This window comes from Kitasatospora sp. NPDC001547, from assembly GCF_042894165.1.
Lineage (GTDB): Bacteria > Actinomycetota > Actinomycetes > Streptomycetales > Streptomycetaceae > Kitasatospora.
Map to the genome: position 1 here is coordinate 165871 of NZ_JBIAVL010000012.1, position 56747 is coordinate 222617.

Annotated in this window: 50 protein-coding genes and 2 tRNA genes (2 of these 52 only partly in view); 25 read left to right on the plus strand and 27 right to left on the minus strand. The window is 73.7% G+C overall.

Annotated elements, in window-relative coordinates:
- Window positions 1–794, minus strand: partial view of a LuxR C-terminal-related transcriptional regulator gene (locus tag ACFY0X_RS22635; protein WP_387756966.1) — the 5' portion only. The gene continues 565 nt to the left of window position 1, outside the view; 794 of the gene's 1359 nt are visible here — the first part of the coding sequence; it begins with the start codon at window positions 792–794; the stop codon falls past the left edge of the window.
- Between the two features lie 165 nt (window positions 795–959).
- Here ACFY0X_RS22635 and ACFY0X_RS22640 point away from each other — a divergent pair, with 165 nt between their 5' ends.
- On the plus strand, window positions 960–1154 hold the full coding sequence (locus ACFY0X_RS22640) for a hypothetical protein (RefSeq protein WP_387756967.1): 195 nt from the start codon (window positions 960–962) through the stop codon (window positions 1152–1154).
- 301 nt (window positions 1155–1455) lie between these two features.
- On the opposite strand, the gene ACFY0X_RS22645 is transcribed toward ACFY0X_RS22640, so the two are convergent.
- Entirely contained in the window at window positions 1456–2442 is a 987-nt protein-coding gene (locus tag ACFY0X_RS22645) for a zinc-binding alcohol dehydrogenase family protein (RefSeq protein WP_387756968.1), read from the minus strand.
- A 110-nt stretch (window positions 2443–2552) separates the two neighbouring features.
- Here ACFY0X_RS22645 and ACFY0X_RS22650 point away from each other — a divergent pair, with 110 nt between their 5' ends.
- Window positions 2553–2891, plus strand: a complete 339-nt coding sequence (locus ACFY0X_RS22650; RefSeq protein WP_387756969.1) for an ArsR/SmtB family transcription factor — start codon at window positions 2553–2555, stop codon at window positions 2889–2891.
- 142 nt (window positions 2892–3033) lie between these two features.
- Here ACFY0X_RS22650 and ACFY0X_RS22655 read toward each other — a convergent pair whose 3' ends face one another.
- Both ACFY0X_RS22655 and ACFY0X_RS22660 read right to left on the minus strand, forming a co-directional pair.
- Complete coding sequence (locus ACFY0X_RS22655) at window positions 3034–4749, minus strand: phospholipid carrier-dependent glycosyltransferase (protein ID WP_387756970.1); 1716 nt, start codon at window positions 4747–4749, stop codon at window positions 3034–3036.
- A 179-nt stretch (window positions 4750–4928) separates the two neighbouring features.
- A complete protein-coding gene (locus tag ACFY0X_RS22660; protein ID WP_387756971.1) occupies window positions 4929–5696 on the minus strand; it encodes a CDP-alcohol phosphatidyltransferase family protein in 768 nt (255 codons plus the stop codon).
- Window positions 5697–6052: 356 nt separating this feature from the next.
- On the opposite strand from ACFY0X_RS22660, the gene ACFY0X_RS22665 reads away from it, so the two are divergent.
- Window positions 6053–6628: an NUDIX hydrolase gene (locus ACFY0X_RS22665; RefSeq protein ID WP_387756972.1), complete on the plus strand. Its 576-nt coding sequence runs from the start codon at window positions 6053–6055 to the stop codon at window positions 6626–6628.
- 88 nt (window positions 6629–6716) lie between these two features.
- The gene (locus ACFY0X_RS22670) at window positions 6717–7400 is read left to right on the plus strand and encodes an HAD family hydrolase (RefSeq protein WP_387756973.1); all 684 of its coding nucleotides are present in this window, start codon (window positions 6717–6719) and stop codon (window positions 7398–7400) included.
- A gap of 34 nt (window positions 7401–7434) precedes the next feature.
- On the opposite strand, the gene ACFY0X_RS22675 is transcribed toward ACFY0X_RS22670, so the two are convergent.
- From ACFY0X_RS22675 to ACFY0X_RS22685, 3 genes are all read right to left on the minus strand, one after another.
- Window positions 7435–8139: a YidC/Oxa1 family membrane protein insertase gene (locus tag ACFY0X_RS22675; protein ID WP_387756974.1), complete on the minus strand. Its 705-nt coding sequence runs from the start codon at window positions 8137–8139 to the stop codon at window positions 7435–7437.
- Window positions 8140–8222: 83 nt separating this feature from the next.
- Window positions 8223–8516, minus strand: coding sequence for a DUF6412 domain-containing protein (locus ACFY0X_RS22680; RefSeq protein WP_387756975.1), 294 nt, complete (start codon window positions 8514–8516; stop codon window positions 8223–8225).
- 80 nt (window positions 8517–8596) lie between these two features.
- Complete coding sequence (locus ACFY0X_RS22685; RefSeq protein ID WP_387756976.1) at window positions 8597–9121, minus strand: hypothetical protein; 525 nt, start codon at window positions 9119–9121, stop codon at window positions 8597–8599.
- Between the two features lie 206 nt (window positions 9122–9327).
- Between ACFY0X_RS22685 and ACFY0X_RS22690 the strand changes: the two genes are divergently transcribed.
- Window positions 9328–9612, plus strand: coding sequence for a type II toxin-antitoxin system Phd/YefM family antitoxin (locus ACFY0X_RS22690; protein ID WP_387756977.1), 285 nt, complete (start codon window positions 9328–9330; stop codon window positions 9610–9612).
- Window positions 9605–10027, plus strand: coding sequence for a type II toxin-antitoxin system VapC family toxin (locus ACFY0X_RS22695; RefSeq protein ID WP_387756978.1), 423 nt, complete (start codon window positions 9605–9607; stop codon window positions 10025–10027). The genes ACFY0X_RS22690 and ACFY0X_RS22695 overlap by 8 nt, the downstream gene beginning before the upstream one ends.
- 29 nt (window positions 10028–10056) lie before the next feature.
- On the opposite strand, the gene ACFY0X_RS22700 is transcribed toward ACFY0X_RS22695, so the two are convergent.
- Window positions 10057–11133, minus strand: a complete 1077-nt coding sequence (locus ACFY0X_RS22700; RefSeq protein ID WP_387756979.1) for a Gfo/Idh/MocA family oxidoreductase — start codon at window positions 11131–11133, stop codon at window positions 10057–10059.
- A gap of 233 nt (window positions 11134–11366) precedes the next feature.
- Between ACFY0X_RS22700 and ACFY0X_RS22705 the strand changes: the two genes are divergently transcribed.
- From ACFY0X_RS22705 to ACFY0X_RS22720, 4 genes are all read left to right on the plus strand, one after another.
- Entirely contained in the window at window positions 11367–12146 is a 780-nt protein-coding gene (locus tag ACFY0X_RS22705) for an HAD-IIA family hydrolase (RefSeq protein WP_387756980.1), read from the plus strand.
- A 212-nt stretch (window positions 12147–12358) separates the two neighbouring features.
- Window positions 12359–13573, plus strand: coding sequence for a low temperature requirement protein A (locus tag ACFY0X_RS22710; RefSeq protein WP_387756981.1), 1215 nt, complete (start codon window positions 12359–12361; stop codon window positions 13571–13573).
- Window positions 13574–13651: 78 nt separating this feature from the next.
- Complete coding sequence (locus ACFY0X_RS22715; protein WP_387756982.1) at window positions 13652–14380, plus strand: uracil-DNA glycosylase; 729 nt, start codon at window positions 13652–13654, stop codon at window positions 14378–14380.
- A 213-nt stretch (window positions 14381–14593) separates the two neighbouring features.
- Window positions 14594–15655, plus strand: a complete 1062-nt coding sequence (locus tag ACFY0X_RS22720; RefSeq protein ID WP_387756983.1) for a glycoside hydrolase family 6 protein — start codon at window positions 14594–14596, stop codon at window positions 15653–15655.
- Between the two features lie 49 nt (window positions 15656–15704).
- On the opposite strand, the gene ACFY0X_RS22725 is transcribed toward ACFY0X_RS22720, so the two are convergent.
- The 4 genes from ACFY0X_RS22725 to ACFY0X_RS22740 all read right to left on the minus strand — a co-directional run bounded on the left by ACFY0X_RS22725 (window position 15705) and on the right by ACFY0X_RS22740 (window position 22032).
- A complete protein-coding gene (locus ACFY0X_RS22725) occupies window positions 15705–17636 on the minus strand; it encodes a galactose oxidase-like domain-containing protein (protein ID WP_387756984.1) in 1932 nt (643 codons plus the stop codon).
- 123 nt (window positions 17637–17759) lie between these two features.
- Window positions 17760–19859 (minus strand): glycosyltransferase family 2 protein, encoded by a 2100-nt coding sequence (locus tag ACFY0X_RS22730; RefSeq protein ID WP_387756985.1) that lies wholly within the window; start codon window positions 19857–19859, stop codon window positions 17760–17762.
- Window positions 19860–20528: 669 nt separating this feature from the next.
- Window positions 20529–21266 (minus strand): 3-oxoacid CoA-transferase subunit B, encoded by a 738-nt coding sequence (locus tag ACFY0X_RS22735; protein ID WP_387756986.1) that lies wholly within the window; start codon window positions 21264–21266, stop codon window positions 20529–20531.
- Window positions 21267–21270: 4 nt separating this feature from the next.
- Complete coding sequence (locus tag ACFY0X_RS22740) at window positions 21271–22032, minus strand: CoA transferase subunit A (protein WP_387756987.1); 762 nt, start codon at window positions 22030–22032, stop codon at window positions 21271–21273.
- 475 nt (window positions 22033–22507) lie between these two features.
- Here ACFY0X_RS22740 and ACFY0X_RS22745 point away from each other — a divergent pair, with 475 nt between their 5' ends.
- The 6 genes from ACFY0X_RS22745 (at window position 22508) to ACFY0X_RS22770 (ending at window position 28577) form a co-directional block, all read left to right on the plus strand.
- Window positions 22508–23779 (plus strand): substrate-binding domain-containing protein, encoded by a 1272-nt coding sequence (locus tag ACFY0X_RS22745; RefSeq protein ID WP_387756988.1) that lies wholly within the window; start codon window positions 22508–22510, stop codon window positions 23777–23779.
- 92 nt (window positions 23780–23871) lie between these two features.
- The gene (locus tag ACFY0X_RS22750; RefSeq protein WP_387756989.1) at window positions 23872–24612 is read left to right on the plus strand and encodes an ABC transporter ATP-binding protein; all 741 of its coding nucleotides are present in this window, start codon (window positions 23872–23874) and stop codon (window positions 24610–24612) included.
- Window positions 24613–24668: 56 nt separating this feature from the next.
- Window positions 24669–25472, plus strand: a complete 804-nt coding sequence (locus ACFY0X_RS22755; protein ID WP_387757065.1) for an ABC transporter ATP-binding protein — start codon at window positions 24669–24671, stop codon at window positions 25470–25472.
- Window positions 25472–26338 (plus strand): branched-chain amino acid ABC transporter permease, encoded by an 867-nt coding sequence (locus tag ACFY0X_RS22760; protein ID WP_387756990.1) that lies wholly within the window; start codon window positions 25472–25474, stop codon window positions 26336–26338. The genes ACFY0X_RS22755 and ACFY0X_RS22760 overlap by 1 nt, the downstream gene beginning before the upstream one ends.
- A 251-nt stretch (window positions 26339–26589) precedes the next feature.
- Window positions 26590–27675 carry a branched-chain amino acid ABC transporter permease gene (locus ACFY0X_RS22765; RefSeq protein WP_387756991.1) on the plus strand — a complete coding sequence of 362 codons (1086 nt, stop codon included), beginning with the start codon at window positions 26590–26592 and terminating at the stop codon, window positions 27673–27675.
- Window positions 27672–28577: an alpha/beta fold hydrolase gene (locus ACFY0X_RS22770; RefSeq protein WP_387756992.1), complete on the plus strand. Its 906-nt coding sequence runs from the start codon at window positions 27672–27674 to the stop codon at window positions 28575–28577. The genes ACFY0X_RS22765 and ACFY0X_RS22770 overlap by 4 nt, the downstream gene beginning before the upstream one ends.
- Before the next feature lie 149 nt (window positions 28578–28726).
- Here the strand turns inward: ACFY0X_RS22770 and ACFY0X_RS22775 are convergent, their stop codons facing one another.
- A complete protein-coding gene (locus ACFY0X_RS22775) occupies window positions 28727–30004 on the minus strand; it encodes a hypothetical protein (protein ID WP_387756993.1) in 1278 nt (425 codons plus the stop codon).
- A gap of 476 nt (window positions 30005–30480) precedes the next feature.
- Entirely contained in the window at window positions 30481–31068 is a 588-nt protein-coding gene (locus ACFY0X_RS22780) for a DedA family protein (RefSeq protein ID WP_387757067.1), read from the minus strand.
- 642 nt (window positions 31069–31710) lie between these two features.
- Between ACFY0X_RS22780 and ACFY0X_RS22785 the strand changes: the two genes are divergently transcribed.
- Window positions 31711–32802: an LLM class flavin-dependent oxidoreductase gene (locus ACFY0X_RS22785; RefSeq protein ID WP_387756994.1), complete on the plus strand. Its 1092-nt coding sequence runs from the start codon at window positions 31711–31713 to the stop codon at window positions 32800–32802.
- Window positions 32803–33018: 216 nt separating this feature from the next.
- Here ACFY0X_RS22785 and ACFY0X_RS22790 read toward each other — a convergent pair whose 3' ends face one another.
- Together ACFY0X_RS22790 and ACFY0X_RS22795 are read right to left on the minus strand one after the other, a co-directional pair.
- Window positions 33019–35145, minus strand: a complete 2127-nt coding sequence (locus ACFY0X_RS22790; protein WP_387756995.1) for a putative bifunctional diguanylate cyclase/phosphodiesterase — start codon at window positions 35143–35145, stop codon at window positions 33019–33021.
- A 423-nt stretch (window positions 35146–35568) separates the two neighbouring features.
- Window positions 35569–35994 (minus strand): OsmC family protein, encoded by a 426-nt coding sequence (locus tag ACFY0X_RS22795; RefSeq protein WP_387756996.1) that lies wholly within the window; start codon window positions 35992–35994, stop codon window positions 35569–35571.
- Between the two features lie 273 nt (window positions 35995–36267).
- Here ACFY0X_RS22795 and ACFY0X_RS22800 point away from each other — a divergent pair, with 273 nt between their 5' ends.
- Window positions 36268–36603 (plus strand): chorismate mutase, encoded by a 336-nt coding sequence (locus ACFY0X_RS22800; protein WP_387756997.1) that lies wholly within the window; start codon window positions 36268–36270, stop codon window positions 36601–36603.
- Window positions 36604–36920: 317 nt separating this feature from the next.
- Window positions 36921–37637 (plus strand): signal peptidase I, encoded by a 717-nt coding sequence (gene lepB, locus ACFY0X_RS22805; RefSeq protein WP_387756998.1) that lies wholly within the window; start codon window positions 36921–36923, stop codon window positions 37635–37637.
- Here lepB and ACFY0X_RS22810 read toward each other — a convergent pair.
- The 3 genes from ACFY0X_RS22810 to ACFY0X_RS22820 all read right to left on the minus strand — a co-directional run bounded on the left by ACFY0X_RS22810 (window position 37600) and on the right by ACFY0X_RS22820 (window position 41608).
- Window positions 37600–38736: a DMT family transporter gene (locus tag ACFY0X_RS22810; protein ID WP_387756999.1), complete on the minus strand. Its 1137-nt coding sequence runs from the start codon at window positions 38734–38736 to the stop codon at window positions 37600–37602. The genes lepB and ACFY0X_RS22810 overlap by 38 nt on opposite strands.
- Before the next feature lie 150 nt (window positions 38737–38886).
- Window positions 38887–41310: a transglycosylase domain-containing protein gene (locus ACFY0X_RS22815; protein ID WP_387757000.1), complete on the minus strand. Its 2424-nt coding sequence runs from the start codon at window positions 41308–41310 to the stop codon at window positions 38887–38889.
- Between the two features lie 224 nt (window positions 41311–41534).
- A tRNA-Lys gene (locus ACFY0X_RS22820) sits at window positions 41535–41608 on the minus strand.
- A 122-nt stretch (window positions 41609–41730) separates the two neighbouring features.
- Between ACFY0X_RS22820 and ACFY0X_RS22825 the strand changes: the two genes are divergently transcribed.
- Both ACFY0X_RS22825 and ACFY0X_RS22830 read left to right on the plus strand, forming a co-directional pair.
- On the plus strand, window positions 41731–42630 hold the full coding sequence (locus ACFY0X_RS22825) for a DUF998 domain-containing protein (RefSeq protein ID WP_387757001.1): 900 nt from the start codon (window positions 41731–41733) through the stop codon (window positions 42628–42630).
- A complete protein-coding gene (locus ACFY0X_RS22830) occupies window positions 42627–43511 on the plus strand; it encodes an alpha/beta fold hydrolase (protein ID WP_387757002.1) in 885 nt (294 codons plus the stop codon). Before ACFY0X_RS22825 ends, ACFY0X_RS22830 begins: the two co-directional genes overlap by 4 nt.
- Window positions 43512–43623: 112 nt before the next feature.
- Here the strand turns inward: ACFY0X_RS22830 and ACFY0X_RS22835 are convergent.
- The 4 genes from ACFY0X_RS22835 to ACFY0X_RS22850 all read right to left on the minus strand — a co-directional run bounded on the left by ACFY0X_RS22835 (window position 43624) and on the right by ACFY0X_RS22850 (window position 47824).
- Window positions 43624–43697: transfer RNA gene (locus ACFY0X_RS22835), tRNA-Lys, on the minus strand.
- A gap of 60 nt (window positions 43698–43757) precedes the next feature.
- A complete protein-coding gene (locus ACFY0X_RS22840) occupies window positions 43758–45845 on the minus strand; it encodes a dipeptide ABC transporter ATP-binding protein (protein ID WP_387757003.1) in 2088 nt (695 codons plus the stop codon).
- A complete protein-coding gene (locus ACFY0X_RS22845) occupies window positions 45842–46825 on the minus strand; it encodes an ABC transporter permease (RefSeq protein ID WP_387757004.1) in 984 nt (327 codons plus the stop codon). Before ACFY0X_RS22845 ends, ACFY0X_RS22840 begins: the two co-directional genes overlap by 4 nt.
- 18 nt (window positions 46826–46843) lie before the next feature.
- Entirely contained in the window at window positions 46844–47824 is a 981-nt protein-coding gene (locus tag ACFY0X_RS22850; protein WP_387757005.1) for an ABC transporter permease, read from the minus strand.
- Between the two features lie 332 nt (window positions 47825–48156).
- On the opposite strand from ACFY0X_RS22850, the gene ACFY0X_RS22855 reads away from it, so the two are divergent.
- Complete coding sequence (locus tag ACFY0X_RS22855) at window positions 48157–49860, plus strand: ABC transporter family substrate-binding protein (protein WP_387757006.1); 1704 nt, start codon at window positions 48157–48159, stop codon at window positions 49858–49860.
- 546 nt (window positions 49861–50406) lie between these two features.
- Window positions 50407–51651, plus strand: coding sequence for a low temperature requirement protein A (locus ACFY0X_RS22860; RefSeq protein ID WP_387757007.1), 1245 nt, complete (start codon window positions 50407–50409; stop codon window positions 51649–51651).
- Here the strand turns inward: ACFY0X_RS22860 and ACFY0X_RS22865 are convergent.
- The gene (locus tag ACFY0X_RS22865) at window positions 51648–52667 is read right to left on the minus strand and encodes a LysR family transcriptional regulator (RefSeq protein WP_387757008.1); all 1020 of its coding nucleotides are present in this window, start codon (window positions 52665–52667) and stop codon (window positions 51648–51650) included. The two genes, ACFY0X_RS22860 and ACFY0X_RS22865, sit on opposite strands and share 4 nt — an antisense overlap.
- Before the next feature lie 435 nt (window positions 52668–53102).
- Here ACFY0X_RS22865 and snpA point away from each other — a divergent pair, with 435 nt between their 5' ends.
- Window positions 53103–53726 (plus strand): snapalysin, encoded by a 624-nt coding sequence (gene snpA, locus ACFY0X_RS22870; RefSeq protein ID WP_387757009.1) that lies wholly within the window; start codon window positions 53103–53105, stop codon window positions 53724–53726.
- A 211-nt stretch (window positions 53727–53937) separates the two neighbouring features.
- Entirely contained in the window at window positions 53938–54597 is a 660-nt protein-coding gene (locus ACFY0X_RS22875) for a pentapeptide repeat-containing protein (RefSeq protein ID WP_387757010.1), read from the plus strand.
- An 83-nt stretch (window positions 54598–54680) separates the two neighbouring features.
- On the opposite strand, the gene ACFY0X_RS22880 is transcribed toward ACFY0X_RS22875, so the two are convergent.
- The 3 genes from ACFY0X_RS22880 to ACFY0X_RS22890 form a co-directional block, all read right to left on the minus strand.
- Complete coding sequence (locus ACFY0X_RS22880) at window positions 54681–55664, minus strand: hypothetical protein (RefSeq protein ID WP_387757011.1); 984 nt, start codon at window positions 55662–55664, stop codon at window positions 54681–54683.
- A gap of 147 nt (window positions 55665–55811) precedes the next feature.
- Window positions 55812–56351, minus strand: a complete 540-nt coding sequence (locus ACFY0X_RS22885; protein ID WP_387757012.1) for a carboxymuconolactone decarboxylase family protein — start codon at window positions 56349–56351, stop codon at window positions 55812–55814.
- Window positions 56352–56517: 166 nt separating this feature from the next.
- Window positions 56518–56747, minus strand: the final stretch of a protein-coding gene (locus tag ACFY0X_RS22890; protein ID WP_387757013.1) for a phosphoribosyl-dephospho-CoA transferase MdcG domain-containing protein. Its footprint extends 577 nt past the window's final position; only the last 230 of its 807 coding nucleotides appear in the window; its start codon lies beyond the right edge, outside the window — the gene reads right to left on this strand; its stop codon occupies window positions 56518–56520.

A 56747-nucleotide genomic window follows, 5' to 3' on the forward strand; every position in this document is an offset into this window, starting at 1 on the left:
TGCGGCAGCACCTCCGGCAGCGTCCGGATCTCGGCGCCCGCCCCGATGAGCTGCTCCGCGTGCACCCGGGTGGGCTGGTCGAAGCGGGTCGCGTGCTGGTAGAGGCTCCGCATCCGGATCCCCCGGTCGAGCAGCGCGAGGTCGCGCGGGAGCGCCTCGCGCAGCGCGGCCGGGGGGAACGACCCGCCGTGCTTGGAGACCAGCACCTCGCTGCGGCAGGAGTCGATCACGTCGGCGAGCAGCGAGCGCACCGCGAACTTGTCCGGCAGGCGGTCGATGGTGCCCTGGGGGAAGGCGTGCTGGCGGGCCTGGAGGTAGACGGGCACCAGCGCCGCGAGGCCGTCGCGCTGCCGCTGGATGAGCCGCCGCTGCTCGCGCAGGGCCTCCTCCCGGGCGCGCAGGGCGGTGTCGCGCGCGGAGAGCAGCTGCGCGGTCGCGGCCTGGGGGCTGACGGGCTGCCAGGCGATGGTGGCGCCGGCCGGCGCGGAGCCGGCGAGCGGGGAGCCGGCGAGCGGCGCGTCGGCCGTGGGGGTTTCGGGTGCCGGGCCGTCGGGTAGCGGGGCTCCGGGTGCCGGGCCGTCGGGGGCGCGCAGTTCCTGGAAGAGGCAGGCGCCGGTGAGCTGCCGGACGGCCGCCTCGCACTCCGGCAGGCTCAGGCCGGTCTCCGACGCGGCCTGGGCGAGGGTCCCCGGGGTGAGGCGCTCGTGCACGACCGTCCACCGGTAGAGCGTGACGGCTGCGCTGTCGAGCGCGGGTACGTCGGCGGTCGCGTCGGGGCCGGTCCCGGAGTCCATCGCATGCCTCCTCAAGCTGCCAGGCAGGCTCATGATCCCTTGTGGGGGATGCCGTGGCCATCCGCCGACTGGCAGGGTGGCGATCACGGGCCGGGCGATGCCGCGGGAACTGCGGAAACGTCCGAAACGTGTGGAACTGTCCCCGAAGTCATGGGAGTTGTCATCATGCGAGGAATCGTGGCGCGGACACTGGCCGCGGTCGCGCTGGGTGCCGCCGCCTGGTTGGGCGGGGTGGCCCCGGCCGGTGCCTCCGTGTCCGACGGCGCGACGCTGACGGACTCCACCGTCGCCACCGGTCACAACTGCGTCCAGACGACGGCCTGGGGCGACGCCTGGTGCCCGGGCGGGCCGCTGAGCTGACGCGTCGTCGCCGGTGACGCCCGACCCTCATCCCTCGTCGAAAGGTAGCCTGTCATGCACATGGCACTGAAGCGTTCGGTCCGTACCGCTCCCACCGCCACCGGCCGCGCGGGCTCCGTCGCTGCCGCCTCCGCCGCCAGGGCGGCGAGCCCGGCCGGCCGCTGAGTCCCGGCGAGTAGCGCGCCCTGCCCGGGAAGTCGGCGGATTCGACTTCCCGGGCAGGGCGCGCTGCCGTTCCGGGCACGCTCGCGCGGCAGGCGGCAGGCGGCAGGCGGCAGGAGCCTGGCCTCGGGCGTCGGGTTCAGCCGCCGACGCGCACCACGTACTTGCCGGTCGCCCGGCCCTCCTGCATGGCGTCGTGGGCGGCCGGAACGGCGTCCAGGCCGGGCAGTTCGGTGACCGGCAGCTCCAGGCCGCCGTCCGCGACGAGGTCGAGGACCCGGCGGATGGCGCGGGCCAGGCGGTCCGGGGCGGTGGCGGCCAGGCCGCGGTGGCTGAAGCCGGTGAGGGTCAGGTTGCCCGCCATCAGGCGGCTGAGCGGGGGCAGGTCGGCGACGGCGCCGCCGCTCGCGTTGCCGAACAGCACGATCCGCGCGCCGGGCGCCGCCACGGCCAGATCGAGGTCGAGGGCCGCGGTGCCCAGCGGGTCGAGCACCAGGTCGACGCCCCGGCCGCCGGTGGCGGCGCGCACGGCCTCGGCCGTGTCGTCGCCCCGGGCGAAGGCGTGCTGGTAGCCGGAGGCGATCGCGGCCGCGGCCTTCTCCGCCCGGCCGACCGTGCCGATCAGTCGGCCGCCGCCGAGCAGCGGGACCAGCCGGGCGACGGCGTTGCCGATCCCGCCGCCCGCCGAGTGGACCAGCACGGTGTCCCCGGCGGTGAAGCGGCCGGCGTCGGTCAGCAGCAGGAGCGAGGTGGCCAGGCCCAGCGGGACGGCGGCGGCCTCGCGCAGCGCCACCCCGTCGGGGAGCGGCACCGTGAGGGCGGCCTCCGCGAGCACCACCTCGGCCAGTCCGGCACCGACCGGCGCGGCGACCACGCGGTCGCCCACCGCCAGGCCGGTGACGCCCGCGCCGACCTCGCGGACCGTGCCGGACACCTCCTTGCCGGGCCGGTACGGCCACTCGGCGGCGTACGCGGCGTCGCCGCGGCGGGTCATCACGTCCACGAAGTTCAGCCCGGCGTGGGCGACGTCGATCGCCACCTGCCCCGGTCCGGGGTGCGGTGCGGCGATCTCCTGGACCTGCGAGTTCTCGGATCCACCGGGTGCGGTCATCACCAGTGCGCGCATGTCGGGCCCCCTCGACTACGATGTTCGACGAACGACGAAATTGGTGCGGGAGAAGTGGTACCACGCCGTTTCCATGGATGTCGAACATCGCAGACCAGGGAGGTCGACACGTGCCCCGCAGCACCCGCCGCCGACCGGCGCTCGCGCACCCGGAGACCGAGGAGATCGACCTCTTCGACATCCTGCACGCGCTCTCCGACCCCACCCGGATGACCATCGTCCGCATCCTGCGCACCGAGTCCGAGCGGGCCTGCGGCACCTTCCCGGTGGACGTCGCGCCCTCCACGCTGAGCCACCACTTCAAGGTGCTGCGCGAGTCCGGCCTGATCAGCCAGCGCGAGGAGGCCAACCGGCGCTTCTCCGCCCTGCGCACGGTCGACCTGGAGCGGCGCTTCCCCGGCCTGCTCGACACCGTCCTCGCCGCCCACGCCCGGACGGTGGGCGAGTAGGACCGCGGCTCCGTGGTCCCGGACGGGCTGGGCGGCGCCGGTGGCGGTGTCGGCCGGTGGGCCGGGACTGGCTCGGTGGCGGTGTCGGCCGGTGGGCCGGGACTGGCTCGGCGGCGGCGCCGGCCGGTTTGCCGAGGAGAGCTCAACGCCGGTGCCAGACCGCCCAGTTCTGCTGGGCGTCGAACCGTTCGACGTACCAGTCGGCGGGGTGGTCGGGCCAGTACGCCTCCGGCGGCCGGCCCGCCTCGGGCAGCGGGAGGACCATGACGTTCGCCTCCGCCGGGACGGGCTGCCAACGCGGGTCGCGGAACCACACCCGCCCCCGGTAGACCTCGAAGGTCTGGGCGGCCCGCAGCGACCAGTCGACGTCCCACGCGAACACCACGTCGTCGTCCTGGTCGATCCCGGAGGCGCGGGTGAAGCCCGTGGCCAGGCCCTCCCGCCCCGCCGAGTGCGGCCGGGCGACCTGCGCGGTGATCGTCACGGTCGCGAAGGCGGCGAACAGCGCCAGCGAGACCCCGAGCGCCCCGAGCACCCGGCGGCCCCCGGCGCCGCGCAGCAGGACCACCCCGCCGAGCACGACCAGCGCGGCGGCGGAGGCGCGGGGCATGTCCAGCCGGCCCCAGTCGGAGGCCAGGAACGAGACGTCGGGCAGGCTCCACGGGATGAAGTTCGACGTGCGCAGCTCCGCGCCGGCCGCCAGTGTCACGCCCACCGCGAGCAGCAGGACGAGCCCGGCCGTCACCGCCGCCGCCCGGCGCAGCGCGCGGCGCCGGTACCCGGCGAGCACCGCGACGCCCGTCACGAAGGCCGCCGGGACGAGGCAGGAGGTGTAGCGGGCGTACACCCAGTCGTCGACCCGGCCGTCCGGCGGCAGCGCGGCGGCGGAGGCCAGCGCGGTGCCGAACAGCAGCGCCACCAGGACGCCGCCGGTGATCCGCGATGCCCGCGGCAGGCGGCGGTCGAACAGCGCGTACAGGCAGGCGACGACGGCGACTCCGCCGATGCCCCAGGTGGAGGTGATGAAGTACCACGTCTGGCCGGCGGTCCGGGCGAGGGTCCGCCCGGCGAGCGCCGGGTCGGTCAGGCCCTGCCAGAGGAGGCTGCCGACCGCGCTGTCCTGGACGGTGAACCGCGCGTGCAGCCAGGCGGCCAGCAGTTCGGCGCCGAGCACGCCGAGGCCGAGCGTCGCGAGCCCCGCCGCGGTGGCGCGCCACGGCGCCCGGCGCAGCACCAGCACGCCGAGCAGGACGGCGGCGGTCAGCGCGACCACCACGCCACCGCGGTCGTGCACCGCCATCGCGTAGCCGGCCGAGGCTCCCGCCCCGGCGGCGTGCCAGGCGCGGCGGCGCGGCGGGCCGTCGGCGAGCCAGCCGTGCAGGCAGAGCAGCCAGGCGAGCACCAGGACGGGCAGGACGGCGTCGGTCATCGCGAACTGCGAGTAGAAGACCACCGGCGGCAGCAGCGCGGTCGCGGCGGCGAAGAGGTATCCGGGCCGGCGGTCCAGGCCGAGGCGGCGCAGCGCGACGTAGGCGAGCGGGAGGACCAGCGCGTTGACGGCGGCGTTGACGCCCATGACCAGGCGGTAGGCGGTCACCGGATCGTCGGCCAGCCGCAGCGCGGGGGAGATCAGCAGCGGGTACCCGCCAGGGACGACCACGCCGACCGGGATCTCGGTCGCCGAGCCGCCGGCCAGTACCCGGGCCAGGGCGAGGTAGGAGTCCTCGTCGGGGTGGACGGACGGGAAGCTCATCTGCCGGACGAGGGCGAGCCGGAACAGCAGCTCGGCGAGGTACCCGGCGAGCAGGACGGCGGCGGGCCGGGTGGCGGCCGTCCGGATCGTCGTGCGGGGCGGCATGGAGGTGCCCCCTTCGGTCGGAACAGTCGGGCGACTGTATATGTCGTTGGACTGAATATGTAGTCCAACTGGTTCCGAGGAGGGAGCGTTCCCGGCGGTTTCCGGCGGTTTCCGGTGGTTCCCTGCGGCCCTACGGCCCTACGGCTTCGCGCGGCGCGGCTGCCCCGCGTCCGGGCCGCTCAGCGCAGCCGCGAGGAGGACAGGATCGACGCCAGGTGGGCGACCACCATGCCCCAGGTGATCACCGTGATGCCCGCGAGGGTCCATCGCGTCGCGTCCAGGTTGCCGAGCCCGGCGTCCACCGCGGCCGCCGCCAGCAGCACCAGCGAGGCCTCGATGCCGTTCGTCACCCGGTGGATCTTGAACACCGAGGCGACCCTGCGGGCCGTCGCGATGCCCTGGGAGCGCGGCTGCGTCGACTCCTCGGTCGCCGGGAGCTGCCCGCTGCGGGCCCGGGCGACGTCCACCAGGTCCGTCGAGGCCTTGAGCAGCACCACGCCCAGCGCGGCCGCCAGCCCCGCCGACACCCACAGCTCCGAGCCGCCGCGCGCCGCCCGTACGCCCGCACCGATCATCAGCGCGGCATCCGCCAGGTAGGCGCCGAGCCGGTCCACGTACACCCCGGCCATGCTGAACCGGCGCTTCCAGCGCGCCACTTCGCCGTCCACGCAGTCGAACAGCAGGAACAGCTGGAACAGCACGACGGCCAGCACCGCACCGGTCAGGCCGGGGATCAGCAGGGCCGCGCCGCCGCCGACCCCGCACGCCACCATCACCCAGGTGAGGGTGTTCGGCGACACCGGGGTGCGCACCAGCTGCCGGGTGGTCCGCAGCGAGATCCGCCGCATGTAGAGCCGGCCCGCCCAGTGCTCGCCGTTGCGGCTCTGAAGCTTGGCCTGCGGCTGGCACACCTCGCGCAGCTCGGCGAGCGCCGGAGCAGCCACCATGACGACATCCCTCCACCTGTCCCGAAACGATCACCACAGGCTACGGCCTCCGGGGAGACGCCCGGACCAGCCGGTACGCCGCCGTCCGTACCGGAAGTGTCCGCCGGTGGAAGGCCCGTGGAAGGCCCGTCGAACGCGCAGTGGACCCGGCCGCGGCCCGGCCCGGGCCCGTCCGCTCGGGCGTCCCGGGCCCCGCGCCCGTCGGTGAAAACCGGTGGGCCGCCCGAACGCCCCCGGGCTAGGCTGCGCGGGTTCGCCGGAACCCGAAGCCCGAAGCCCGGGGCCCGACCGCCCCCTTCCGCACGCCGGTCGACGCGGTCCGCGCCGCCCCGGAGCGGAACGAGGAGCACAGAACCATGGTGACCACGGGAAGCCCGTCCCAGAGCCCCGACCTGGCCTTACTGCTGGACGACCACCGCCCGCAGGGCCCGGTCGAGAATGCCGACCACGAGCGGGCCCGCGGCCTCCTCGGCGTCGCCGACGCCTGGAACCGGAGCACCTTCCCGCTCCACTTCACCGCCTCCGCGCTGATCGTCCACCCGCCGACCCGCCGCGTCCTGCTGCGCTGGCACGTCCGTCAGCAGGCCTGGCTGCACGTCGGCGGCCACGGCGACCCGGGGGAGACCCGGCCGTTGGACATCGCCCTGCGCGAGGGCCTGGAGGAGACCGGCCTGACCGACCTCACCCCCTGGCCCGGCCCCGCCCTCGTCCACCTCGCCGTGGTGCCCGTCCCCGCGTCGCCCACCGAACCCGCGCACGAGCACGCCGACCTGCGCTTCCTGCTGGCCACCGGTACCCCGGAGCAGGCCCGGCCGGAGAACCCGGCGTCCCCGCTGGAGTGGCTCACCGTCGAGGAGGCCAGGCGGCGGACCACCGAGGAGAACCTCCGGGAGACCCTCGACCGCGCCGCCCGCCTGCTGCCGGCCGTCTGACCCGCTGCCGCTGCCGCTCGACCGACTCCCGCTGCCGCTCGACCGACTCCTGCCGCCGCCCGACCGAATCCCTCCTGGAGACCACCGGATGCACACCGACCAGATCCTGATCTTCGACGCCGACGACACGCTCTGGGAGAACAACGTCCTCTTCGAGCGGGTCATCGACGGCTTCCTGGACTGGGTCGCCGCCCCCGCCGAGCACGAGCGCACCAGGGCCCTGCTCGACGAGATCGAGGCCGTCAACTCCGCCACCCTCGGCTACGGCGCCACCGTCTTCCGGCAGAGCCTCACCGACTGCCTGCAGCGGCTCAACGGCCGCACCCCCACCGCCGACGAGCTGGCCCGGATCGAGGCCCTGCTCACCCCGCTGACCAGCCGGAACGTCGAACTGATCGCCGGTGTCGCGGACACCCTGGCCACCCTCGCCGACCGCCACCACCTGCTGCTGCTCACCAAGGGCGACCAGGGCGAACAGCAGCGCAAGGTCACCGAGTCCACCATCGACCACCACTTCCGCGGCGTCCACATCGTCGCCGAGAAGTCGGTCGACACCTACCGGCGGCTCACCGCCGACCTCGGCCTCGACCCCGACCGGACCTGGATGATCGGCAACTCGCCCAAGTCCGACATCGCCCCCGCCCGCCGGGCCGGCCTGCGCACCGTCTTCATCCCGCACCAGCACACCTGGGTGCTGGAGCACGCGGAACTCGGCCCGGACGAGGCGACGCTGCAGCTCGGGACCTTCCCCGAGCTGCTGCGCCACTTCTGACCGCGGCTTGTCGACTGCCGGCCGTCGTGGCTGATCAGGCGACCAGCGCGGCCGCCGGCACGGGCGTCCCGTCCCGGTACAGCCAGGCCCGCTCGGCGGCCGACCAGACGCCGGCCGTCAGCAGGTAGAGCACGGCGGCCACCGGCACCAGTGCCGCGAACAGCACCGACCCGAACGACAGGTACGGCAGCAGTCCCGCCCCCGGCTGCGGGGCGGACTGCGCCGCCACCGTCGCCGCGGCCGCGCGCCGGGCCCGGCGGAAGTTGACGTACCCGACCGCCGCCAGCCCGGCGAACAGCACCCCGAACACCGCCCACTGCCCGGCGCCGTGCGCGCCCGTGACGTGCAGTCCCAGCGGAACGCCGAACAGGGTGTCGTCCAGCAGGTCGTTCGGGGTGGTGAACAGGCGGTACATCACCGAGAAGAACGGAACCTGCACCAGCAGCGGCAGGCACCCCGCGAACGGCGACACCTGCTCCTTCCGGTACATCTCGGCCAGCGCCTCCCGCAGCTTCTCCGGGCGCTTCCCGTACTTCTCCCTCAGCGCGGCGACCTTCGGCGCCAGCCGCGCCCTGGCCTTCTCCCCGCGCGCCGCCGCCCGCGCCAGCGGATGCAGCGCCAGCCGGACGGCGACGGTGAACAGGACGATGGCCAGCGCGGTCGGCACCAGGTGGGCGACGGCGGCGACGACGGCGTGCGCCAGGGCGACGGCAGGATCGAGAACAGCGAGTACGGACATGGTGGAGCGAGCCCTCCGGGGTCTCATGACATGAGTGGTCGGCGGAGGACGGCCGTGCGGAACTGCCTACGGAACGAGGGGTTTCACGCGGCCGCCAGGGCCGCTCCCGGCGCCCTGGGGCGTCGCCTGCCCCGGGCGTCCGGATCACGCTGCGGAAGGAACGCCGTACCGAACGCCCGACGCCGCAGCACCCCGCTGCGCACCGCCGCCGGCGCCCGCGCTCCCGAGAGCCGCGCCCCGGCCAGCGCCCCGGCGACCGCCCCGGCCACCAGCACCACGGCCGCGACGGCGGCAACCGACGCGAGCGTCCCGCTGTCGGCCACCAACTCCCCGGTCAACACCCGGAGCAGGCCCAGCAGCATCGCAACCACGGTCACGGCGCGCTCCCCCTCCCGGCGTCCCATCGGCTCCCTGACGTACCAGCAGGATCATCCTACGGCCCGTCCGGTTCCGGCTGCTACGGCGAATCCGCTGCTTCCACCCACACCCGGGTGCCCCCGTCCGCCTCCGCCGCCAGCCAGATCGTCTCCCCCAGCCGCTTGTTGTGCCCGGGCAGCGGCTCGGCGATGAAGGAGCCGTACCGCAGGGGCCCCGCAGTCGCCGGGGCCGGCGACCCGGCCCGACGGAACCCCTCCAGCGTGTAGGAGCCGAACCCGGTGCCGGGGTGCGGGCCCATCGTGATTCCCAGGTCGGCCAGGAATCCTTGCTCCGCGCCCGGCGGCAACCGGAACGAGAGGAACGCCAGGTCATCCTGGAGCCCCTTCAGGTACGACCACCGCACCTCGACCGCCGACGCGGACGGCCGGACCCGCGAGAACTCGATGACCTGCTCCAAGGAGACCGTCATCCACGAGCCCGGCCGCCCACTGTTCGCGGGTGGGTTCCGCTCCAGGTCCCGTACCCAGGCCCGCGCTCCCACCAGGCCGACGACCAACAACACCGGCAGCAGCGCTACCCCGAGCAGCACCCAGCGCCGTTTCACCGGGTCTCCCTCCCAGGGTCCGTGACAGTGCCTTCACGGTCGGCGCCCCGTTCGCCGGAACCCGCCGGCTGCGCGGGGCCGCCGGCCCATCCGCCGGCCAGTGCCTGGACGTGTTCGAACCTAGCGGATCGGGCGCGGTCGGCGAGGGCTTTCGGAGGGGCTGCGGGGGTGTAGCCAGAGGTGCTACGCGGGGCTACCGTGGAGGGATGAGGACGATTACCCAGCGGGAGTTCCGGAACAACTCCGCCGCGGTGATGGACGCGGTGGAGGCGGGGGAAACCTTCCACATCACCAGGAACGGGGTCGAGGTCGCGGAGCTGCGGCCGGTGTCCGGGAGGCGGCGGCTCACGGCGGAGGAGCTGGTGGCGCGGCACGTGAAACTGCCGCGGGTGGACTACCAGCGGATGCGCAAGGAGGCTGAGGAGTACTTCGGGCCCGAGGAGCTGGTGGGGGACGAGGGCGACGACCCGTTCGAGCGGCGGCGTGGCTGAGCGCCGCAGAGCGTCCCGGCGGCGGCCGGCCGGGGTGCTGGACACCTGTGTCTACATCGACCTGGCGCTGCTCAACCCCGCCGACCTGCCGGCCGTGCCGGAACTGACCGCGATCACCTTCGCCGAGCTGCAGCAGGGCGTGTCGATGGCCCGCGACCCGGTCAGCCGGGCGGACCGGCTGGAGGTGCTGGGCGCTGCCATGGCGGACTTCGACCCGCTGCCCTTCGACGCGGCGGCCGCCGCCCGCTACGGCACCCTGGTCACCCTCACCATCGCCGCCGGCCGGCAGCCGCGCCCGCGCCGGATCGACCTGATGATCGCCGCGGTCGCCTCGGCCCACGGGCTGCCGCTGTACACCCGCAACCTGGCGGACTTCCGGGGGCTCGGCTCGGCGGTGGAGGTCATCGGGGTGTGAGGGCGGCGGTCCCCCCGCCCGGACCGCGGTCAGCCCAGGCGGACCGTCGTCCCGGTCGCCGCGGAGGTGCGGGCCGCTTCCAGCACGGCCAGGGCGGCCACCGCGTCGCGCGGGTCGACCGGGGGCGGGGTGCCCGGGGTGGCCAGGGCGGCGGCGATGCCCGCGTAGAAGGCGGGGTAGTCGCCCGGCTCGGTCGGCAGCGAGATCGCGGACTCGTCGGTGCCGAGGGTGCCGTAGTGCGAGGGCTGGTCGGCGCCCCAGGGGCGGGTGCCGTCCGGGCGCAGGCCCGCCCGCAGGTCGGCCTCCTGCGGATCCATGCCGGGCTTGACGTAGCCGGCGGTGTCCCCGAGCACCCGCAGCCGGGGCCCGATCAGCGGGGTGATGGCGCTGGTCCACAGGTGGGAGCGGGTGCCGGAGGCGTGGGTGAGGGCCAGGAAGGCGTCGTCGTCCACCACCGCGCCGTCGCGCCGCACGTCGATCTCCGCGTACACCGTCTCGACCGGCCCGAACAGGGTGAGCGCCTGGTCGACCAGGTGGCTGCCCAGGTCGTACAGGGTGCCGCCGACCTCGGCCGGGTCCGCCAACTCCCGCCAGCCCGGCTTGGGCTTGGGGCGGAAGCGCTCGAAGCGGGACTCGAAGCGGTGCACCCGGCCGAGCGCGCCGCCGTGCACCAGCCGGCTCGCGGTGAGGAAGTCGCCGTCCCAGCGCCGGTTGTGGAAGACCGAGAGCAGCACGCCCCGCTCCTCGGCGAGCCGGCACAGCTCCAGCGCCTCGGCGGCGGTGCCGGCCAGCGGCTTGTCCACCACGGTGGCCAGGCCGGCCCGCAGGGCGGCGCGGGCGAGCGGCGCGTGGGTGCGGTTCGGCGAGGCGATGACGACCAGGTCGAGCGCGTCCGGGTCGGCGAGCAACTGCTCGGGGGTGTCCACGGCGCGGGCACCGGGGTGCTCCCGCGCCAGCTGGGCACGCCGCTCGGGGTTGGCGGTGACCACGGCGTCCAGCCGGAGCCCCGGCGTGGTGGCGATCAGCGGCGCGTGGAACGCGGAGCCGGCCAGGCCGTAGCCGATCAGGCCGACGCGGAACGGACCGGGGGTCGTCTTCGGGTTCATACGCCTACTCAATCACGAGGCACCCGGTTGCTCCCGGTTTCGACGGAACGGCCGCCGCCCGGTGTGGGCGGTGGCTGCGCGCCACTGCCGGTGCCGGTGCCAGTGGCCGCGTGCCGGTGCCGGTGTCCCGGTGGACGGGACGTCCTGTCCCCGGACACCCGGGCGGATTAGGCTGTGCCGCGTCAGGGCCCTCGTATTTCGCAAGACGCTGCAACACTTCGGGAGACACGCACGTGGCAGAGCGCAAGCCCATCGAGTCCTGGCTGACCGACATGGACGGGGTCCTCATCCACGAGGGCACGCCGATCCCCGGGGCGGAGGAGTTCCTGCGCAGGCTGCGGGAGTCCGGCAAGCCCTTCCTGGTCCTCACCAACAACTCCATCTACACCCCGCGCGACCTCAGCGCCCGGCTCGCCGGGATGGGGCTGGAGGTGCCGGAGGAGTGCATCTGGACCTCCGCCCTGGCCACGGCCAGTTTCCTCAAGAGCCAGCGGCCGAAGGGGACCGCGTACGTGATCGGCGAGGCGGGGCTCACCACCGCGCTGTACCAGGCCGGTTACGTGCTGACCGACAACAACCCCGACTACGTCGTGCTCGGCGAGACCCGCACCTACTCCTTCGAGGCGCTCACCAAGGCGATCCGCCTGATCAACCAGGGTGCCCGGTTCATCTGCACCAACCCGGACGAGACCGGCCCCTCCACCGAGGGCGTGCTGCCGGCCACCGGCTCGGTCGCGGCCCTGATCACCAAGGCGACCGGGGTCGAGCCGTACTTCGTCGGCAAGCCCAACCCGCTGATGATGCGCGAGGCGCTGAACACCGCCGGCGCCCACTCCGAGACGGCGGTGATGATCGGCGACCGGATGGACACCGACATCGTCGCGGGCATGGAGGCCGGCATGGAGACCATCCTGGTGCTCACCGGCCTGACCTCCGCCGCCGACGTGGAGCGCTTCCCGTACCGGCCGACCCGGGTGGTCAAGTCGATCGCGGACCTGGTCGAGCTGGTCTAGAGCCCCTGGTCGGGCCCCTCGTCGGGTCGGTCGGGCCGCTCGTCGGGCTCCTCGTCGGACTGGCCCCGGGCAGTGCGTCCGGCGGTCCGCGTCGGACCGGTGCCTGGCGGGAACCGGCGGAGACCCCCTAACCTCTGCGGTGCTGTCGTGGGCCCCGTTCCGGTCGATCGCCGGAGCGGGGCCGCTTCGTACCTGCGGGGAGGGCCGGGCGGATGGGCGTGACGGGGGAGTCACAGGGGCTGGGGGAGAAGCGGGTCACCTGGGCGGAGCTCTACTTCGACCTGGTGTTCGTCTTCGCGATCACCCAGGTCTCCGGGCTGCTGCACCACCACCACGACGGGACGGGGCTGGTCCGGGCACTGGTGGTGTTCGTGCCGGTGTACTGGTGCTGGGTGGGCACCACCGTGCAGGCCAACATCCGGGACGTGGACAACCTGCGGGACCGGCTGGGCATCCTGCTGGTCGGGCTGGCCGGCCTGTTCATGGCGCTGGCGGTCCCGGGCGCGTACGGCGGGCGGGGCGTGCTGCTCGGCGCCGCGTACTGGCTGGCCCGGGTGGTGCTGCTGCTCCTGGTGGTCCGCATCCCGGGCGCGTGGCGCGGGCCCTACGGGGTGGGCGTGCTGGTCAGCGGGCCGCTGCTGGTGGCGGGCGGGCTGCTGCCGGAGGGGCCGCGGCTCGCGCTGTGGGCGGCGGCCGCGCTCGGCGACCTGGCCGCGCCGCTGGTGTTCCGGCGGCGGCTCGCGGTGGTGGCGTACCACCCGGCGCACATGCCGGAGCGGTTCGCGCTGTTCCTGCTGGTGGTGCTCGGCGAGTCGATCGTCGGGATCGGCGGCACGGCGGCCGCGGCCCGGCTGGACGCGGCCGAACTCGCCACGGTGGCGGTGGCGTTCACGATCTCGGTGGGCCTGTGGTGGCAGTACTTCGTGTACGCGGCGGACGCCATGCGGCACGCCGTGGTGATCGCCGACTCGCGCCGGGACCTGGTCCGGCGGGTCTTCCAGTACGGGCACCTGGCGCTGGCGGCCGGGGTGATCGGGGTGGCGGTCGGCTTCGGGGAGACGGTCGCGGACCCGCGGCGGGCGCTCGGCGCGGGGCCGGTGGCGCTGCTGTACGGCGGGTGCGGGCTGTACCTGCTGACCTTCGGCTACACGCGCTGGATGATGTTCCGTCAGGTCGCGGCGACCAGGATCGCCGCGGCGGGGGTGGTGCTGGCGCTGCTGCCCGCGATGGTGCGGCTGCCGGCGCTGGTGGTGCTGCTGGTGCTCGCGGTGCTGCTGGTGGCGCTCAACGTGGTGGAGCACCTGAGGGTGGAGCGGCGGGTGGCGGAGCGGCGGGACGTGGAGCGGCGGGACGCGGAGCGGGAAGTGGATCCGGCGACGGAGCGGGCGGTGGCCGTCCGGAGTCCGGAATCCGCTCCGGGGGAGTGAGTTGTCGGTGGGGCTGTGTAGCGTTCGGGGTGAAAGAGGGCGTGCGGCGCAGCAGCCGCGGTGTGGGAGGTAGATGTCGTGACGGACACGGTCGAGGCGGGCGTGGTCGAGGCCGGCGTGGGCGGCGGGCTGGAGCTGCCCGAGTCCTGGCACGGGGTGCTGGGCGCCGAGACGGAGAAGCCGTACTTCGCCGAGCTGGCGGCCTTCGTGGCGGCCCAGCGTGCGGAGCACGAGGTGTTCCCCCCGAGCGGCCAGGAGTTCGCCGCGCTGGAGGCCACCCCGTACGACAAGGTCCGGGTGCTCGTGCTCGGCCAGGACCCCTACCACGACAACGGCCAGGCCCACGGCATGAGCTTCTCGGTGCTGCCGGGCACCAGGACGCCGCCGTCGCTGCGCAACATCTTCAAGGAACTGGACGCCGACCTGGGCATCCCGGCCCCGGACAACGGCTACCTGATGCACTGGGCCGAGCAGGGCGTGCTGCTGCTCAACGCGGTGCTCACGGTCCGCGCGCACGAGGCCAACTCGCACAAGGCGAAGGGCTGGGAGAAGTTCACCGACGCGGTGATCAAGGCGGTGAGCGACCGCGAGGAGCCGGTCGTCTTCGTGCTGTGGGGCAACTACGCGAAGAAGAAGCTGCCGCTGATCGACACCACCAGGCACGTGGTGGTGCAGGGGGCGCACCCGTCGCCGCTGTCGGCCAAGCTGTTCTTCGGCAGCCGTCCGTTCTCGCAGATCAACGCCGCGCTGGAATCCTTCGGCGGCGAGCCGATCGACTGGCGGGTGCCGAACCTGAAGGAGGCCTGAGCCCCGGCGGGAGCGCTCGGGTGGTGCTTCGCGGGTTCTGAGCGTCGGTGGCCGTGGGCCGGGCGGGTTCGATGTCCCGTTCGCCCACGGCCACTTGCCGTTCACCGGCGGTGGCCGACGGCCGGTTCCGGGTGTGCTTAGCTGGTGCCGACCGGTCGCCGGACCGGTCCCGGGGAGGGGCGGTACGTGCGCGGGCTGGGGCGGACAGGGACGTTGCGGGGGGCCGCGGGGGCGCTGCTGGCCGGGGTGGTACTGGCGGCCGTGTCCGGCTGCGGCGGCTCGGCGGGCGGTGGCGCACCGGGCGCCGCTCCGGGGGCGGGGCAGAGCCCGGCCGCGGTCACCGGCCCGGGTGCGGGAGGGGCCGGCGGTGCGGGTGCGGGCGGGGGCCTGGCGCAGATCCCCGGACAGGCCTTCTACGTCTCCGACCGGACCAACGCCGCCCACCAGGTGACCGCGCTGCGCGGCCAGGGCCGGACGGCGGAGGCCGAGACCCTGCTGCGGATCGCCGCCCAGCCCTCCTCCCAGTGGCTCGGCGAGCAGGGCGCCAAGGAGATTGCCGAGCAGGTGAGCCGGCGGGCCACCGAGGCGGGCCGGACGGCGGTCTTCGTCGCGTACGACATCCCGCACCGCGACTGCGGCCAGTACTCGGCCGGCGGCGCCCCCGACGCGGCTGCCTACCGGGCCTGGATCACCGGCGTCGCCCAGGCCCTCGGCGACCGCAGGGCCTGGGTGGTGCTGGAGCCGGACGCCGTGGCGCACACCCTGGACAGCTGCGGTATCAAGGGCGACCTGGCCGCCGAGCGGTACGGCCTGCTCGCCTTCGCCGTCCAGGAGCTGAAGAAGAACCCGAACGCGCGGGTCTACCTGGACGCGGGCAACCCCGGCTGGGCCCAGGACCCGGAGGAACTGGCCGCGGCCCTGCGCAAGTCGGGCATCGCGGCGGCGGACGGCTTCGCCGTGAACGTCGCCAACTTCTACGACACCGACCGGAACGCGGCGTACGGCGCCAGGCTCTCCGCGGCCCTGGGCGGGAAGAACTTCGTCATCGACACCAGCCGCAGCGGCAACGGTGCGCTGGGCGGCGACGCGTGGTGCAACCCGGCCGGGCGGGCGCTCGGCGAGCGGCCGACCACCGAGACCGGCCGGCCGGGAGTGGACGCCTACCTGTGGATCAAGAACCCGGGGGAGTCGGACGGCGACTGCGGCCGGGGCGAGCCCCGGGCGGGCGAGTTCTGGCTGCCGTACGCGCTGGGGCTCGCGCAGGCGGCGCGCTGAGGCCGCCGGCGCCTGAGGTTGCGCGGATGCCTGCGGTCGCGCCCGGGCGTCAGTCGGTGACCTGGATCCAGCGGGCGACCGACGGGGTGCCGGCGGCGTCCGTCAGGAACAGCATGTACCAGCCCGGCGGCAGCAGGTTGGGGTTGCCGGGCAGGGTGAGCGAGACGCCGTCCGCCGTCCGTCCCGTGACGTCCAGGGCCACCGAGCGCTGCTCGACGTCCGTCACGTGGGTGACCGAACTCGGCCTTATCAGCTTGGCGGTGGCGACCGCCTCCGGCCGCGCCGTCCCGACGGTGACGGTGCCGCCGAGCCTGGCCGCCTCCGGAACGGCCCCGACCTGCGGGCGGTCGCCGCGGTACAGGTACGGCGGGGTCCAGATCTCGATGCGCTGCTCGAAGCCGCCCGGCTGGGTCTCGGCCTTGTCCGCGAAGAGCGGGTTGGAGCCCAGCACGGCGACCCGGCCGTCCGGCAGCAGCAGCGCCTCGGAATGGTAGTTGCGGCCGACGATCGGCGCGGCGGCGGTGCTGAAGCTGTTGGAGTCCGGGTGGTACACCTGCGCCTTGAGCAGGTCGCTGTCGCCCCGGCCGCGGTAGCCGCTGGAGCCGCCGGTGGTGAAGACGGTGTCGTCCGGGAGGATCACGCTGTTGAGGTAGCGGGTGCCGCCGGCCGGCAGGTCCGGGCCCGGGGCGAAGGAGGGGACGGCGGAGGAGAGGTCCGCGATGTCGGTGCGGGCCGTGGACAGCGGGGACTCGCCGACACCGCCGCCGCCGAGCACCATCACCTTCTGCACCTGCGCGGGCGGCAGCAGCACCGAGGAGGAGGTCTCGGTGAGGCCCGGGTCGCGCAGGCCGGGGACGGGCTGGAAGGCCCCGTTCGACAGGTCCCACACGCCGGGCTCGCGGCCCTTGTCGCCGGGGCCGTACCCGCCGTTGGAGCCAGAGTAGAAGAGCTTGCCGGAGGCGGTGAGGAAGATCGCCGGGTAGGTCGGGAAGTAGTGGTCGGGGCCCTTGGACCAGGACTTGCTCTTCGGGTCGTAGATCTCGTTGTCGTTGCCGTCGAGGATCTCCCCGGTGTCGTCCAGCCCGGAGACGGTGACCACCCGGCCGTCGCCCAGCCCGGTCAGCGTCGGGTACCAGCGGGCGTGGGCCATGTCGGTGACCGGCTCGTACAGCTCGGTGTCCGGGTTGAACTCGAAGGCGGAGCGGATGCCCTGGTACTCCTGCTTGTCCAGGGTCAGCTTCTCGTTCTGCCCGTACAGGTTGCGGGCGTCGGCGCCGCTCAGGCCCTTGATCCGGTACTGGGCGGGGGAGCCGGAGACGTACTCCGGGCCGGGCCCGACCGCCTCCACGTACACGTGCTGCTCCCCGGCGGTGACCACGGTCTGCCTGCCGGAGCCGGTCTTGGTCGCGGCCGGGACGGTCACCGGGGCGGTGCTGGCGTACTCGTGGCCGTCCGGGGAGACGAAGACGGTGCCCTTCGGGAAGGTCCGGTCGCGCTCCGGGCTCTCGTTGCGCACCCGCATGATGCCCGCCGCCTTCTTCACGGCGCCGGCCAGCTTCTCGTAGCGCTGGGTGCCGCCGGCCACCAGGACGCGGCCGTCCGGGAGCGAGGTGTGGCCGCCGCAGAACATGTCCGCCGGGGTGGGGACCAGCTTGTAGGTGTTCCCCGCCGGGTCCCAGAGCAGGCTCTTGAAGGTGCCCGCGTTGAACTGCTTCTCGTCGTTGCCGGAGCCCGCCACGATCAGGACCTTGCCGGTGCGCAGCAGGGTCGCGTGCACGGCGTTGACCCGGAACTCGGCTGGCAGCGACAGGGTCTGCCAGTGGCCGTACCGCGCCTTGTACTCGGGCCGGTTGATCACGTAGTGGTGGTACTGCTCGGAGGCGAAGCCGAGGACGGCCGGCGCGTTCATCCCGGCCACGGTCAGCGCGACGGTGCTGCCGAGGGCGAGGCGCTTGGTGCGGCCGGCCTTGTGGATCTTCACGGTGGGTGCTCCCCTCGGGAGACGGTCGGGGGCGGGGCGGTCGGGGGCGGCTCTGGTGCGGATCGGTGGGCGGCGCTGTTCGGTGCTGTTCGGTATGGGGCACTGTTCGGTGGACGGTGCTGCTCAGCGGGAGGGCGTGCCGCTGCGGGCGTGGTCGGGTGCGGTCCGTAGGGGCTGGGCGGGCTGGGCGGGCTGGGCGGACGGTTCGGGCGGTGCGGGCCGGGGCGCCGTCGGGACGGGCTGGGGCGGACCGGAGAGCCGGGCGGCTCGGGGGTCGCGGGCGTGGCGCGGGCGGCGCCTCTCCAGGACGACCCGCGGGGCCGCCGTCGGGCCGCCGGTGACGGTGAGGGTGGCGGTGGGACGGGTCCGGCGGCGGCGGACGGCGTCGCCCGCGCTGATCAGGACCGGCAGGAGGGTGAGCGCCAGGGCGATCCAGGCCCAGGTGCGCATCGCGGCGTGGTCGTAGCCGGTGAAGTAGGAGGCGGTGATCGCGCCGCCGAACACCAGGGTCCAGAACAGGTGGAAGCGGAAGGTGCCGAGCCGGTCGGTGCTGGCCGAGCGGCCCTTCGGCGTCACCACGAAGCGGCTGCGGCGGCGTGCCAGCGCCTGGAGCAGCGAGGCCGCGTAGACCGGACCGCAGAGCGCCGACATCGCCATGCCGGCGACCCCGGAGGAGCCGGCCGGCTCGTGCGGGCTCACGTTGTGCTTGCGGTTCCAGGTGTAGAGGAGGAGCTGGAGCGCGGCGGCGTCGCTGTAGAGCATCATCCAGATCTCCGAGGAGACGTGCACGCCCGAGGCGCCGAAGCCCAGGTAGAGCACGCTGGACAGGCCGCCGAGCAGCCAGGTGAGCGCCGCCATCGGGTAGAAGCCCACCATCAGCGAGTAGTTGAGCAGCCGCCCGGGCGACAGCCGCCACAGCACCCGCCAGTACTGGGTGAGCAGGGTCTCGTAGGTGCCGCGGCTCCAGCGCAGTTGCTGGGAGAAGAAGTCGGTCCAGGAGGACGGCCCCTCGCCGACCGCGAGCACGTCCGGGGTGTACACGGACTTCCAGCGTTCCCCGGTCTGCGGGTTCCGGCGCCGGTGGAACTCCAGACCGGTCGCCATGTCCTCGGTGATGGAGTCGTACAACCCGCCGATCGACTGGAGTGCGCTGATTCTGACGGCGTTGTTGGTACCCACGAACATGGGCGCGCCGTAACGGTTTCCGGCGCGTTGGATGAGGGCGTGGAAGAGGTACTGCTGGCTCTCGGAGAATTTGGTGACGGCCGAACCGGAACTGCGGTAGTTCCCGTACACCTGGGGTCCGACCACGAATGCCACGTCGGGGTCGCGGAAGTAGCCGAGCATCCGCTCGCAGAAGTCCGGCAGCGGGACGTGGTCGGTGTCCACGGACACCCAGAACTCGTAGTCGTCGCCGTGGGCCTGGAGCCAGGCGTTGTAGTTGCCGTGCTTGGTTCCGGCGCGGAACCTGCCCTTCGGCCGGTTCCAGTGCGGCCGGCCGGCGCGACTGAAGTGGCGGACGCCCAGCTCGGTGCAGAGCGCCTGCATTGCAGGATCGTTTCCCTCGTCCAAGAGCCAGACGTCGTACGGACCGTCGTGCCGCACGGCCCGGGCCGCGGTCAGGGTGGCCCGGACCATCTCCGGCGGCTCCTTGCCCGGCACGCAGGTGGTGAGGAAGGCGACCCGGGTGCCGGGTTCCGGTGTCACCGGGACCGGGTCGCGGGCGACCAGCGTGGCATGGGTGTTGGAGACGACGTTGACCAGCCGGAACACCTCGACGACGGCGATGATGCCGATCATCACCTTGTCGCCGAGCAGCACCAGGCCGTTCGTCTCGTCCAGCCGCTCGGGCCAGTGCTCCGGCAGCAGCAGCCAGACCAGCAGCACCGCCTCCACCACGGGGGCGGCCATCAGCAGCAGCGCGGCGCGGATCCGGTGCGGCTCGCGGCGCAGCAGGCTGCGGTAGCGCACGCGGTAGGGCGCTGCGGGGGGCGGTTCGTCCGGGGCAGGGTCGTACGAGGCGGTGGCGTACGAGGCGGTGGCGTACGGGGCGGGTACGTACGGCGCGGGTCGGTACGACGTGGCCGGTTCCGGCCGGTAGACGCCGGCGCCGAGGTCGTCGTCCTCGTCAGGGTCGTGGGCCGGACCCGCGAGACGGCTGAAGTGGCCGTAGTCGTACGGGGCTTCGGGTACGGGAACGTCGCTCAGGGCGGCCTCGTCCAACTGCCCGGCACCTCGCCCGTGGGCCGTTCCGACGCCCTTTCGCCGTGAGAACGGCTTGGTCATGGCTGCTCCCCCCGGAGTTCGAGACTTGTTCGGCTCGCTCGGCTCGCTCGGCATCTGCGTGGGCTTGCCTCGACTCGGAGCCGTTTGGGGTGGAACAGGGGGAACCGGTCGGAATCGGCTGGAACGCGGCCCGGTGAACCGCGGTTCTCCGGCGGTTTCCGGGCTGTCCAGCACATTTCGGCGTGTGCGGCCGGTTCAGTTGTGCGTCGGTACGTCGGTACGGCGGCCTCGAATCCGGGATCCCGATGCACTCTCCAGCTTCCCCTCCGGACACGTCGGGATCCTTAACCTCCTCAACTCTCCCTGAGCGCAACGGTGATCGCAACCAATCCGGGAGATCGCCGCCGCCCAGGCGTGAAGATGCCGTGGTTCCGGCCGATCCGGTCGGTGCGGGTGCTATTGCGGCGAATTCGTTCCGGCCGAGCGGAGGACGCGTGGAACTCGGAGGCGGTGGAGGGCGGTTGAGGAGGCGGGCGCGGAGGCAGCGGAACCGGCCGGACCGCCCTCGGGGCGATCCGGCCGTCTGCGCGGGAGCCGTGCCGGCCCGTGCCGGGTTCGCGCTGTCCGCGCGGGAGCCGTGCTGGGTTCCGGCTGCGGCTGGACTGGTCAGAGCGGGGGCAGCAGGGTGGCGCCGGTCGCCGCCTGCACCTCGGCGAAGTCCACGCCCGGTGCCGTCTCCACCACCCGTAGACCCTCCGGGGTCACGTCGACCACCGCGAGGTCCGTGACGATCCGGTCCACGACTCCCCGGCCGGTCGCGGGAAGCGACAGCTGCTCGACGATCTTCGGCGAGCCGTCCCGGGCGGTGTGCTCCATCACCACGATCAGCCGACGGGCCCCGTGCACCAGGTCCATCGCGCCGCCCATGCCCTTGACCATCTTGCCGGGGATCATCCAGTTGGCGAGGTCCCCGGCGGCCGACACCTGCATCGCGCCGAGCACCGAGACGTCGATCCGCCCGGCCCGGATCATGCCGAAGGAGAAGGCGGAGTCGAAGTACGAGGCGCCGGGGGCGACCGTCACCGTCTCCTTCCCGGCGTTGATCAGGTCGGCGTGCTCGGCGCCCTCCTCCGGGTACGGGCCGACGCCGAGGATGCCGTTCTCCGAGTGCAGCACCACCTCGACGCCCGGCGGGAGGTGGTTGGGGATCAGGGTCGGCAGGCCGATGCCCAGGTTCACGTACTGGCCGTCGCGCAACTCGCGCGCGGCGCGGGCGGCCAGGGCGTTGCGCGGGTCGAGGCCGGGGGCCGGGGCCTCGGCGACGGCCGGTGCGGGGGTGGACGCCGGTGCGGGGGCGGTCGCGGTGCGGGCGGCGGTCTTGGTGACGGCGGTCTCGGTGGGCATCGGGTCAGGCCTCCTGGCGTGCGGGGCGGAAGGTCCGGCGTTCGACGCGGCGGTCCAGGGGGTCGGCGGCCACCACCCGGTCGACGTACACCCCGGGCAGGTGCACCGCGTCCGGAGGGAGTTCGCCCGGCTCGACGATCCGGTCCGCCTCGACCAGGGTGATCCGGCCCGCCGCCGCGCAGAGCGGGTTGAAGTTCCGGGCGGCGGCGTGGAACACGCAGTTGCCGTGCCGGTCCGCCACCTCGGCCCGGATCAGCGCGAAGTCCGCCCTGATCGCCTCCTCCAGCAGGTACCGGCGGCCACCGAACTCGCGGACCTCCTTGGGCGGGGAGGCCAGGGCCACCGAGCCGTCGGCCGCGTAGCGCCAGGGCAGCCCGCCCTCCTCGACCTGGGTGCCGACCCCGGCCGGGGTGAAGAACGCCGGGATCCCGGCGCCGCCCGCCCGCAGCCGCTCGGCCAGCGTGCCCTGCGGGGTCAGCTCCACCTCCAACTCGCCGGAGAGGTACTGCCGGGCGAACTCCTTGTTCTCCCCGACGTACGAAGAGGTCATCCGGGCGATCCGGCCCGCCCGCAGCAGCAGGCCCAGCCCCCAGTCGTCCACCCCGCAGTTGTTCGAGACCACCCGCAGCCCGGTGGCACCGGAGTCCACCAGGGCGCCGATCAGCGTGCTCGGGATGCCGCAGAGGCCGAAGCCGCCGACGGCCAGCACCGCGCCGTCGGGGATGTCCCCGACCGCGTCGGCGGGGGAGTCCAGGACCTTGTCCAAGGGGTCACCTCGTGAGGGAGTGGGAGGAGGGGAGGCGGGCGGTGCGAGGGGCCCCGGGAGGAGCGGGCGGGAGGGAGGCGGGGCAGGCGGGGGCAGGCGGGAGAGCAGCTGGGAGGGGAGGCCGGCGGGCTTCGGGAACCGCGCGGAGCCCGTGGCCGCACCAGGCCGGGCTGGGTCCTGCCTGGGCCGGACCGGGTCGGGCACGCCGCTGGGGTGGCTGCCGCCGGACGGGCTCCGCGCCCCTCCACCGTCACCGGCCGGGGCCGCATCAGCCATGGCGGCCGCCCCCACGGGTGAGCGGGGAACCGTGTCGGTGTCCCACACCTGGGCGCCCGGAGAACAGCGGCGGGCCGACGGTATGGAGGCCGGAGCCACATCCCGATGGCCTGATGCATCGGCCGGGCACATGTCGCCGCCCCCACCGCACACCTACGGTTCCCGCAATCACCCCGCCGCACCTCAGGAGTCGGTCATCATGCGCAGCTCGACAACGCCCTCCAGGACTGCCGCCGGCGTCGGCCCGGGTGACTCCCTGACCGGCGGCCCGGCCCGGAAGCTCGCCGCCCTCGCGGCCTGCGTCCTGCTCGCCTCGGGCTGCGCCAAGGCCGGTACGGCCGGGACGAGCGCGGCGGACGGTGGAACGAAGGGCCCGGTCAAGGTCGGCCTGGTGTACTCCAAGACCGGGCCACTGGCCGCCTACGGCAAGCAGTACCTGGAGGGCTTCAAGGCCGGCCTGAACTACGCGACCAAGGGCACCGGGGCGGTCGACGGGCACAGGATCGAGTTCGAGGAGCAGGACGACGCCGGCGACCCGGCCAAGGCGGTGTCCGCCGCCAAGGACCTGATCGGCAAGGGCTACAAGGTGCTGGCCGGATCCACCGCCTCCGGTGTGGCCCTCCAGGTCGGCCCGATCGCCGCCCAGAACAAGGTGCTCTTCATCAGCGGACCGGCCGCCGCCGACAAGGCCACCGGCCTGAACAAGTACACCTTCCGTTCCGGCCGCCAGTCCTACCAGGACATCAGGACCGCGGCCTCGTTCGTCGGTGACGCGAAGGGCAAGAAGGTCACCGTGCTCGCTCAGGACAACGCCTTCGGCCAGGCCAACGTGGCCGCCGTGAAGGCGGTGCTCGGTGCCGAGGGGGCGACGGTCGACCAGGTGCTCGCCCCGCCGAGCGCCACCGACCTCACCCCCTTCGCCACCCAGGCCAAGACCGCCAAGCCCGACCTGCTGTTCGTCGCCTGGGCCGGCGACACCGCCTCGGCCCTGTGGACGGCGCTCAACCAGCAGGACGCGTTCGCGGACACCAAGGTCGTCACGGGCCTCGACCTGGCCGCCTCCTACCCGCTGTTCGGCCCGGCGGGCGAGAAGATCTCCTTCCTGAACCACTACTTCGACGGCGCCGCCGGCACCCCGGTGGAGAAGGCCATGACCGAGGCCGTCACCGCCGCCGGAGGGAAGACGGACATCTTCACCCCGGACGGCTTCACCGCCGCCCAGATGATCGTGCACGCCGTCGAGTCCAACCACGGCTCCACCGACGACACTTCGGCCCTGGTCAAGGCGCTGGAGGGCTGGAGCTTCGACGGGGTGAAGGGGAAGACCACCGTCCGCGCCGAGGACCACGCGCTGCTCCAGCCGATGTTCCAGGTGCGGCTGACCGGCAACGGCGCCGCCGCCAAGCCCTCGGTGGAGAAGACCCTGACCGCGGACGAGGCGGCACCCCCGGTCACCCCGATGGCGGGCTGATCCCGATGTCCGCCCGTACCTCCTCCACTCCTTCCGCCGCCCCCGCCTCCGGGCCCTCTGCGTTCTCCGGGCCGTCCTCGTCCTCCTCTCCGGTGCTGCGTCTGGACGGGCTCGGCTGGGCCGTCCGCGGCGTGCCGATCGTCGAGGACGTCTCCTTCTCGGTCGGCGAAGGCGAGTTCATCGCCTTCATCGGGCCCAACGGCGCCGGCAAGACCTCCCTCTTCAACCTGATCTCGGGCATCTACCCGGCGACCCACGGCAGCCTCCACCTCGACGGCGCGGACATCACCGCCGAGGCGGTGCACGCCAGGGCCCGCCGCGGGCTCGGCCGCACCTTCCAGACCTCCTCCCTCTGGCCGGGCACGACGGTCGCCGACCATGTCCGTCTGGCCGCCCAGGCGGCGGCCGGGCCTCGTGCCTCGTACCGGCTCTGGCGCCGGGCCGACCGCTACGAGCAGCAGTTGGCCGACACCCTGGAACGCACCGATCTCACCCACCGCGCGGACACCCTGGCCAGTGCGCTCTCGCACGGGGAGAAGCGCAAGCTGGAGCTGGCCGTCCTGCTGGTCTCCGAGCCCCGGCTGATCCTGCTGGACGAGCCGATGGCCGGTGTCAGCGCGGAGGAGGTGCCCGCCCTCACCGAGCTGATCCGTTCCGTGCACCGTGACCTGGGCCGGACCGTCCTGATGGTCGAGCACCACATGGACGTCCTGCTCGGCCTGGCCGACCGGCTGGCGGTGATGCACCACGGCACCCTGCTCGCCCTGGACACCCCCGAGGCCGTGATGGCCGACCCGACCGTGCAACAGGCCTACCTGGGTGAGGCGTTGTGACCTCCTCTCCGTTCTCCGCTCAGCGCCCGTCTCCCGCGGCGCACTTCGCCTCCTCGCTGCCGCCGGCTGTCGATCCCCTCCTCTCCGTCCGCGATCTGCGGGTGGTCGTCGACGGGCTGCACATCCTGCACGGTGTCGACTTCGACGTGGCCCCCGCCGGGGTGACCGCTCTCCTGGGCCGCAACGGCGCCGGAAAGACCACCACCGTCAAGGCCGTCATGGGCCTGGTGCCGCGTACCGGAAGCATCCGGCTCGCCGGTGCCGAACTCTCCTCCCTTCCCACGCATCTGGTCGTTCGCCACGGCATCGGGTACGCGCCCGAGGACCGGGGGATCTTCGCCGGCCTCACGGTCGCCGAGAACCTCCGCCTCGCCGAGCGCGCCGCCGGGAGCGGGGACGGGGCCGGTGAGCCGAACTACGCGCTCGTCCACGAGCTCTTCCCCGAACTCAAGCAGCGTGCCGGACAGCTGGCCGGGACGCTCTCCGGCGGCCAGCAGCAGATGGTGGCGATCGGCCGGACGCTGCTCAACCGCAACCGGTTGATCATCGCCGACGAGCCCACCAAGGGCCTGGCCCCGAAGATCGTCGCCGAGGTGGCCGAGGTGCTGGCCCGTGCGGCCGAGGCCGTGCCCGTCCTGCTGGTCGAGCAGAACCTCGCCCTCGTCCGCCGGCTGGCCGGCACCTGCGCCGTCCTGGCCGACGGCCGCACCGCCCACCGCGGGGACACCGCCGAGCTGTTGGCCGACGAGGAGGCCGCCCGCCGCCTGCTCGGCGTCGGCTCCCGTCACCCGCTCGCCGGCGGGCCCCGGCCCGCCGCCTCCCCGGCCACTCCCGTCGTCACCGCCGAGGTGAAGCCCTGATGGACACCGTCGTCCTCCTTTTCTGTACCGGGCTCGGTCTCGGTGCGCTGTACTTCCTGGTCGCCTCCGGTCTGTCGCTGATCTTCGGTCTGATGGACGTGCTCAACTTCGCGCACGGCGCCCTGCTCTCCATCGGCGCCTATGCCACCTGGTGGGCCGGCGCCGAGGCCGGCTTCTCCTTCTGGCTCGCGGTGCCGTTCGGCACCCTGGTCGGGACGGCCGCCGCCGTCCTGCTGGAGCTCTTCCTGATCCGGCCGCTCTACAGCCGCCCGCGCGACCAGATCCTTGCCACCGTCGGGGTCGGGCTGGCCGTACCCGCCCTGCTGATGGGGATCTGGGGCGCGGACTCCCGCCCCTTCCCCCAGCCGGAGCTGCTGTCCGGCACCTGGCACGTGCTCGGTGCGACCGTCCCGGTCAACCGCTTCGTGCTGGTGGCCGCCGCCGCACTGTTGCTGCTCACTCTTCGGTTGTTCCTCGCCCGCACCCGCTACGGGCTGATCGTCCGGGCCGGCGTCGAGGACCGGGCGATGGTCACGGCGCTCGGCATCGACGTCCGGAGGGCGTTCACCCTCGTCTTCGCCCTCGGTGGGGCGGCCGCCGCGCTGGGCGGCGCCCTCGGCGGCCTCTACTTCGGTTCGGTCAATCCCGGCCAGGGGACCGGCCTGCTCATCTTCGCCTTCGTCGTGGTGGTGATGGGCGGCATGGGCTCCGTGACCGGAGCCGCCGTCGCCTCGGTGGGCGTCGGCCTCGTCCAGCAGTTCGCCAACTACTACACGGGCGCCGGGCTCGGCGACCTCTCGGTCGTCGTCCTGCTCGCCGTGCTGCTTCTCGTCCGACCCCGTGGACTCACCGGGAGGCTCGCGTGAGCGCCGAAACACCGATCACGAGCACCGGTGGCCCCGCGGCCGGCCGCAGCGCCGCCGTTCCGGCAGGGGGGACTGACACCAGCCCTGCCGTGACCACCATGTCAGCAGAGGGGACTGACACCAGCTCCGCCGACACCGCCACTGTGGCAAGGGGGACTGACACCGGCCTTGCCGAGACCCATTGTGAACACAGGGCCGGGTCCGGCGCCATCCCTCGAACAGGTGATTCAGTCACTAATCGCTGGACAGTCATGCACGGAGCGCTACGCTGGTGGCCGATCGCCCTGCTGATCACGCTCCTTGTCGCCCCATACAGTGCGCTTCCCGTCCCGGGACTGCTCGACGGCCCGCTCGGCAGCCCCGGAAGCCTCCAACTGCTCGCCCTGTGCCTGTTGTACGGGGCCCTCGCCACCGGTTACGACCTCCTGCTCGGTCGGACCGGACTGCTCTCCTTCGGCCACGCGCTCTACTTCGCCACCGGCCTCTACGCCACCGACCTCGGCATGCTGGAGCTGCGACTGCCGTTCGCCGCCGCCGCGGTGTTCGGTGTCGCCTGCTCCGTGCTGCTGGCCCTGCTGCTCGGCTCGGTCAGCCTGCGCGTCACCGGCATCGGCTTCTCCATGGTCACCCTGGCCTTCGCCCAGGCCGGCTCCATCCTCGTCCAGCGCAACCCCGGCGGTGTCACCGGCGGCGAGGAGGGCCGCTCCGCCCCGGCCGACCTGCTGCCCGACGGGCTGCTCGGGATCGAGAACACCGCCAACCTCTACTGGATCGCCGTCGGCTACCTGGTGCTGACGCTCGCCGCCGTCCACTGGGCCGTCAACTCGCCGATGGGCCGGGTCTGGGAGGGCATCAGGGAGAACGAGCGCCGGGTCGAGGTGCTCGGGCTGCGGCCGTACGGCTACAAGCTGGTCGCCTTCGTGCTGGCCGGCGGGCTCGCCGGGCTGGGCGGGGTGGTCTACCTGCTGCTGACCGGCGGCGCCACCCCGCAGGCCGCCACCTCGGACGCCACGCTCGCGCTCCTGGTCATGGTCGTCCTCGGCGGCTCCGGCACCCGCTGGGGGCCGCTGCTCGGCGGGGTCCTCTACACCTGGGCGAGCCACCGGCTCGGCGACCTCGCCAACTCGTCGACCGTCGCCGACCTGCCGGCGGCGCTGCGCGTGCCGCTCTCCCAACCCCTGTTCCTGCTGGGCGCCCTGTTCGTCGCCGTGGTCTACCTGCTGCCCGGCGGCCTGGCTAGACTGCCTGCCCGCATCCGCGCCGACCGATCCGCCCGGTCCGCTCCGGCGCCGGCCGGCCCCGGAACCGCCCACCCCACCGGAGGTACCCCCGCGTGAGCCAGTCGCCGCTGAAGCCCGAGGAGTTGACCGTCCCCGTGCCCGGTGGGGACCTGGCCGTCCTGCGCTGGCCGGCCGACGACCCGCGGGCCCCGACGGTCGTGGCGGTGCACGGCATCACCGCCAACGGCCTCGCCTGGTACGAGGTCGCCCGCCGACTGGCCGGCCGGGTCACCTTGCTCGCGCCCGACCTGCGCGGCCGCGGCGCCAGCCGCTCGGTCGCCGGACCGTACGGACTGGCCCGGCACGCCGACGACGTGGCCGCGCTGATCGGCACTCTCGGCTCGGGGCCCGCCATGGTGGTCGGCCACTCGATGGGGGCCTGGGTCACCGCCCTGGCCGCCGTCCGGCACCCCGACCTGGTCCGGCGCGTCCTGCTGGTCGACGGGGCGGTGACCTTCCCGCTGCCGCGGGGCGTCCGCGAGCAGGACGCCCTGGCCGCGGTGCTCGGCCCCGCGCTGGCCCGGCTGTCCACGACCTTCCCGGACCGGGACGCCTACCGGGAGTTCTGGCGCGGGCACCCCGCCTTCGCCGGCGGGTGGACCGAGGGGATCGACGCCTACACCCAGCGCGACCTCGTCGGGGCGGAGCCCGAACTGCGTTCCTCCTGCGTGCTGGAGGCCGTGCAGACCGACGGCGCCCAGGTCCTGCTGGACGAGGACGCGGCCGCCGCCGTGCACCGGCTGCCCTGCCCGGCCGACCTGCTCTGGGCCGAGCGCGGGCTGCTGGACGAGCCGCAGGGCCTCTACGACCACGGGCGGATCGGGCTGGCCGGGCTGGACCCGGAGAAGGTGACGGCCACGCCGGTGCCGGGGACCAACCACTACTCGATCCTCTGGGGCGAGGCCGGGGCGGACCGCATCGTCCGCATACTGCTGGCGGACGCCCTCGCCGTCGGGTAGCCGAGCCGCCCCGGGATCCGACTGGTACGGGGAACGGCGGCCGGCGGGGTGCGAGAACCCGCCGACCGCCGCCGGTGCTTCGGCCGTCCGCCGGTCGACGCGTCAGGCCGGTACGCCGGTCCGGATCGGCCCGGTACGTCGGCCCGGTGTCAGCCGGCCGTGCCGAGGAAGCTCTCCCAACCGCCCGCCGGCGCCTGGCCGACGTTGAGCGAACGCAGCTTGCGCAGGGTGGACTGGTCCTGCACCTCCAGCCACTCGACCAGCTGCTTGAAGGAGACCAGCCGGACGTCGGGCTTGCCGGCGACGGCCTTGAGGGTCTCCTCGACGGCGTCCATGTAGATGCCGCCGTTCCACTGCTCGAAGTGGTTGCCGATGAACAACGGCGCGCGGTTGCTGTTGTACGCGCGCTCGAAGCCCGCCAGGTAGGAGTTCGCGGCCTGGGTGCGCCACTCGCCGTACATGGCCGGGTCGCCCTTGGTGCTGCCCTTGGACTGGTTGGCCAGGATGTTGTAGTCCATCGACAGGACCTGGAAGTTGTGCCCGGGGAACGGGATGGACTGCAGCGGGAAGTCCCAGACCTTGCCGTCCTGCACCTTCTGCGGCCATATCTGCAGGCCGCCCGAGGAGCTGGCGTCGTACTTCCAGCCCAGCTTGGCGATGGTCGGCAGCAGCGCCTTCTGGCCCTCCAGGCACGGGGTGCGGCCGCCGATGAGCTCCTTCTTGTAGTCGAAGGGGAGCGGGTCGACGTCGGTGAAGCCGGTGTTGGTCCGCCACTGGGTGACGAAGCCGATCGCCTGGTCGATCTCGCTCTGCCAGTCCTCCGGAGTCCACACGTTGACCCCGTTCTTGTCCGGACGGCTGGAGCAGAAGTGCCCGTTGAAGTGGGTGCCGATCTCGTGCCCGGCCAGCCAGGCCTGGCTGATGAGCTTGAGCGTGCTCTTCACCGCGCCGTCCGACAGGTACGGGATGTCGGAGGCGCCGACCGAGTGCTTCGGCGGGTGGTACAGGTCGGCCTTGCCCTTGGGCAGGGCGTAGATGCCCGAGAGGAAGAAGGTCATCGTGGCCTTGTGCTGCTCCGCCAGCTTCAGGAAGCGGGGGAACTGGCCGTCCTCGGTGCCGCCGGCGCCGTCCCAGGAGAAGACCACGAACTGCGGCGGCCGCTCGCCGGGCTTGAGCTTCTCGGGCTTGGGCTGGTTCGGCTGCGGGCCGGTGTCCGCGTTGGAGCCGTCACCGATCGGGGTGCCCTTGGGCACCACCGCCTGGGTGGGGTCGCCGGTGCCGCTCCGGGGGGTGCTCGTGCCGCTGGGGCCGGGAGAGGCGGAACCCTGGCCCGAACCGGATCCGCCGCTGGAGCAGGCCGCGACCGCGCCGAGGGCCGCGGTCGCAGCGGTCGCACTGAGCACCGTCCTGCGCGAGATGCTGGTCATGGTCTCCCCTGGGTGCCGATGCCGGTGGTGAGGGCGGTCCGCAACCGCACCGGTCAAATCGGGCAATTGATGATTATTCCGCCGTTAGCATGTCATGCCGCCGCAACGGCCACCAAGGTCGTCGAGCACTGACGACTCTCAACACGCTGGGCGCATCCGGCTGGGCTGCGGAGATGCGTCGACTGTTGCCGTCCTGTGACGCTGTCCACCCCCGTGCGGCCCGGTCAGTACGGTACCTCCGGGCAGCCCGCTCCCCGGTGGAGTTCGTCAGCGTTCGGCCCGGTTGATCGCCCTTTTGGGAAAACTTTTGCCCCTTGTCGGGCCGGGTAGGCCTGAAGCCCACTAAGGGACGCGCCGACCGGAGCGGGACGGCCGGGCATGTCGGCCGGAGCGGGGACGGGCGGTCGGAGCGTGTCCGCCGGAGTGAGCGACCGAGGGGCGGGCAGGCCGTCAGGGAGCGGTCGCCGGTCGGATCGTCAGAGCGCGGCGAGCCGCCGGGTGCGGCGCACCATGCGCGCGATCGCGGTGCTGATGGCGGTGGCCGCCGCGCAGGAGACCACCAGGCTCAGCCAGGCGGTGTTGAACCAGTGGCTGTTCAGCCAGCCCAGCGTCACGATGTACGCGGCCCAGATCAGCGCCGCCAGCGCCGACCAGTGCAGGAACCGGTGCGGATGGGTGGGGGAGTGGCCGATGGCCAGGTCGAGGACGGTCCGCCCGGCCGGGACGAACCGCGCGATCACCACCATCGCGGCGGCCGCGCCGTGGGGGCGTTCGACCAGGGCCTGTTGGACCCGGGTCACACTGGCCGCCAGTTTCGGGCGCCGGGCGAGTCGGCGGTGCAGCACCGGGGCGCCACGCCGGGCGAGGTTGAGCAGCAGGAGGTCGCCCAGGAAGGAGGCGACCGCCACGCCCAGTCCGAGCATCAGAGGGGCGCCGTTGATCTGCGACGTCTTGAGCACGGCCAGGATGACCAGCGTCCCGCTGGGGATGAACGGAAGGAGGGCGTCCCCGAGCACGGCGACGAGCGCCAGCGCGCAGATCCACGAGGATCCGACCGCCGCCACGAAGTTCAAGGCCCTTACTCCCTCCACGCCTCCCGGGGGAGCAGGTGGCTGCAGGGGTCAACGCTAGCGCCTCGACTTTTCATGCCATGAAGCACCCCGGTATGGCATGGATCACGGCCGCTGATTCCGGCCGCGCTCCGGGCGGCGAACCGCGTGACCTGGCAGGTCGTGCGGTCGGGCCGGGCGGCGGGCCGCCCCGGCGGCGGAGGGCCGCCGCAACTGGAACGAGCCCCCGGGGCGGGGTGCCGCGCCGAGGGCTCGCAGTGATCGTCCGGTGCTGGTCCAGCCCGACGATCTTGCTGGTGGAGTACGGATCCCGCTCCGGCGACCCGCTCCTGGCCCCCAGCCTGCCGGACGCCCGCCCGCTGCCGCGAGACCTCGTGCTGGCGACTTCCGGCGCTGGCGGGAAGTCGCCAACCGTGTTCGCCCGCTGGCTCTGCGTCAGCCGGGGCTTCAACCCGACTTCCGTGCGAAATGGCCGAAACCCGACCGGACCCTGGCCGGACGACATCCCGGAGGCGGGAACAGTCAGCCCCCGGCCATGGTTGACCCCCGTCGGCGACAGCGACCGTCGGGCCACCCGGGCCCGCGCGGTCACCCATGACGGCCGGCTCAAGGACGGCAGCCAGGAGGGCGGACGGGATGACCACCGAGGACCAGCAGGAGCACGCGACCGAGCCGACGGCCGACGCGGCGATCCGGGGCACCGCCCGGGGAACGGCACCCGCTCCGCTCTCGATCCTCGACCTGGCCACCGTCGGCGCCGGCCACACCCCCGCCGAGGCCCTCGCCGCCACCACCGAGCTGGCCCGCCGGGCCGAGCAGTGGGGCTACCACCGCTTCTGGGTGGCCGAGCACCACGGCATGCCCGGAGTCGCCAGCTCCACCCCCGCCGTCCTGCTCGCCCACCTCGGGGCCAACACCACGACGCTGCGGCTCGGCTCCGGCGGCGTCATGCTCCCCAACCACGCCCCGCTGGCCATCGCCGAGCAGTTCGGCCTGCTGGAGGCCCTGCACCCCGGCCGGATCGACCTCGGACTCGGCCGCGCCCCCGGCACCGACCCGGCCACCGCCCGGGCGCTGCGCCGCGGCCTCGCCGAGGGCGCGGACGACTTCCCGCAGCAGCTCGCCGAGCTGACCCACTTCCTCGACGGGGACTTCCCGGACGGCCACCCGTACGCCCGGTTGACGGCCGTTCCCAAGGGCGAGAACCGCCCGCCGGTCTGGCTGCTCGGCTCCTCCGGCTTCAGCGCCCAGCTGGCCGGCCGCCTCGGCCTCCCGTTCGCCTTCGCCCACCACTTCAGCAGCGCCAACACCATCCCCGCGCTGGACCTCTACCGGTCGTCCTTCCGCCCCTCCGCCGTGCTCGCCGAGCCGTACTCGCTGATCGGCGTGAGCGCGGTCGCCGCGGACGACGAGTCCTCGGCCCGGCGCCTGGCCCGCTCCGCCGCCCTCGGCATGCTCCGGCTGCGGCGCGGCAACCCCGGCCCGATCCCCACTCCGGAGGAGGCCGAGCAGTACCCGTACAGTCCGGTCGAGGCGGACTTCATCGACAGCTGGCTCGACAACGTCGTGCTCGGGGACCCGGGCCGGGTCGCCGACGGGCTGGAGGCGCTGCGCAAGCGGACCGGCGTGGACGAGCTGATGGTCACCTCGCACATCCACGGCCACGAGGCCCGCCTCCGCTCGTACGGCCTGATCGCCGAGGCGTACGGCCTGACGTCGACCGCCTGACGTCGACCGCCTGACGGCGGCGGCCCCGGCGATGCCCCTCGCGATGACCTCCCGACGGCGGCGCCCCGCCGTCGGGAGGTCGGGAACAGCCTGACGGGAACGACCCGGCGACAGGAACGTGCCCGACGGCGACGCGTAACGGGGGCGCCGAGACGGCGACCGCGTGCTCGGCGACCGGCCCCGCCGCGGCCCGACCCGGCAGCCGCCTCCCCCGCCTCAGCCCCGGCGGCTGCCGCCGTCCAGGGCGGGGCGGCCCTCGCGGAGTATGGCCGCGACCAGCTCGGCCTCGCCGGGGCGGGCGAAGTACCAGCCCTGGGCGGTGTCGCAGCCGGTCAGCCGCAGGCGCTCGGCCTGGGCGGCGCTCTCGATGCCCTCGGCGGTGACGGTCAGGCCGAGGGTGTGGGCGAGCTGCACCATCGCGCCGACGATCTGCTCGTCCGCGTCGCTGCGGCGGGAGCCGAGTTCCGGGCGGCCGGGGCGGTCCGCCGCGGCGGGCTCGCGGAAGCCCTCGATGAAGGTGCCGTCCAGTTTGAGCACGTGCACCGGCAGTCGGGAGAGGTAGGCCAGGTTGGAGTAGCCGGTGCCGAAGTCGTCGATCGCGATCCGCACGCCCATGTCGGCGAGCGCCTGGAGGGCCTGGAGGGGTCGGCCGCCGGGGCCGAGCAGGGCGCTCTCGGTGATCTCCAGCTGGAGGAGCCGGGCCGGCAGGCCGGTGCGTTCGAGGGCCCGGGCGACGTCGGCGACGATGTCGGAGTCCCAGATCTGGCGGGCGGCCAGGTTGACGCTCACGAAGGTCTCGGTCTCGGGGAACTCGGCGAGCCACTGCCTGGCCTGCCGGCAGGACTCCTCCAGCACCCAGGTCCCGAGCGGCACGATCGCGCCGGTCTCCTCGGCGAGCGGGATGAAGCGGTCCGGGGAGAGCGTCCCGTAGCGGGGGTGGCGCCAGCGGACCAGCGCCTCCGCGCCGTGCACGGTTCCGTCGGCCAGCCCGACCAGTGGCTGGTACTCGATGGTGAACTCGCCGCGCTCCAGGGCCGGGCGCAGCGCGGTGGCGAGCAGTTGCCGGGTGAGCTGGTGGGCGCCGCGGTCCGGGTCGTAGAGGGTCCAGCGGGCGCGGCCGTCGGCCTTGGACCAGTAGAGCGTGGCGTCGGCGTCCTTGACCAGGTCGGTCGGGGTGGTCTCGTGCACGGACCGCTCGACCACGCCCACGCTGGCGGTGATCACCAGCCGGTGCCCGGCGACGTCGAAGGGACGTTCCAGCATCTCCAGGATCCGGTCGGCCAGCTCGGTCAGCTGCGCGATGCCCAGGCTGTCGGTGACCAGGACGGCGAACTCGTCGCCGCCCATCCGGGCCACCAGGTGCGTGTCGCGCCCCTCGAACCCGTGCCGCAGCCGGGTGGCGACGGCGATCAGCAGCTGGTCGCCGATGTGGTGGCCGAGCGCCTCGTTGATCGCCGCGAAGCCGTCCAGGTCCAGGTAGCAGACCCCCACCCGGCGTTCGCCCGAGGCCCCGGTCGGGCCCGGCCCGTCGGCCGGGGCGAGGCAGGCGGCGTCGAGCCGCTCGAAGAAGGAGGCGCGGTTGGGCAGCCGGGTCAGCGGGTCGTGCAGGGCCTGGTACTCCAGCCGGTCGCCGAGCCGGCGCTGCTCGGTGATGTCCTCCACCAGCGCCAGGGTGTAGAGCGGTTCCCCGGCGCCGTCCCGGATCAGCGAGACGGTGACCTTGCTCCAGACCGTGTGGCCCTCGCGGTGCTTGAGCTGCTTCTCCACGCGGAACCGTTCCCGCTCCCCGTGGACGAGCTCGGAGAAGAGCCGGTCCGGCATGCCCTCCGGGTCGATGATCTCGTGCAGGTGGGTGCGGACCAGGTCTCCGACGCTCCGTCCGATCAGGCTGGCGAAGGCGGGGTTGACCTCGATGATCCGGTCCTCGGCGTCGATCAGGGCCATGCCGATGACGGCGTCGCAGAAGGCGGCCCGGAACCGGGACTCGCTGGCCCGCAGCGCGGCCAGCAGCCGGTCGGTGCCTCCCTCGGCCCGGTCGGTGCCGCCGTCCGCCCGGTCGGTGCCGCCGTCGGCGAGGGCCCGGTCCCGGTCCCGGTGGGCGTCGGCGGTGAGCGGGGCCGAACAGGTCGGGCAGAGCAGCAGTTCCGGCTCCGCGAGCGTCCCGCAGGCGCTGCGGGCGGTGACGGCCCCCGCGGTCGGCCCGGTGTCCGGTCCCGCGCCCGGCCCGGTGGCGGATCCGGCGGCCGGTCCCAGGACCGGCGAGGCGAGGTGGCGGTGGCGTGGTGATCCCTCGTGCCGCACGCCCCGGTGGTGTGCGTCGGCCCCCTCGTTCTGGCCCGGCACGGCATGCTCCCGTCCGCTGCTGACGCTTGACGATGGTCCGGCCGGCCAGTCGGGACCCGGCGGTCGGCTCCGCACTCTGTCGTGGTCCTCGGAGTCGGTCCGCTACGGGCCGCCCGTCGTGGGGCGCCGGCGCGCGGGGACCCACCGGAAGGACAGGGCGCTGCGGCCGATCATAGGCCGCGACGGCAACGCGCGGTGACCGCCGGCAGGGTGATTCGCCCGCTTTGTGATCATGAATGGCGGTACGTGCAGACGCCCCCGGTGCACATCACATGATGTGCACCGGGGGCGCGTGCGCCGAAGCCGCGCCCCTGGGCGCCGGTCGCGCGCCGGAAGTGGCGCGGAACGGGCCGGGAGCCGAGGGCGGACGGGACCGGAGGCGGTGCCGGCGGGAGGAGAGAGAGGAAGGGGAGAGGGGGTGGCTCAGGCCAGCGAGGCCGACAGGGTGATGGTGGTGCCGGTCAGGGCCTGGCTCACCGGGCAGTTGGCCTTGGCGTCCTCGGCGGCCTTCACGAAGCCCGCCTCGTCCAGCCCGGGGACCTCGCCGACGACGGTCAGGTGGATGCCGGTGATGCCCGTCCCCGGCTGGAAGGTGACGTCGGCCCGGGTCTCCAGCTTGGTGGGCGGGGTGCCGGCGCCGGTCAGGCCGTGCGAGAGGGCCATCGAGAAGCAGGCGGAGTGGGCGGCCCCGATGAGTTCCTCGGGGCTGGTCTTGCCGTTGGGCGTCTCGGCGCGGGCGGGCCAGGAGACGGGGAACTCGCCGATCCCGGAGGAGGCGAAGGTCACCAGCCCCTTCCCGTCGATGAGGTTGCCCTCCCACGCGGTGGTGGCGGTGCGGGTGGTTGCCACGGTCGGTTCCTCCAGTGTCGAGGGAGTGTTCGAGCGGTCACGTCAGGTCATGCGCGCCCAGCCTACGGGCAGACGCCGCGACGGACCGGTGCGTCACGCCGCGGCGGGCGGGCGGAGTGCGGAGCCGTCGGCCGGTCCCGGACCGGCGTCCGGATCGTGGACGGTTCCGTCCGACGGTGCGGGGCTGCAGCGGGGGCCCTGTTAGATTTGCCCGGGCCCGAGCCCGGCCGCCGTACGGCCGGGCGCCCACCGCAGACACCGGGAGCCGCCCCGATGACGGACCACTCCACGACCCCCGAGACCGGCCTGACCGAGGGGATCGACGACGCCGTACGGGCCGAGCTGACCAGCCTGCGCGAGAGCATCGACAACATCGACGCCGCGGTGGTCCACATGCTGGCCGAGCGCTTCAAGGCGACCCAGCGGGTCGGCCGGCTCAAGGCCGAGCACAAGCTGCCGCCGGCCGACCCGGCGCGCGAGCGGGACCAGATCAAGCGGCTGCGGGAGCTGGCGGCGGGGGCGAAGCTGGACCCGGTCTTCGCGGAGAAGTTCCTGAACTTCATCATCGCCGAGGTCATCCGCCACCACGAGGCCATCGCCCGCGCCTGAGACCCGGCCCCGGCGGCCCAAAGCCGTAGGCCCGGCCCCGCCGGCCGAAAGCCGCCGGCCCGGGAGCTGCCGGCCCGGGGCCCGGGCACCTGGTCCCGAGCGGTCACGAACGGCCCAAGGGCCGGCTCACCGGGCGGCCCCGGGACGCCCGGTGATGTCGGCGGCGGCTAAATGACCGATTTCGTCAGGCTCCACGGTTGGCGTAGCGTGCAGACTTCCCCAGCCGGAGAGGTGGAGCAGCGACGATGGCGGTGAACCTGCCCGAAACGCCCAGTGGAGCCGGAGCCCCCAGCGACTCCGCGTCGAACGCTCACGGGGTGTCCGGCGGCCGCGCCGAGGCCCGCCGCCGGGCGCGCGGTTCGCGCGGTCGCAAGGCCCGCCGCTCGGGCCGGCGTCCCCGTCCGTGGTGGATCGAGCTGCCGTTGATGGTGGTGGTCGGCCTGGTGGTCGCGCTGCTGATCAAGACCTGCCTGTTCCAGGTGTTCACCATCCCGTCCGGCTCGATGGAGAACACCCTGCGGATCGGCGACCGGGTCGGCGTGAACAAGCTGGCGCCGCTGACCGGCTGGGAGCCGGAGCCGGGGCAGCCGGTGGTGTTCAAGGACCCGGGGGGCTGGCTGCCGCCGCAGCCCACCGACCCCAACCCGGTCACCAACGCCGTGAGCTCGGTGCTCGGCTTCGTCGGCCTGGTGCCGCCGAAGGACGACAACTACCTGGTCAAGCGGGTCATCGCGACCGGCGGCCAGACCGTGCAGTGCCAGGGCACCACGCTGACCGTCGACGGACGGAAGGTCGACGAGCCGTACCTCCACCCCGGGGACGACTCCTGCGCCGGGCTGGACTTCGGGCCGGTGAAGGTGCCCTCGGGCTACGTCTGGGTCGAGGGCGACCACCGCAGCGACTCCGCGGACTCCCGCTACCACCAGCACGGCCCGGGTGGCGGCGCCGTGCCGGTGGACAACGTGGTCGGCCCGGTGTCGGCCGTCGTGTGGCCGCTCAATCACCTCGACTGGTTCGGCTGGACCGGCCGCTGACCCCACCCTCGGCGGTCACCCGGTCACGGGCTCGGGCTTCGGCCTCTCCACGCCCGGCGTCGCCGGGCCGGCCGGCCCCGGACTCGGCAGCACGGGCTCTCGAAGCCGTGGATCCGCCGCCCCGGGAGCCGGCCGTCCCGGCCCCGTCGCTCCCCGAAGCCGCGCCCGCCTCCGCGGGCTTGCTCGCCTGGGCCGCGAAGGCGCCGGTCAGCACGAGCAGGCCGCCCGCGATCTGCGGCAGCCCGAGGTGCTCGCCGAGCAGCACCCAGGCGGTCACGGTGGCGACCACGGCCTCCAGGTTGGCGACCACCCCGGCGATCGGCGGCGAGAGGTAGCCGACCGAGATCACGCCGGTCAGGTAGGCGAGCACGGTCGCGATCAGCACCATCCACGCGGCCGGGAGGAACGCGGGCAGGGAGTGCCCGTTCATCACCACCGACCCGCCGAGCAGGCCCCAGTCGGCCTGCCACGGCCGGGTGAGGGCGGTGAGCAGCACGGCGCCGACGAGCAGCCCGAAGGCGCTGACGGCGAGCGGGTCGACCGGGCGGTCGCCGTGCCGGCCGGCGTCGGCGAGCACGAAGTAGCCGACCTGGCAGACGGCCGCGCCGAGGGCGAACAGCACGCCCAGCGCGTCGAAGCTCAGACCGTTCCAGACCTCGACCACGCAGGCCAGTCCGGCCACCGCGACGCCGGCGCCGACGGCCGCGCCGCGGGTGATCGGCTTGCGCTGGACGAACTTGACGTAGCCGATCAGCAGCGGCGGCCCGAGGTACTCGATGAGCAGGGCGACGCCGACCGGGATGCGGGAGATCGCCGCGAAGTAGCAGGCCTGGACGCCCGCCACGGCGAGCAGGCCGAAGCCGAGCAGCAGGCCGGGGCGGCGCAGTACGGCGTGCCGGTGCCGGTAGGCGACCGGGAGGAGTGCCACCGCCGCCCCGGTGACCCGGAGCCACACGACGTGCAGCGGGGAGAGCCCGGCCTCTATCAGCGGCTTGGCCGCGGTGCCGGAGCCGCCGAAGGCGACGGCGGAGACCAGCGCCAGGCCGAGGCCGAGGGTTCTGCCCGAAGGGAGGGTGGGCGAGGCCGTTGATCTGTGCACCGCCGCATTGTGACAGTCATACGAGTGATCGGGTAAGGCGCCATTCCGTCATTTGGTCCTGCCTACAACTGTGCGGAGTGGCGAACTCACCCGGGCCGGAGAGCCCGGCCGGCCCGGTCCCGAGGACCTGTCCCCGGAAACCCCCGCCCGTCAGCCCCCGGAAACCGACCCGGCACCCGCCCCCGCGAGCGCGTCCGTCCCGCCCGTGGGCTGGGTGGTCGGCTGCGTGGTCGGGGCCGTGGTCGGCGGGGTGGTCGGCGTCGGCTTCGACGTGGGCCGGGGCGGCCTGGTGGGCTGGGTGGTCGGCTGGCTGGTCGGCGGTGCCGTCGGCGCGGTGGTCGCGCCGCCGTCCGTGCCGCCCGACGGGGTCGAGCCCGAGCCGTCGCCCGGCGTCGTGGTGGGACCGGTGCTGGGAGCGCCGGTGGGGGCGCCCGTCGACGGGCCGCTGCTCGGCGTGCTCGGGGCGGTCGGCAGGTCGGTGGCGCCCGCGGAGTCGCCGCCGGCCGGGGTCGGGAAGTCGCCGACCGGCTGGCCCTTGAGCGCGGCCTTCATGTAGCTGGTCCAGATCTGGGCCGGGTACTGGCCGCCCGCCGCGCCGTCGATGCCGCCGACGCCGCTCAGGCTGACCTGGGCGCCGTTGGCCGGGTCCTGGCCGAACAGGGCGACCGAGGTGACCAGCTCGGGGGTGTAGCCCACGAACCAGACCGACTTCTGGTCGTCGGTGGTGCCGGTCTTACCTGCCGCCGGACGGCCCAGTGCCTTCGCCCGCCAGCCGGTGCCGCCCGGGTCGCTCACCACGCCCTGGAGCATCGAGGTCACCTGGTTGGCGGTGTCCTCGCTGATCGCCTGGGTGGTCTTGTGCGCGGGCAGCGCGACGTTCTCGCCCTCGCGGTCCACCGACTGCACCAGCCACGGGGTGATCTGCCTGCCGCCGTTGTCCAGCGTGGCGTACACGCCCGCCATGTCGAGCACGCTCGGGGTGGCCGCGCCCAGCGGGATGGACGGCACCGGGTCGAGGCCCGGGGTGTTGCCGGGCAGGCCCATCGCGATGGCGGTGTCCTTGACCTTCTGCAGCCCGGTGTCCTGCGCCAGCTGCGCGAACGCCGAGTTCACCGACCAGTCGGTGGCCTGCTGGAGGCTGATCTGGCCGTAGCTCTTGTCGCCCTCGTTCGGCGGGGCGTACGGGGTGCCCTTGCCGCCGCGGACCTTCCGGCCGCTGGTGCCGTCGTAGACCGTGCGCGGGGTGATGGTGCGGCCGTCCTGGGTCCTGGCGTCGTTCTCGAAGGCGGCGGCCAGCGCGATCGCCTTGAAGGTCGAGCCGGCCTGGTAGTCGCGCCGGGTCGCGTTGTCGACGTAGTGCTTCACGTAGTCGACGCCGCCGTACAGGGCGATGACCGCGCCGGTCTTCGGGTCCACCGAGGCGGCGCCGGCCTGGGCGGCCGCGTCCTTCTTGCGCTTGTCCGGGTTCAGGGTGTCGTGCAGCTGGGCCTGGACGGAGTCCTGGAGGGCCTGCTGACGGGACGGGTCGATGCTCAGCTTGACCGTGTAGCCGCCCTTGGCCAGCTCGGCCTCGCTGATCACCCCGCTGGAGGTGAGGTACTGGGTGGCCGCGTCGACCAGGTAGCCGGCCTGGCCGGACAGGCCCGGGTTGGGCTGCGGGTCGCGGACCTCCGGGAAGGCGGTCCTCGCCCGCTCCTCCGCGGGGAGCCAGCCCTCCTTGACCATGCCGTCGAGCACGTAGTTCCAGCGGTTGACGGCGTTCTGCTTGCCCGCCGCGGTGGCGGTGGCCACGTCGTAGGCGCTCGGCGCGTTCAGCAGGGTGGCCAGGTAGGCGCCCTGGGCGGCGTCGAGGGCGGACGCGTCGACACCGAAGTACGCCTGGGCGGCGGCCTGGATGCCGTAGGCGCCGCGGCCGTAGTAGGAGGTGTTCAGGTAGCCGGAGAGGATGTCGTCCTTGCTCTCGGTGGCGTCCACCTTGATGGCGATGAACAGTTCCTTCACCTTGCGGCTGATGGACTGCTTCTGGTTCAGGTACGTGTTCTTCACGTACTGCTGGGTGATGGTGGAGCCGCCCTGGGTGCCCTGGCCCTTGGCGGTGTTGATCGCGGCCCGGGCCAGGCCCTGGACGTTGACCGCGCCCTCGTTGTAGAAGTCCCGGTCCTCGGCGGCCAGCGCGGCGTGCTGGGCGGCCGGGGAGACCTTGTCCAGGGTGACGTTCTGCCGGTTGGTCTGGCCGGTGCGGGTGAGCACCGAACCGTCCGAGTAGAGCCAGGTGTTGCTCTGGGCGGTCGCGGCGGCGTGCGCGTCCGGCACCTTCACCAGGGCGATCCCCAGCGCGAACAGGCCGATGCCGAGCAGCAGCGCCGAGCCGGCGCCGAGCAGGGTCATCCGCCAGGTGGGTATCAGCCGGCGCCAGCCGGTGCGCTTGGGACGGCGCGACTTCTTGCCGCCGGACCCGCCGAACCCGCCGGATTCGCCGAACCCGCCGGCCGGGCCGGTGGTGCGCTTGAGCCGCTTGACCGGGCGGAGGCTGATCGACGGCGAGCGACGGCCGCTCTGGGCGTTTCTGGACAAAGCGCGGCCTTTCCTGCGGGCGCACCGGGGCAGCCCGCACGGACGGGGACATCGGCGGTTGGGGACCTTTGTCCCGATTCCGGTTCTACTGCCCTGGACGAGCAGAACGGGCCGGATGGCTCCGGCGGATCGCCAATCGAGACCGACATCACACGCAAAACGGACGTCGGAGGCCAAAAAATCGGGGAGCCCCTCGCTGCTGCGAGAGGCTCCCCAACTGTCTGTGCGCCGCCAGGGACTCGAACCCCGGACCCGCTGATTAAGAGTCAGCTGCTCTAACCAACTGAGCTAGCGGCGCCTGCTGACCTGGAAAACAATACACGCTTCCGAGGGGTGCCTCCGACCATCGCGGTGGCTGCCGCCCGATCCGTCCCTTTCCTTCCGGTTGGGCCGGAGTTCGCCGCTGGTTAGGGTGGAACGGTGCCCAGCTCCCAGCCAGGACACCCGCGAGCAGGACCCGGCGGGCCAGGACGCGGCAGGTCGGGACACCGCGTCGCGCGGACGACGGTCGCCGCCCTGCTGCTGCTCAGCGCCGTGGCGTACACCGCCTGGGTCCTGGAGGTCGTGCTGAGCACCGGGCTCGACCCGGTGCAGGCGTACATCAGCGAACTCGCCGCGGAGGACCAGCCGCTGGGCGGCCTGTTCCGGGCCACCGACCTGGCCGCCGGGCTCTGCCTGCTCGCCGCCGCCGGCACCGCCCTCGCCACCGGCCGGGCCGGGGCCTCCCGGCGGCACCGCTGGGCGCTGGCCGGCTGGTCCGCGCTGGCCCTGTCCGGCGCCGCGACCGCCGCCGACTCCCGGCTGCCGCTCAGCTGCACCCCCACCAGCGACGAGATGTGCGCCGCCCGGGAGACCGCCGGACTGGTCCCCGCCACCCACACCGCGCACGCCGTCACCAGCAGCCTCGCCATGGCCGGGGCACTCGCGGCGCTGGTCTCGCTCACCGTGGCCGCCCGGCGATACCGCTGGTGGGCGCCGGTGCGCCGGTTCGGGCCCTGGCTGCTGGGCGCCGAGCTGCTCGCCACCGGCTGGAGCCTCGCCTCGATCGCCGCCTTCCAGGCCGGGCACGGCACCTGGGCGCTCGGGGCCGGGCAGCGGCTGCAGGTGCTGCTGGTCGCGCTCTGGCTCGGCCTGCTGGCCCTGGGCGTGGCCCGCTCCGCCCGCCCGAACCCGCCCGACGCGGACGGCGCCGAGCAGTGCGGCCCGGTCGACGCGGACGGCGCCGAGCAGCGCGGCCGGGACAGTGGCGAGCGGCGCGGCCGGAGCGGCGACGAGCGGCACCGCCCGCCCGAGCCGCTCCCGGACCGGAGGCCGGCATGAGCGCTCCCGGGGCGGAGGCCGACGGCCGGACGCGCTTCCTGCGCGTCGACGGCGTCCCGCTGCACGTCCGCGTCGAGGGCGGCGGTCCGCCCTGCCTGCTCTCCGGCGGCCTCGGCAGCAGCTGGTTCGACTGGGACCTGGTCGTCCCGTTCCTGACGCCGTACCGCACCGTGGTCCGCTTCGACCGTCCCGGCTACGGGCTGAGCGCCGCCGAGCCCGCCACCGGGCGGCCCGCGCCGACGGCGGCCGGCGAGGCCGGGCGGATCCGGGCGGTGCTGGACGGCCTCGGGCTGCGCGAGCCCTGCACCGTGGTCGGCCACTCGCTCGCGGGCTTCCACGTCGAGGCCTTCGCCCGGCTGCACCCCGAGCGGACCGCCGGGCTGGTGCTGGTGGACGGCAGCGTGGAGGCGGGGGTCCGGCCGTACCCGGCGCCGGCCGCGCGCGACCTGGCGGCCCGGGTGCTGGCCGGCGCCGCCACCGCCCTCGCCGTGCCCTACCTGCTCGGCCCGGCCGTCCGCCGGACCACGGCCCGGCTGTCCACCGTCCGCCGCGAGGACCTCGCCCCGGCGCCGCTGGTCCGGCGCTGCTACCGCACCGGGCGGGCGCTGCGCGCGCTGCTGCGGGAGAACGGCCGCTACCTCGACACGGCCGCCGAGCTGGACGGGCTGCGGCGCACCCGGCCGCTGGCCGAGGACCTGCCGGTCACCGTGCTGGCCGCCGACGACGGCTGCCGGACCCGGCGCGGCGAGGACTGGCTGGCCCGGCAGCGGGAGCTGGCGGCCCTGCTCGGGGCGGACTTCCGCACCACCGCTCCCGCCGGGCACCTGGTGATGTTCGACCGCCCTGACGCGGTGGCCTCGGCGGTGCTCGACACCCGCTGAGGCGTCCAGCGGCACCCACCGGCACCCACCGGCACCCGCTGCAACCCGCTGACCGGCGCCCGGAAACGCCTCAGGCCGCCCACCGGAGTGGACGGCCTGAGACCTTGCCATGTGCGCCGCCAGGGACTCGAACCCCGGACCCGCTGATTAAGAGTCAGCTGCTCTAACCAACTGAGCTAGCGGCGCCTGCTGACGTCGAAGACTTTACACGCCGCCGACCCGATCCACCGAATCGCGTTCGAGCGGCTACCGTCCGCCACCCCCTCCGGCCGTCGGCTCCGGGTGGTGGCAGGCCGCCTGGTGGTCCGCCGCCGGCGCGCCGCCGACCAGGGCCGGCCGCTCCTGCTCGCAGCGGGCCCGGTCGGCCGGGGCCGTGAGCCCGGCGTAGCGGGGGCAGCGGGTGCGGAAGACGCAGCCGGTGCGGCGCTCGGTGGGCGGGGGCGGGTCGCCGGCCAGCAGGATGCGGTCGCGGGCACGCTCGGCGGCGGGGTCGGGGAGCGGGACGGCGGAGAGCAGGGCGCGGGTGTACGGGTGACGGGGGCGGTCGAAGACGGCGGAGACCTCGCCCTGCTCGACCGTCCGGCCGAGGTACATCACGCTGACCCGGTCGGCGAGGTGGCGGATCACCGAGAGGTCGTGCGAGACGAACAGGTAGGACAGGCCCAGGTCGGCCTTGAGCGTCTGGAGCAGGTTGAGCACCCCGGCCTGGATGGAGACGTCCAGCGCGGAGACCGGTTCGTCCAGCACCAGCAGCTCGGGGCGGACGGCCAGCGCCCGGGCGATCGAGACGCGCTGGCGCTGGCCGCCGGAGAACTGGTGCGGGTAGCGGACGGCGTGCTCCGGGTCGAGGCCGACCTGGCGCAGCAGCTCGGGCACCCGGCGGGCGATCTCCTCGCGCGGGGCGCGCTGGGCGAGCAGCGGTTCGGCGACGATGTCGCCGACCGGCATCCGGGGGTCGAGGCTGGCCATCGGGTCCTGGAAGACGATCTGAACCCGGGCGCGGAGCCGGTGGGCCTCGGCCCGGGTGAGCGCGGCGGTGTCCCGGCCGAGCAGTTCGATCCGGCCGGTCTCGGGGGCTCCGAGCCGCAGCAGTTCGAAGAGGGTGGTGGACTTGCCGGAGCCGGACTCGCCGACCAGGCCGAGGGTCTCGCCCTCCCGCAGGTCCAGGTCGACGCCGTCCACCGCGTACACCTCGCCGACCTTGCGCTTGAACACCGTGCCCTTGAGCAGTGGGAACGTCTTTCCGAGCCCGCTCACCGACAGCACCGGGGTGCGGGCGGAGCGGTCGTCGGGGCCGGCGGCGGCGGTGGGCAGCTCCGGGACGGGGTAGACCTCGGCCGGTGCGGGACGCCGCTCGGCGAGCTCGGCCGACCGCACGCACGCCGACAGGTGGCCGTCCGTCCCTTCCAGGGCGGGTTCGGCCGCGGAGCAGCGCTCCTCGGCCAGCGGGCAGCGGGCCGCGAACGGGCAGCCCGGGGGCAGTTCGGCCATCGGCGCCGGGGCGCCGGGGATCGGCACGAGCGGGCCGCCGCGCCCGTCCAGCCGGGGCAGCGCGCCGATCAGGCCGAGCGAGTAGGGGTGGCGCGGGGCCGCGAACAGCTCGTCCACTCCGGCCGTCTCGACCACCCGGCCGGCGTACATCACCGCGACCCGGTCGGCCGTCCCGGCGATCACCCCGAGGTCGTGGCTGACCAGGACGAGTGCCGCGCCGGTCTCCCGGCGGGCGGTGCGCAGCACGTCCAGCACCTGGGCCTGGATGGTGACGTCGAGCGCGGTGGTGGGTTCGTCGGCGAGCAGGACGTCGGGCTCGTTGGCGACCGCCATGGCGATCATCGCGCGCTGGCGCATGCCGCCGGAGAACTCGTGCGGGAAGCTGTCCAGGGCCCGGTCGGGCGCCGGGATGCCGACCAGGTCGAGGAGTTCGGCGGCCCGGCGGCGCGCGGTGGCCTTGTCCACCCGCTGGTGGATCCGGACCGCCTCGGCGATCTGGTCGCCGATCCGGTAGACCGGGGTGAAGGCGGAGAGCGGGTCCTGGAAGACCATGGCGATCCGGCGGCCGCGGATCGCGGCGAGCTCCCGGCCCGGCAGTCCGACCAGTTCCCGGCCGTCCAGCCGCACCGAGCCGCTGACGCTCGCCGTGCCGGGCAGCAGCCCGAGCACGGACAGCGCGGTGACGGACTTCCCGGAGCCGGACTCGCCGACGATGCCGAGGGTCTCGCCGCGCCGCAGGGTGAGGTCCACCCCGCGGACGGCGGGGACCGGGCCGTCGGGCCCGGCGAAGTCCACCCGGAGGTCCCGGACGGCGAGCAGCGGGGTTTCGACGACGGTGGTCACGGGCGCTTCCTACGGCTGGCGGCGCGGGGGCCGCTGACGGAACGACGGGTGCGAGGCGAACGGCGGGCGGACCGCGAACGGCGGGGCGCCGCCCCGGAGGTGGGGTCGAGGGCGTCGCGCAGCCCGTCCCCGATCAGGTTGACGGCGAGGACGAAGACCACCAGCAGCCCGGCGGCGAAGTAGAACAGCCACGGGAACACCGGGGCCTCGCTCGTCCCGGCGGCGAGCAGGGTGCCGAGCGAGACGTCCGGGGCCTTGACCCCGAAGCCGAAGTAGGAGAGCGCGGTCTCGCTCATCACGGCGCCGCCGACCGCGATGGTGGCGTCGATGATGAGGAAGGAGGCGACGTTCGGCAGGATGTGCCGGCTGATGATCCGCAGCGGTCGTACGCCCATGAACCGTGCGGCGCGGACGAACTCGCGCTCGCGCAGCGAGATGGTCATCGAGCGGACCACCCGGGCGGTGATCATCCAGTTGAACAGCGCGAGCAGCAGCACGAAGGCGATCCAGCCGGCGCTCTTCAGCCGGCCCGAGACGATGGTGATGATCAGGAAGGACGGGAAGACCAGCAGCAGGTCGACCAGGAACATCAGGCTCCGGTCGGCCCAGCCGCCGAAGTAGCCGGCGCAGGCGCCGACCAGGGAGGCCAGCACGGTGGAGAACAGTGCCACCAGCAGGCCGATGACCAGCGACTTCTGCAGCCCGCGGACGGTCTGGGCGAAGACGTCCTGGCCGACCCCGTTGGTGCCGAACCAGTGCTGGGCGGACGGGGGTCGGTGCAGCGCGGAGAAGTCCGGCGCGGCGTAGTCCCAGGGTGTGAGGTACGGGCCGCCGAAGGCGAGCGCGAACAGCAGCAGGACGACGACGGCCCCGGCGACGGCGCCGCGGGCGGCGAGCAGCCGGCCGAGGACGAGCCGTCCGCGGCCGGTGGACCGGGGGGCGGCGGCCGGGGCGGGGGAGTCGGCGACGGTGGTGGTCATGGTGGGGATCGCCTCCGGTCAGGACCGCACGCGCGGGTCGAGGGCGGCGTGCAGGGTGTCGGCGAGGAAGCCGGAGGCGAGGACGACGACGGCGGTGAAGAGGTTGACGGCCACCACGGAGTTGACGTCCTGTTCGTTGATCGACTGGATCAGCCACTCGCCCATGCCGTGCCAGCCGAAGATCGTCTCGGTGAAGATCGCGCCGGTGAAGATGCCCAGGAAGCTGTAGGCGAACATGGTCGACATCGGGATCACCGCGGTGCGCAGCCCGTGCCGGAGCAGCGCCTGCCGGCGGGTGAGCCCCTTGGCCTCGGCGGTGCGCAGGTAGTCGGAGCCGAGCACGTCGAGCATGGTGCCGCGCTGGTAGCGGCTGTAGGTGGCGAGGCCGCCGAGGGCCAGCGAGATGGTGGGCAGCAGCAGGTGGAGCGCCCAGTCGGCGAGGTGGGTGCCGAGGCCGCCGGTGAGCCCCGGGGTCTCGTAGCCGGTGAACGGGATGACGTCGTGGCCGGCCGCGTCCTTGGCGGCGATGGCGCCGTTCTTGAGGAAGAGCGCGACCAGGAAGACCGGGGTGGAGAGCAGCACGAAGGACAGCACGGTGAGCAGCCGGTCGGAGAGCCGGTACTGGCGCACGGCGCTCCAGGCCCCGGCCGCGACGCCGAGGACCATGCCGAGCAGGCTGCCGATCAGCAGCAGCCGCAGCGAGACCCAGACCCGGCGGCCGAAGTCGTCGGTGACCGGGGTGTCGTGGATGGTCCGGCCGAGGTCGCCGTGGAGCAGCCCGCCGGCCCAGTGGCCGAAGCGTTCGACGACCGGGGTGCGGTCGTTCAGGTTGAGCGCGGTGAGCTGGCGCTCGACCGATTCGACGGCCGGGCGGGGGACCTTGGCGTCGAAGTAGGTGCGCGGCTGCAGGGCGGTCGCGGAGATCGCGTACGCCAGGAAGACGGCGGCGATCAGCAGCACCGCGTAGTAGCTCAGCCGCTTCGCCAGGTAGCGGAGCATCAACGGCCGCCCGTCGCGGTGCGGGTGGGGCCGACGCGTCTGGTGGGCATCGGGTGGTGGCCTTCGTTCCGGGCCCGGTCGGGGCGTCAGTGGGCGGGTGGGGAGCGGGATTCGGGAAAGCGCTGGTCAGAGTGAAGCACCGGGTCGCTGAGGTGGTGTTGCGCCCGTGTTGCCGCGTGTGACTTTTGGATCAGGTGTGCGTTCCTCCCCCTGGTGGCGGATCTGATCCGCTGTTACGTTCTGCTCGCCCGGTGCCGAATTGGCTGCCCACGCTCAAGCCTCGTCACACCTCGCGCGCCCCGACTCGCGTCACCAATCCCAGGGGGACCCTCATGGACGCTTCCACCACGGCCCGCCGTCTCGGCCGGGCGACCGCCCTCGCCGTCGCCGTCGCGCTGGCGGTCACCGCGTGCAGCTCGGGTGGGGGCGGCTCGTCCGGCGACGTGGCCAAGACCGAACCGCCGGGCACGGGTGCCAACGACCTCAACCCCAAGCCGGCGGACCAGCTCAAGGACGGCGGGGAGGTGCGCTTCCCGCTGTACCAGTGGATCACCCAGTGGAACCCGCTGCAGGTGGACGGCTTCTACGGCTCCGCGGTCTCGATCATGCGCAACCTGGAGCCCTCGCTCTTCACCACCGACGCCGCCGGCACCTTCCTGCCCAACCCGGACTACCTGGTGGACGCCAAGGTCACCTCGACCTCGCCGCAGGTGGTCACCTACAAGCTCAACCCCAAGGCCAAGTGGTCGGACGGCAAGCCGCTCGGCTACCTGGACTTCAAGGCCGACTGGCAGGCCGCGAGCGGCAAGGACCCGGCGTACAACGTCTCCGACCCCTCCGGCTACGAGCAGATCTCCGCGGTCGAGGAGGGCGCCGACCCGACCGAGGTGAAGGTCACCTTCGCCGAGCCGTACGCCGACTGGCAGAACCTGTTCCGTCCGCTGATCCCGGCGGCCGGCATCTCCACCCCGGACGACTTCAACAAGGGCTGGGTGGAGAAGATCCCGATCACCGCGGGCGCGCTGAAGGTCGGCACGGCGGACAAGACCGCGCAGACCCTGACCCTCGTCCCGGACCCGGCCTGGTGGGGCACCAGGGCCAAGGTCGACAAGATCACCTTCCGGGTGATGTCCCAGTCGGCGACGACCCAGGCGTACCTCAACAACGAGATCGACTACGCCGCGGCCGGCACCGCCACCGCGTACGGGCAGCTCAAGAATGCCAAGGACACCGTGATCCGCAGCGCCAGCCCGTGGGACGAGGTGCACATCTCCTTCGGCGGCTCGGGCGCGCTGGCCGACCAGAAGGTCCGCCAGGCGCTCGGCAAGGCGCTGGACCGCTCCGCGCTGATCAAGATCGCGAACAACGGGGTGCCGGTGGAGTTCAAGCCGCTCGGCAACCACATCTTCATGCCCAACCAGACCGGCTACCAGGACACCTCCGGCGAGTGGGCCAGGTTCGACCTGGCCGCCGCGAAGAAGCTGCTGGACGAGGCGGGCTGGAAGGAGGCCGGCAGCGGTCAGCCGCGCACCAAGGACGGCCGGCCGCTGGAACTGCACTGGGTGCTCAACGACTCCACCCCGCAGGCCCAGATCGACCTGGCCACCGCGGCGGTGGCGATGTGGCAGGCGGCCGGCGCCAAGGTCAGCCTGGACAAGGTGCCGGCGAACGACTTCTTCACCAAGTACGTGAACCCGGGCAAGTTCGAGATCGCGAGCTGGCGCAACACCGACTCCTTCCCGCTGTCCAAGAGCCTGACCAACTTCCGGCTGCCGGTGGGCGACAACAGCTTCAGCAACCCCTCGCGACTGGGCAGCCAGGAGATCGACGACCTGCTGAAGAAGGCGGCCGGGGCGGTCGACCCGGCGGAGGCCGCGAAGCTCTACAACCAGGCGGACGCGAAGATCTGGGAGCTCGGCCACACCGTCGAGCTCTACCAGCGGCCGGAGGTCGTGGCGACCCGCAAGGGACTGGCCAACTACGGGGCCTTCGGCCTGGCGGCGGAGGACTACAGCAGGATCGGCTGGGAGAAGTAGCCGCCGCGACGAGGCGGGACGCACGGCAGGCGCTGGCGAGCAGCGCGGTGATCACGAGGCCGGTGGCGCGGACGCGGGAGGATCGGCCGTGCCGCCCCCGCTGTCCCGCCACCCGCCTTGACCTTCCGCGTTGCCCGCAGGCCGCCCGTGTCGTGGGGCCCGACCGGGCCCGCGCTCTTCCAACCGGGGAAGAATCTAGCGGCGCCCCGCCCGCGCGCGACGCAGCGCGCGGGACGCGCCCGGAAACCCGCCGAGGTGTCACCCGGTTCGCGCACCGGAGCGTCAACTACGGCTGACGGTAAGGAAAAAAGGGACATTCAGGGCCGTCGCGGCCGGGGGTGCGCGGGTTCCCGCCCGCGCCCCCGTGCGCGCGCACGGCCGTCCCCGAGCGCCCGCACGGTCGCGCCCGGGAGCGCGTACGCCGCCGTGCCCGAGCGCGCACACGGCCGTGCCCGAGCGTGCACACCTGCCGCGCCGGTGCGTGCGCCGGGCCGGGAGCGCTGCCAGGATGCGCGGGACGATCCCCCGACTCCCGGAGCCGTACCGATGGCCAGTGACCCCGCCGCCGCGGCACCCCGCAGCCACCCCGTCGACCCGCCGCCGGTGCGCCGGATGGTCCCGCGCGACCGGCACGAGCCGCACCGGGTCGCCACCCCGCTGGAGCTCTTCTTCGACCTCTGCTTCGTGGTCGCGGTCGGCCAGGCCGGGCGCGAACTCGCCCACTCGCTCGCGGCCGGGCACTACGGGGACGGCCTGCGCGGCTACGCGCTGGCCTTCTTCGCGATCTGGTGGGCCTGGATGAACTTCACCTGGTTCGCCTCCGCGTACGACGTCGACGACGTGCCGTACCGGGTCACCACGCTGGTGCAGATCGCCGGGGTGCTGATCCTCGCCGCCGGGGTGCCCCGGCTGTTCGCCACCCAGGACCTGACGCTGGCGATCGCCGGCTACGTGGTGATGCGCCTGGCGATGGTCACCCAGTGGCTGCGCGCGGCCGCCAGCGAACACGGCCTGGCGCGCCGGGTCGCGCTGGGCTACGCGGCGGGGATCACGCTCTGCCAGGTCGGCTGGGTGGTGATGCTGTTCCTGCCGCAGGGCGCCCGGCCGTACGCCGTCCCGGTCGGGGTGCTGTGCGAGCTGGCCGTGCCGGTGATCGCCGAGCTGCGGCTGCGGACCGCCTGGCACCCGCACCACATCGCCGAGCGGTACGGGCTGTTCACCCTCATCGTGCTCGGCGAGACGGTGGCGGCGGCGACCGTCGCCGTGCAGTCGGCGGTGGACGAGCACGAGGGGCTGGGCCGGCTGGTGCCGGTGGCGGTCGGCGGGCTGCTGATCTGCTTCGCCGCCTGGTGGATCTACTTCGCCCGGCCCGTCCACGAGCACCTGCGCTCCAACCGGCAGGCGCTGGTCTGGGGCTACGGGCACTACCTGGTGTTCGGCTCGGCGGCGGCGATCGGCGCCGGGCTGGAGGTGGCGGTGGAGTCGGCGGTGCACAAGGCGCACATCTCCGCGACGGCCGCCACCGCGACGGTCACCGTGCCCACCGCGCTCTACCTGGCCACCGTCTGGTTCCTGCACTCCCGGCACACCAAGCGGGGCGCGGTGGCCCAGTCCCTGGCACCGGTGGGGGCCGTGCTGGTGCTGGCCTGCACCGCGCTCGGCGACTCCGGGGTGCTCGCGGCGGGCCTGGTCTGCGCGCTGATGGTGGCGGTGGGCGTGCTGGTCCACGGCCTGGAGAGCAGGCGGGCGCAGGCCGGCCGGCCGGACCGCGGCTCGGGGGCCGACGGCTAACCGGCCCGCCCCAGCAGTACCGGCTCGTGCCGGGCCAGCCAGTCCAGGTAGGCCGGGTTGTCCTTGGCCAGGTCCAGGTAGGCGGCCCGCAGTTCGCCGTACAGCGCGTCCAGGGCGGGCGCGCTGAGCACCCGCGGACGCCAGGTGAACAGCAGCCGGACGGCCAGCGGGTCCCCGTGCACCGGCCGAACCACCGTGCCGGGCCCGGGCAGCGAGGTGGGCTGGCAGGGGCGGACGGCCTCGCCGGAGGCGACCAGCTCGGCGGCGGTGGCGTTGTCCCGCACCTGCACCACCCGGGGGTTGAGCCCGGCCTCGCTGAACACCCGGCGCATGGCCGCGTACTCGTGGTCGGCGGTCGGGTCGACCATCCAGGTGTCCTCGGCGAGGTCGGCCAGGTGGACGACCGGCCGGGCGGCGGCCGGGTGCCCGGCGGCGAGCGCGACGAACTGCGGCTCCCGGGCCATCAGCACCCGCTGCTCGGCGTCCGGCGGCACCCGCAGCGGGAAGCCCTCGCTCTCGTACACGAAGGCCACGTCCAGCTGGTCGGCGGCGACCATCCGCAGCAGTGCGCTGGCCGAGATGTCCACGTGGATGGTGGTGTCGGTGTCCGGCAGCCGCTCGTGCACCCGGCGCAGCCAGGCCGCGACCGCCCGGTTGCCGACACTGCCGATCCGCAGCCGCCGCTGCCGCCCGGGGGCGGCCGAATCCCGCGCCTCCTGGCGGGCGGCGGTCACCAGGGCGGCCATCTCGGTGATCACCGGCCGGGCCCGGGAGAGCACCGAGTGGCCGAGCGCGGTGGGCCGGCTGCCGGTCTGCTCGCGGGTGAACAGGGTGCCGCCGATGGCCCGTTCGATGCGGTGCAGCTGAGTGGTGAGGGAGGGCTGGGTCATGCCGAGCTGGAGCGCGGCCTTGCGGAGGCTGCCGGTATCGGCGATCGCGCACAGCACCCGGAGGTGTCTCACGTCGAGCTCCACGTCGGGAGCATAATCGCCGTCACGCTTCCTCGCCAAGGACATGACAGGCATTCAAGTGCGCGCCGACGGGCATGCCGGCTCGGAGCGCGGCGCGACTGCTCGGCGCGACTGCTCGGCGGGACGCGGCGCGAACGGCCGCGAACGGGCGGTGGACAGGCCCATTGACGCGGTCCGCGGGCGGGGTTCGGAGCGGCGGGCCGCTCGGCCGGAATCGAGCGGCCCGCCGCTCCGGGTACTTCCCCGAACGGGAGCCTAGCCACCGCCGGAACGGAATGCCAGGGGCACGGTTGAGTCAAGGCGAGGAAAAGACAGCTCAATTCCGCTCGGCGGCAGGGGTATTGGACGGTGCTATCGCGGGTTGGCATCATCCGCACGCGCACCGGCTTGCCCGAAGCTCTGGGGACACCACCCGTTGACCAGGTGTCCCCCAAGCCGGCCCCCAACCGGCCACGTCACCTCAGGAATCGGAGCCCCCACATGAAGCGATCCGTGCTGTCCGCCACCCTCGGCCTCGCCCTCGCGGCCGGCCTCGCGGTACTGCCCACCACCGCCGCCGCCGCGGCGCCGGCCGCTCCGGCCGTGCAGGGCTACACCTCCTCGACCTACGCCGGCTCGGCCGAGGAGGCCGCCAACAACCAGGCCTTCTTCCAGGCCGTGATGACCTCCGCCAAGGCCAAGCAGGCCGCCAACCCCGGCCTGGCGGTCGTCACCGTCACCTACGACGCCAGCTCCGCCCCGACCTTCAGCAACCAGATATCCCAGTCCGCGCAGATCTGGAACAGCTCGGTCGCCAACGTCAAGCTGCAGTCCGGCTCGGCCGCCGACTTCCGCTACTACGAGGGCAACGACAGCCGCGGCTCGTACGCCAGCACCGACGGCCACGGGCGCGGCTACGTCTTCCTCGACTACCGGCAGAACCAGCAGTACAGCTCGGTGCGCGTGGTGGCGCACGAGACCGGGCACGTGCTCGGCCTGCCGGACCACTACACCGGTCCGTGCAGCGAGCTGATGTCGGGCGGCGGCCCCGGCACCTCCTGCACCAACGCCTACCCGAACAGCACCGAGCGCAGCCGGGTCAACTCGCTCTGGGCGCGCGGCTGACCGAGGGCCCTTCCTCGCGGTGAGCGACCCCGGACCGACCGCCTCGGCGCGGTCGGTCCGGGGCTTCGCCGGTTCGGGCGGCCGCGCCGTACCCGCGGGGCGTCCGCCTGCGCCGGCCGGTCGCCGTGCCGTCGCTGCGGGGCGTTGTCGGTGCGGCGTGCGAGCATGCGGGCGAGACCCCCGCCGCCTCCGACCGCCAGGAGCCACCGCCATGTCCCGTGCCGTCCCCGACCGGCTCGCCGACCTCCCGTACGCCGAGCTGCTGCGCCCGCACACCGGGCCGCTGCGCAGCGACGAGCGGTACGACACCGCGCACTTCGACGGCGGCGAGCACACCGACGAGTCGGGTGCCGGGGCGGCCTTCCTGGAGTGCGCCTTCACCGGTGTCGCGCTCAGCGGCGTCAAGCTGCGCCAGGCCCGGTTCAACGAGGTGTGGGTGCGGGCCGGCCGCTGGGTCGCCTGCGACCTCAGCGACTCGCAGTGGCAGGACAGCTCCTTCGTCGGCGGGGTGCTCGCCGGGGTCGCCGGGTACGGCTCGGCGCTGCGCCGGGTGGTCTTCCGGGGCTGCAAGCTGGAGGCGGTCAACCTGCGCTCGGCCGTCCTGCGGGACGTCGTCTTCGAGGACTGCCTGCTGCGCGACGTGGACTTCGGCGGGGCCAGGCTGACCGAGGTCTCCTTCCCCGGCTCCACGTTGGAGGAGGTCCGGCTGCGCGGCGCGACGCTGAGCCGGACCGACCTGCGCGGCGCCGTCCGGCTCGGCCTGGCCGACGGCCACCAGGGCCTGCGCGGCGCGGTCATCAGCTCCACCCAACTACTGGAGCTGGCACCCCAGTTCGCCCACGCGCTGGGAATCGACGTCAAGGACCGCTGAACCCGCCCCACAGTCCGGCCGTCCAGCCGCGCGGGCCCGACCGCCCGGGGTGGCGGCCGGGCCCGCGGCGACTCGGGGCGGCCCTACGTCCAGGGGGAGGACGGGAACCAGATGTAGCCGAGCCGGCCCAGGATCCGCAGGTCCCAGTACACGACGGTGAAGACCCCGGCGACCAGGAAGGCCGCGGCGGTCAGCACGCTGATCCGGGCGGGCCTGGCCGCCAGCCGGCGCTGCAGCCGTCCGCCCACCCCATAGGTGAGCAGCACGAACAGCAGCGCCATGACCACGATGTTGCCGATCGACTGCAGCAGGAACGCGCCGGCGCCGTAGAGCGGGTTGTGGGTGTTGGCGGCGTGCCGGAAGAGATCGCGGAAGAGCGGGTACGGCCGGCCCACCAGGAAGCCGCCGATCAGCGCGCCGACGAGCACCAGCGGTGCGTTCGGGAAGCGGCGGGAGAGGCCGGCCAGTGGGTCCCGGATCAGGCCGACGGCGGCCAGGCCGAGCACGATCATCACCAGCCCGATCAGGCCGAAGGTCGTCATCGACTGTATCGACCGGGGCGTCAGACCCTTGCTCGCGGCCGTCGAGAACTGCGGCATGTGCGTGCCGACGAGGCCGACCAGGGCGCCGTAGGCGGCGGAGACCGGGGCCATGCCCGCGAAGATCCAGCCCAGCGGCCGGGCGACGTGCAGCAGCCTGCCGCGCAGCGACGGCGTCTGCCCGACCAGCGGGCCGATCGCGCCGAAGGCCGCGATGTTGCAGGCGGTGAACGAGCCGGCCAGCCCGGTGACGAAGGCGAACAGGATGCCGGAGAGCACTCCGGCGATGGGGGTGCGGTGGGCGTCGTGCCCGAGCAGGGCGTCGGCGCTGCTGAAGCCGATCTCGTCGTCGACCAGCTTGGCGTTCCAGGCGTACGCCAGCAGGAGCCCGCCGGCGGTACTGAGCAGCAGGGTGAGCCAGCGGCGGCGGGGGAAGTCGCCGGTGACGAACAGTGAGGTGCGGGGGGCGGGGCGGCGTGGATCCGGGTCGGCCAGGGAGTTCGGCCGACCCGACGCGAAAGTGCTCATGGCGGTGTCTCTCTTCGGCAGGGGACGGTGCTCGAGCGCTGACATCCTGCCGGTGCGGCCGATCTGCCGCTTCTTCCATCGTGCCCTGTCGGCACGCCGCCGGACGGCGCCGCCGGTTGCCCGCCCGGCGGCGCCGTCCGACGCGGTTCAGTCCTCCCGGCCGTAGCCGGAGTCGACGATCCGCTTCGCTCCCTCGGCGTAGTAGCCCGGGTCCGCGGGGAGTTCGGTGGCCAGGCCGTCGACGTACCGGTTGTACATGCAGAACGCGGCGGCGATCAGCACGGTGTCGTGGATCTCGGTGTCACCGGCGCCGGCAGCGCGGGCGGCCGCCACCGCCTCCTGCGAGACCGGACCGACCTTCTCCTGCACCTCCGCGGCGATCCGCAGCAGGGCGCGCATCCGCTCGCTGAGCGGCGCGCTGGAGGGGTCGGCCAGGGCGGCCTTCACCAGGTCGTCGCCGCCGTCCAACTGCGCTCCGGCGAAGGCACTGTGGGCGCCCTCGCAGAAGCGGGTGCCGTTGAGCCGGGAGACGTAGGCGGCGACCAGCTCGCGCTCGCCCCGACTCATCGGGGCGGGGGCCCGCAGCAGCGCGTCGGCGAGCATGCCCAGCGGGGCCGCGGTGTCCGGACGCAGCGTCAGCAGGCCGCTGATCCCGGGCAGTCCGTTGTCGATGGTGATGTGCGGCACGGGGTACTCCCTCGTCTGGGACGGACGGACGACGCTCCATCCTCACGGCTGCCGGGCCGGGCCGCCAACTCCGAGATTGCCCTGGAACGCCGCCCGGCCGCCCGGGAACGGCGGCTCAGCCGAACGGCCCGCCCGCGCGAGCGGCCCGCCCACAGGCACGGGCCGCTCAGCCGACCGGGCCGCGGGGGAACCACGGGTCGTGGACCTCCCGGGGGCCGTCCGGCGTCAGCAGGGTCAGGCTGTGGGCGCCGGAGGCGTACTCGGTCAACTGCACCGAGCCGTGCCGGGTCTCCAGCTCCGCCTGCACGGGCAGCGGCAGCTTGGTCAGCGCCCGCCGCAGCTGCAGCGCGTCGCGCCGGCTGATCGGCTGCGGGGAGCGCAGCACCAGCCGCAGCG

Bases quoted from the DNA above. Each gene is read 5' to 3' on its own strand.
- ACFY0X_RS22665 (WP_387756972.1), top strand. From the start codon at position 6,053: ATGGTGACCACGGGAAGCCCGTCCCAGAGCCCCGACCTGGCCTTACTG.
- ACFY0X_RS22785 (WP_387756994.1), top strand. From the start codon at position 31,711: ATGACCACCGAGGACCAGCAGGAGCACGCGACCGAGCCGACGGCCGAC.
- ACFY0X_RS22735 (WP_387756986.1), bottom strand. From the start codon at position 21,266: ATGCCCACCGAGACCGCCGTCACCAAGACCGCCGCCCGCACCGCGACC.
- ACFY0X_RS22760 (WP_387756990.1), top strand. From the start codon at position 25,472: ATGGACACCGTCGTCCTCCTTTTCTGTACCGGGCTCGGTCTCGGTGCG.
- ACFY0X_RS22640 (WP_387756967.1), top strand. From the start codon at position 960: ATGCGAGGAATCGTGGCGCGGACACTGGCCGCGGTCGCGCTGGGTGCC.
- ACFY0X_RS22765 (WP_387756991.1), top strand. From the start codon at position 26,590: ATGCACGGAGCGCTACGCTGGTGGCCGATCGCCCTGCTGATCACGCTC.
- ACFY0X_RS22690 (WP_387756977.1), top strand. From the start codon at position 9,328: ATGAGGACGATTACCCAGCGGGAGTTCCGGAACAACTCCGCCGCGGTG.
- ACFY0X_RS22865 (WP_387757008.1), bottom strand. From the start codon at position 52,667: ATGTCCTTGGCGAGGAAGCGTGACGGCGATTATGCTCCCGACGTGGAG.
- ACFY0X_RS22860 (WP_387757007.1), top strand. From the start codon at position 50,407: ATGGCCAGTGACCCCGCCGCCGCGGCACCCCGCAGCCACCCCGTCGAC.
- ACFY0X_RS22775 (WP_387756993.1), bottom strand. From the start codon at position 30,004: ATGACCAGCATCTCGCGCAGGACGGTGCTCAGTGCGACCGCTGCGACC.
- ACFY0X_RS22700 (WP_387756979.1), bottom strand. From the start codon at position 11,133: ATGAACCCGAAGACGACCCCCGGTCCGTTCCGCGTCGGCCTGATCGGC.
- ACFY0X_RS22710 (WP_387756981.1), top strand. From the start codon at position 12,359: ATGGGCGTGACGGGGGAGTCACAGGGGCTGGGGGAGAAGCGGGTCACC.
- ACFY0X_RS22645 (WP_387756968.1), bottom strand. From the start codon at position 2,442: ATGCGCGCACTGGTGATGACCGCACCCGGTGGATCCGAGAACTCGCAG.
- ACFY0X_RS22850 (WP_387757005.1), bottom strand. From the start codon at position 47,824: ATGCTCCGCTACCTGGCGAAGCGGCTGAGCTACTACGCGGTGCTGCTG.
- ACFY0X_RS22855 (WP_387757006.1), top strand. From the start codon at position 48,157: ATGGACGCTTCCACCACGGCCCGCCGTCTCGGCCGGGCGACCGCCCTC.
- ACFY0X_RS22675 (WP_387756974.1), bottom strand. From the start codon at position 8,139: ATGTCCGTACTCGCTGTTCTCGATCCTGCCGTCGCCCTGGCGCACGCC.
- ACFY0X_RS22830 (WP_387757002.1), top strand. From the start codon at position 42,627: ATGAGCGCTCCCGGGGCGGAGGCCGACGGCCGGACGCGCTTCCTGCGC.
- ACFY0X_RS22655 (WP_387756970.1), bottom strand. From the start codon at position 4,749: ATGCCGCCCCGCACGACGATCCGGACGGCCGCCACCCGGCCCGCCGCC.
- ACFY0X_RS22800 (WP_387756997.1), top strand. From the start codon at position 36,268: ATGACGGACCACTCCACGACCCCCGAGACCGGCCTGACCGAGGGGATC.
- snpA (WP_387757009.1), top strand. From the start codon at position 53,103: ATGAAGCGATCCGTGCTGTCCGCCACCCTCGGCCTCGCCCTCGCGGCC.
- ACFY0X_RS22845 (WP_387757004.1), bottom strand. From the start codon at position 46,825: ATGACCACCACCGTCGCCGACTCCCCCGCCCCGGCCGCCGCCCCCCGG.
- ACFY0X_RS22875 (WP_387757010.1), top strand. From the start codon at position 53,938: ATGTCCCGTGCCGTCCCCGACCGGCTCGCCGACCTCCCGTACGCCGAG.
- ACFY0X_RS22670 (WP_387756973.1), top strand. From the start codon at position 6,717: ATGCACACCGACCAGATCCTGATCTTCGACGCCGACGACACGCTCTGG.
- ACFY0X_RS22745 (WP_387756988.1), top strand. From the start codon at position 22,508: ATGCGCAGCTCGACAACGCCCTCCAGGACTGCCGCCGGCGTCGGCCCG.
- ACFY0X_RS22660 (WP_387756971.1), bottom strand. From the start codon at position 5,696: ATGGTGGCTGCTCCGGCGCTCGCCGAGCTGCGCGAGGTGTGCCAGCCG.
- ACFY0X_RS22880 (WP_387757011.1), bottom strand. From the start codon at position 55,664: ATGAGCACTTTCGCGTCGGGTCGGCCGAACTCCCTGGCCGACCCGGAT.